This is a genomic window from Pseudomonas sp. RP-B7 (assembly GCF_059803535.1).
Genome location: NZ_JAPFHC010000005.1, coordinates 1 through 56,944, shown reverse-complemented (window position 1 = coordinate 56,944; position 56,944 = coordinate 1). Strand labels below are relative to the sequence as shown.

49 protein-coding genes, 3 tRNA genes, 3 pseudogenes and 1 riboswitch (1 of these 56 cut by a window edge) are annotated in these 56,944 nt (G+C 61.1%); of the genes and pseudogenes, 30 read left to right on the top strand and 25 right to left on the bottom strand.

The features are described 5' to 3' along the window. On the bottom strand, positions 1-542 hold the beginning of the coding sequence (gene alaC / locus OPU96_RS07070; protein WP_192301044.1) for an alanine transaminase. The gene continues 670 nt to the left of window position 1, outside the view; only the first 542 of its 1,212 coding nucleotides appear in the window; its start codon is at positions 540-542; its stop codon lies beyond the left edge, outside the window. 196 nt (positions 543-738) lie between these two features. On the opposite strand from alaC, the gene OPU96_RS07065 reads away from it, so the two are divergent. Next, complete coding sequence (locus tag OPU96_RS07065) at positions 739-1,218, top strand: GyrI-like domain-containing protein (protein WP_226456203.1); 480 nt, start codon at positions 739-741, stop codon at positions 1,216-1,218. A gap of 101 nt (positions 1,219-1,319) precedes the next feature. Here the strand turns inward: OPU96_RS07065 and OPU96_RS07060 are convergent, their stop codons facing one another. After that, complete coding sequence (locus tag OPU96_RS07060) at positions 1,320-1,829, bottom strand: GNAT family N-acetyltransferase (protein ID WP_305391416.1); 510 nt, start codon at positions 1,827-1,829, stop codon at positions 1,320-1,322. Between the two features lie 157 nt (positions 1,830-1,986). On the opposite strand from OPU96_RS07060, the gene OPU96_RS07055 reads away from it, so the two are divergent. Continuing rightward, positions 1,987-2,466 (top strand): SRPBCC family protein, encoded by a 480-nt coding sequence (locus OPU96_RS07055; protein ID WP_226456201.1) that lies wholly within the window; start codon positions 1,987-1,989, stop codon positions 2,464-2,466. Positions 2,467-2,604: 138 nt separating this feature from the next. On the opposite strand, the gene OPU96_RS07050 is transcribed toward OPU96_RS07055, so the two are convergent. After that, positions 2,605-3,459 carry a LysR family transcriptional regulator gene (locus OPU96_RS07050; protein ID WP_192301048.1) on the bottom strand — a complete coding sequence of 285 codons (855 nt, stop codon included), beginning with the start codon at positions 3,457-3,459 and terminating at the stop codon, positions 2,605-2,607. 87 nt (positions 3,460-3,546) lie between these two features. Here OPU96_RS07050 and OPU96_RS07045 point away from each other — a divergent pair, with 87 nt between their 5' ends. Beyond that, entirely contained in the window at positions 3,547-4,059 is a 513-nt protein-coding gene (locus tag OPU96_RS07045) for a multidrug/biocide efflux PACE transporter (RefSeq protein ID WP_226456199.1), read from the top strand. Here the strand turns inward: OPU96_RS07045 and OPU96_RS07040 are convergent. Then, a complete protein-coding gene (locus tag OPU96_RS07040; RefSeq protein WP_192301050.1) occupies positions 3,958-4,716 on the bottom strand; it encodes an SDR family NAD(P)-dependent oxidoreductase in 759 nt (252 codons plus the stop codon). The genes OPU96_RS07045 and OPU96_RS07040 overlap by 102 nt on opposite strands. A 106-nt stretch (positions 4,717-4,822) precedes the next feature. Between OPU96_RS07040 and OPU96_RS07035 the strand changes: the two genes are divergently transcribed. Beyond that, positions 4,823-5,719: a LysR family transcriptional regulator gene (locus OPU96_RS07035; RefSeq protein WP_192301051.1), complete on the top strand. Its 897-nt coding sequence runs from the start codon at positions 4,823-4,825 to the stop codon at positions 5,717-5,719. A gap of 49 nt (positions 5,720-5,768) precedes the next feature. Here the strand turns inward: OPU96_RS07035 and OPU96_RS07030 are convergent, their stop codons facing one another. The 5 genes from OPU96_RS07030 to OPU96_RS07010 all read right to left on the bottom strand — a co-directional run bounded on the left by OPU96_RS07030 (position 5,769) and on the right by OPU96_RS07010 (position 10,794). Next, positions 5,769-7,385: an inorganic phosphate transporter gene (locus tag OPU96_RS07030; protein ID WP_192301052.1), complete on the bottom strand. Its 1,617-nt coding sequence runs from the start codon at positions 7,383-7,385 to the stop codon at positions 5,769-5,771. 161 nt (positions 7,386-7,546) lie between these two features. Further along, positions 7,547-8,569: a transporter gene (locus tag OPU96_RS07025; protein WP_498558909.1), complete on the bottom strand. Its 1,023-nt coding sequence runs from the start codon at positions 8,567-8,569 to the stop codon at positions 7,547-7,549. Between the two features lie 299 nt (positions 8,570-8,868). Further along, positions 8,869-9,174: a PepSY domain-containing protein gene (locus OPU96_RS07020; RefSeq protein WP_498558908.1), complete on the bottom strand. Its 306-nt coding sequence runs from the start codon at positions 9,172-9,174 to the stop codon at positions 8,869-8,871. Positions 9,175-9,363: 189 nt separating this feature from the next. Continuing rightward, positions 9,364-9,666, bottom strand: coding sequence for a hypothetical protein (locus OPU96_RS07015; RefSeq protein WP_226456198.1), 303 nt, complete (start codon positions 9,664-9,666; stop codon positions 9,364-9,366). Further along, a complete protein-coding gene (locus tag OPU96_RS07010; protein WP_192301056.1) occupies positions 9,667-10,794 on the bottom strand; it encodes a glycerophosphodiester phosphodiesterase family protein in 1,128 nt (375 codons plus the stop codon). A 232-nt stretch (positions 10,795-11,026) separates the two neighbouring features. Between OPU96_RS07010 and OPU96_RS07005 the strand changes: the two genes are divergently transcribed. Further along, positions 11,027-11,350, top strand: a complete 324-nt coding sequence (locus tag OPU96_RS07005; RefSeq protein WP_192301057.1) for a DUF2025 family protein — start codon at positions 11,027-11,029, stop codon at positions 11,348-11,350. A 72-nt stretch (positions 11,351-11,422) separates the two neighbouring features. Here the strand turns inward: OPU96_RS07005 and OPU96_RS07000 are convergent, their stop codons facing one another. Together OPU96_RS07000 and OPU96_RS06995 are read right to left on the bottom strand one after the other, a co-directional pair. Then, positions 11,423-11,743 carry an antibiotic biosynthesis monooxygenase family protein gene (locus OPU96_RS07000; protein WP_226456197.1) on the bottom strand — a complete coding sequence of 107 codons (321 nt, stop codon included), beginning with the start codon at positions 11,741-11,743 and terminating at the stop codon, positions 11,423-11,425. Continuing rightward, the gene (locus tag OPU96_RS06995) at positions 11,740-12,438 is read right to left on the bottom strand and encodes a CTP synthase C-terminal region-related (seleno)protein (protein ID WP_498558907.1); all 699 of its coding nucleotides are present in this window, start codon (positions 12,436-12,438) and stop codon (positions 11,740-11,742) included. Before OPU96_RS06995 ends, OPU96_RS07000 begins: the two co-directional genes overlap by 4 nt. A gap of 80 nt (positions 12,439-12,518) precedes the next feature. Between OPU96_RS06995 and OPU96_RS06990 the strand changes: the two genes are divergently transcribed. After that, the gene (locus tag OPU96_RS06990; RefSeq protein WP_498558906.1) at positions 12,519-13,400 is read left to right on the top strand and encodes a LysR family transcriptional regulator; all 882 of its coding nucleotides are present in this window, start codon (positions 12,519-12,521) and stop codon (positions 13,398-13,400) included. Between the two features lie 46 nt (positions 13,401-13,446). Here OPU96_RS06990 and OPU96_RS06985 read toward each other — a convergent pair whose 3' ends face one another. The 5 genes and pseudogenes from OPU96_RS06985 to OPU96_RS06965 form a co-directional block, all read right to left on the bottom strand. Beyond that, positions 13,447-13,977: a DUF1003 domain-containing protein gene (locus OPU96_RS06985; RefSeq protein ID WP_192301061.1), complete on the bottom strand. Its 531-nt coding sequence runs from the start codon at positions 13,975-13,977 to the stop codon at positions 13,447-13,449. Positions 13,978-14,053: 76 nt separating this feature from the next. After that, positions 14,054-14,488: pseudogene (locus OPU96_RS06980) on the bottom strand (methyl-accepting chemotaxis protein); the annotation flags it as partial. Between the two features lie 117 nt (positions 14,489-14,605). Beyond that, positions 14,606-15,373 (bottom strand): annotated as a pseudogene (locus OPU96_RS06975) (PAS domain-containing protein); the annotation flags it as partial. A 262-nt stretch (positions 15,374-15,635) separates the two neighbouring features. Continuing rightward, on the bottom strand, positions 15,636-16,694 hold the full coding sequence (locus OPU96_RS06970) for a diguanylate cyclase (RefSeq protein ID WP_498558905.1): 1,059 nt from the start codon (positions 16,692-16,694) through the stop codon (positions 15,636-15,638). Positions 16,695-16,878: 184 nt separating this feature from the next. Then, entirely contained in the window at positions 16,879-17,496 is a 618-nt protein-coding gene (locus OPU96_RS06965) for a TetR/AcrR family transcriptional regulator (RefSeq protein ID WP_226456193.1), read from the bottom strand. A 123-nt stretch (positions 17,497-17,619) separates the two neighbouring features. Here OPU96_RS06965 and OPU96_RS06960 point away from each other — a divergent pair, with 123 nt between their 5' ends. From OPU96_RS06960 to OPU96_RS06950, 3 genes are all read left to right on the top strand, one after another. Further along, positions 17,620-18,678 (top strand): MBL fold metallo-hydrolase, encoded by a 1,059-nt coding sequence (locus tag OPU96_RS06960; RefSeq protein ID WP_226456192.1) that lies wholly within the window; start codon positions 17,620-17,622, stop codon positions 18,676-18,678. A gap of 107 nt (positions 18,679-18,785) precedes the next feature. Then, positions 18,786-19,508 (top strand): hypothetical protein, encoded by a 723-nt coding sequence (locus tag OPU96_RS06955; protein WP_226456191.1) that lies wholly within the window; start codon positions 18,786-18,788, stop codon positions 19,506-19,508. A 140-nt stretch (positions 19,509-19,648) separates the two neighbouring features. Then, positions 19,649-21,154: an amidase family protein gene (locus OPU96_RS06950; protein ID WP_498558904.1), complete on the top strand. Its 1,506-nt coding sequence runs from the start codon at positions 19,649-19,651 to the stop codon at positions 21,152-21,154. A gap of 59 nt (positions 21,155-21,213) precedes the next feature. On the opposite strand, the gene OPU96_RS06945 is transcribed toward OPU96_RS06950, so the two are convergent. The 6 genes and pseudogenes from OPU96_RS06945 to OPU96_RS06920 form a co-directional block, all read right to left on the bottom strand. After that, positions 21,214-21,594 carry a helix-turn-helix domain-containing protein gene (locus OPU96_RS06945; RefSeq protein WP_226456189.1) on the bottom strand — a complete coding sequence of 127 codons (381 nt, stop codon included), beginning with the start codon at positions 21,592-21,594 and terminating at the stop codon, positions 21,214-21,216. 107 nt (positions 21,595-21,701) lie between these two features. Beyond that, positions 21,702-22,649: a hypothetical protein gene (locus OPU96_RS06940; protein WP_498558903.1), complete on the bottom strand. Its 948-nt coding sequence runs from the start codon at positions 22,647-22,649 to the stop codon at positions 21,702-21,704. A gap of 323 nt (positions 22,650-22,972) precedes the next feature. Beyond that, a complete protein-coding gene (locus OPU96_RS06935) occupies positions 22,973-23,620 on the bottom strand; it encodes an HAD-IB family hydrolase (RefSeq protein ID WP_226456312.1) in 648 nt (215 codons plus the stop codon). Positions 23,621-23,694: 74 nt separating this feature from the next. Further along, a pseudogene (locus OPU96_RS06930) lies at positions 23,695-23,865 on the bottom strand (HNH endonuclease); the annotation flags it as partial. A gap of 62 nt (positions 23,866-23,927) precedes the next feature. Further along, complete coding sequence (locus OPU96_RS06925) at positions 23,928-25,178, bottom strand: ribonucleotide-diphosphate reductase subunit beta (RefSeq protein WP_305391406.1); 1,251 nt, start codon at positions 25,176-25,178, stop codon at positions 23,928-23,930. A 485-nt stretch (positions 25,179-25,663) separates the two neighbouring features. Then, positions 25,664-25,933: a DUF2790 domain-containing protein gene (locus OPU96_RS06920; RefSeq protein WP_192300705.1), complete on the bottom strand. Its 270-nt coding sequence runs from the start codon at positions 25,931-25,933 to the stop codon at positions 25,664-25,666. A gap of 397 nt (positions 25,934-26,330) precedes the next feature. Between OPU96_RS06920 and acs the strand changes: the two genes are divergently transcribed. The 7 genes from acs to argR all read left to right on the top strand — a co-directional run bounded on the left by acs (position 26,331) and on the right by argR (position 34,296). Next, entirely contained in the window at positions 26,331-28,286 is a 1,956-nt protein-coding gene (acs, locus tag OPU96_RS06915; protein ID WP_192300637.1) for an acetate--CoA ligase, read from the top strand. A 615-nt stretch (positions 28,287-28,901) separates the two neighbouring features. Next, on the top strand, positions 28,902-29,687 hold the full coding sequence (locus OPU96_RS06910; protein ID WP_226457534.1) for an ABC transporter substrate-binding protein: 786 nt from the start codon (positions 28,902-28,904) through the stop codon (positions 29,685-29,687). A gap of 91 nt (positions 29,688-29,778) precedes the next feature. Then, positions 29,779-30,468, top strand: coding sequence for an ABC transporter permease (locus OPU96_RS06905; protein WP_010208305.1), 690 nt, complete (start codon positions 29,779-29,781; stop codon positions 30,466-30,468). Next, positions 30,465-31,163 (top strand): ABC transporter permease, encoded by a 699-nt coding sequence (locus tag OPU96_RS06900; protein WP_061449306.1) that lies wholly within the window; start codon positions 30,465-30,467, stop codon positions 31,161-31,163. Before OPU96_RS06905 ends, OPU96_RS06900 begins: the two co-directional genes overlap by 4 nt. A gap of 1 nt (position 31,164) precedes the next feature. Next, a complete protein-coding gene (locus OPU96_RS06895) occupies positions 31,165-32,277 on the top strand; it encodes a M14 family metallopeptidase (RefSeq protein ID WP_498558902.1) in 1,113 nt (370 codons plus the stop codon). A gap of 27 nt (positions 32,278-32,304) precedes the next feature. Next, on the top strand, positions 32,305-33,069 hold the full coding sequence (locus tag OPU96_RS06890; RefSeq protein ID WP_090400457.1) for an ABC transporter ATP-binding protein: 765 nt from the start codon (positions 32,305-32,307) through the stop codon (positions 33,067-33,069). Between the two features lie 246 nt (positions 33,070-33,315). Then, complete coding sequence (gene argR, locus OPU96_RS06885) at positions 33,316-34,296, top strand: transcriptional regulator ArgR (RefSeq protein ID WP_192300640.1); 981 nt, start codon at positions 33,316-33,318, stop codon at positions 34,294-34,296. A 4-nt stretch (positions 34,297-34,300) separates the two neighbouring features. Here the strand turns inward: argR and OPU96_RS06880 are convergent, their stop codons facing one another. Beyond that, complete coding sequence (locus OPU96_RS06880; RefSeq protein WP_498558901.1) at positions 34,301-40,216, bottom strand: dermonecrotic toxin domain-containing protein; 5,916 nt, start codon at positions 40,214-40,216, stop codon at positions 34,301-34,303. A gap of 288 nt (positions 40,217-40,504) precedes the next feature. Between OPU96_RS06880 and OPU96_RS06875 the strand changes: the two genes are divergently transcribed. From OPU96_RS06875 to astE, 7 genes are all read left to right on the top strand, one after another. Next, positions 40,505-41,725 (top strand): aspartate aminotransferase family protein, encoded by a 1,221-nt coding sequence (locus OPU96_RS06875; RefSeq protein ID WP_192300642.1) that lies wholly within the window; start codon positions 40,505-40,507, stop codon positions 41,723-41,725. Between the two features lie 245 nt (positions 41,726-41,970). Then, the gene (aruF, locus tag OPU96_RS06870; protein WP_226457538.1) at positions 41,971-42,990 is read left to right on the top strand and encodes an arginine/ornithine succinyltransferase subunit alpha; all 1,020 of its coding nucleotides are present in this window, start codon (positions 41,971-41,973) and stop codon (positions 42,988-42,990) included. Between the two features lie 52 nt (positions 42,991-43,042). After that, positions 43,043-44,068, top strand: coding sequence for an arginine N-succinyltransferase (gene astA / locus OPU96_RS06865; protein ID WP_192300643.1), 1,026 nt, complete (start codon positions 43,043-43,045; stop codon positions 44,066-44,068). After that, positions 44,065-45,534, top strand: a complete 1,470-nt coding sequence (gene astD / locus OPU96_RS06860) for a succinylglutamate-semialdehyde dehydrogenase (RefSeq protein ID WP_305392797.1) — start codon at positions 44,065-44,067, stop codon at positions 45,532-45,534. Before astA ends, astD begins: the two co-directional genes overlap by 4 nt. A gap of 182 nt (positions 45,535-45,716) precedes the next feature. Continuing rightward, the gene (gene astB / locus OPU96_RS06855; protein WP_498558900.1) at positions 45,717-47,063 is read left to right on the top strand and encodes an N-succinylarginine dihydrolase; all 1,347 of its coding nucleotides are present in this window, start codon (positions 45,717-45,719) and stop codon (positions 47,061-47,063) included. A gap of 38 nt (positions 47,064-47,101) precedes the next feature. Next, positions 47,102-47,392: a hypothetical protein gene (locus tag OPU96_RS06850; RefSeq protein WP_003214319.1), complete on the top strand. Its 291-nt coding sequence runs from the start codon at positions 47,102-47,104 to the stop codon at positions 47,390-47,392. An 11-nt stretch (positions 47,393-47,403) separates the two neighbouring features. Beyond that, positions 47,404-48,408, top strand: a complete 1,005-nt coding sequence (gene astE, locus OPU96_RS06845; protein WP_226457540.1) for a succinylglutamate desuccinylase — start codon at positions 47,404-47,406, stop codon at positions 48,406-48,408. Here the strand turns inward: astE and OPU96_RS06840 are convergent. Beyond that, a complete protein-coding gene (locus tag OPU96_RS06840) occupies positions 48,405-49,883 on the bottom strand; it encodes a M91 family zinc metallopeptidase (protein WP_498558899.1) in 1,479 nt (492 codons plus the stop codon). The two genes, astE and OPU96_RS06840, sit on opposite strands and share 4 nt — an antisense overlap. A 146-nt stretch (positions 49,884-50,029) precedes the next feature. Further along, positions 50,030-50,536, bottom strand: a complete 507-nt coding sequence (locus OPU96_RS06835) for a 6,7-dimethyl-8-ribityllumazine synthase (RefSeq protein ID WP_056861672.1) — start codon at positions 50,534-50,536, stop codon at positions 50,030-50,032. A gap of 88 nt (positions 50,537-50,624) precedes the next feature. Then, a riboswitch (FMN riboswitch) is annotated at positions 50,625-50,794 on the bottom strand. 189 nt (positions 50,795-50,983) lie between these two features. Here OPU96_RS06835 and ltaE point away from each other — a divergent pair. The 7 genes from ltaE to OPU96_RS06800 all read left to right on the top strand — a co-directional run bounded on the left by ltaE (position 50,984) and on the right by OPU96_RS06800 (position 56,942). After that, on the top strand, positions 50,984-51,988 hold the full coding sequence (gene ltaE, locus OPU96_RS06830) for a low-specificity L-threonine aldolase (protein ID WP_305391401.1): 1,005 nt from the start codon (positions 50,984-50,986) through the stop codon (positions 51,986-51,988). Positions 51,989-52,134: 146 nt separating this feature from the next. Beyond that, positions 52,135-54,753 (top strand): alanine--tRNA ligase, encoded by a 2,619-nt coding sequence (gene alaS / locus OPU96_RS06825; RefSeq protein WP_226457543.1) that lies wholly within the window; start codon positions 52,135-52,137, stop codon positions 54,751-54,753. 97 nt (positions 54,754-54,850) lie between these two features. After that, a complete protein-coding gene (locus OPU96_RS06820) occupies positions 54,851-56,092 on the top strand; it encodes an aspartate kinase (protein WP_192300649.1) in 1,242 nt (413 codons plus the stop codon). A gap of 178 nt (positions 56,093-56,270) precedes the next feature. Further along, positions 56,271-56,459 (top strand): carbon storage regulator CsrA, encoded by a 189-nt coding sequence (csrA, locus tag OPU96_RS06815; protein ID WP_003175645.1) that lies wholly within the window; start codon positions 56,271-56,273, stop codon positions 56,457-56,459. A gap of 62 nt (positions 56,460-56,521) precedes the next feature. Next, a tRNA-Ser gene (locus tag OPU96_RS06810) sits at positions 56,522-56,612 on the top strand. Between the two features lie 107 nt (positions 56,613-56,719). Next, positions 56,720-56,796: transfer RNA gene (locus OPU96_RS06805), tRNA-Arg, on the top strand. A gap of 72 nt (positions 56,797-56,868) precedes the next feature. Further along, positions 56,869-56,942, top strand: a tRNA-Arg gene (locus OPU96_RS06800). Positions 56,943-56,944 lie beyond the last annotated feature (2 nt).

Genomic DNA, 56,944 nt, shown 5'->3' with positions numbered 1-56,944 from the left:
GACGGAAAGCCCAGGATCATCATCTTTGGCTTGGGGATCGAGCCGCGAATCGCCCGTTCCAGTTCGGCGAAGAAGTCCACGCCAGGCACCAGCGGTACCGATCGCACCTGGGCGCCGGCAATCACGGCACCGTAGATGTGGATCGGGTAGCTGGGGTTGGGCACCAACACGGTGTCGCCCTGGTCCAGGGTGGCCAGCATCAAGTGCGCCAGGCCTTCCTTGGAACCGATGGTCACGATGGCTTCCGACTCGGGGTCGATGTCCACTTCATAACGGTCCTTGTACCAGCGCGAAATCGCCCGGCGCAGACGCGGAATGCCTTTGGAGGTGGAGTAGCCGTGGGTGTCTTCACGCTGGGCCACTTGTACGAGTTTCTCGACAATGTGCGGCGGCGTGGGGCCGTCGGGGTTGCCCATGCTCAAGTCGATGATGTCTTCGCCGCGCCGACGCGCAGCCATCTTCAGCTCGGCAGTGATATTGAAAACGTAAGGGGGGAGTCGATCTATGCGCGCAAAGCGGCGCGGCGAACCTTGGTCGGCCATTGTTGCCTCGAGAGTACGTAAGCGCCCGGAACCGTCCGAGCGACGTTGGCCACTGCGGTGGCCTGCGGGGCAGACAATACGGTCGATGATGGCCAGTTGTCCAGATGCGTAGGAAAATTTTCTGCTTGGAGTGCAGCGTCGATATAGCCCTATACTCGATGCGGGTTTGTTCCCCCATAAGAAGGAGACTGTTCCAATGGATCAGCACACAACACAACCGTTAGAGCCACGCATGGAAGAGGGTAAAGCCCTGGTGATCGCCGGTGTACAAGGGCGTTATTCGAAGGCCACCGTGGGTGATATTCCCAAATTGTGGGAGTTGTTCGACACCTGCATCAAAGACATCAAGCAACGCGTCGGCGGCGTGACTTACGGGGTGTGCCATAACCCCAACCACGGCGAGTTCGACTACATGGCCGGGGTGGAAGTGCCGCGTAAAAGCGATGTGCCCGGTAACTTCGAAACCGTTGAAATCCCAGCCCATCACTACGCCGTGTTCCCGCATTACGGGCCGGTACAGGCGCTGGAGCAGACCTATGAACGCATCATGTTCGAGTGGTTGCCGCACTCGGGCTTCAAGGTGGCGGGGCCGGATTTCGAGCGTTACAGCGCGGATTTTGATGTGACGAAGGGCACGGGGACGGTGGAGGTCTGGCTGCCGGTGGAGCCCAAGTAAACCCATCGATCTCTGTGGCGAGGGCGCCTGCTGGCGCTGGACTGCGCAGCAGGCCCCTCGCTGGGGGACGCTTCGTGCCCCAACGGGAGCAAGCTCCCTCGCTACAGGTCTAGCGTCGTTGACTCGGCAATGGCGCATTTCAACCTGCGCTCATACCCCACCCGCGCCTTGTACGCCTCCCCGCAATCCACCCATCCAGCTCCAAGATACAAGCCCATTGCTGCCACATTTTCGGTGTCCACCGACAACTCGATCCCCTTGATCTGCGGCCACGCCAGCAACGCCGCAGCGGGCAGCGCCTGCAAGCACGCCTTGCCGAACCCGCGCCCTTGTTGGCCACGATCGACTTGCAGCGCATGCAGCGTGGCGCTGTGCTCGTCGGCCCAATGGGGCAGGCACGGCGGGCGTTTGAGCAGCAGGAAAGCCACGGGCTGGTCGTCTGCGAGGAGGGCGAAGCCTTTGATGCCAGGGTTGGGATTGACCCGCAGGCTGTTCAGCGCGCAGTAGATGTCGCCGCAAAACGGCAGCTGTTCGGGGTGCACTTGCAGGCTGTCGAGCTGCTGTTTTTGCAACATGCTCAACGTCTCATAGGGGACGAGGCGGGTTTCCATCGGGGCTGCATCCCAAATACTACAAAGAGGCGCGGATTCTAGCGGGTTTGGCGCCGGTCTGTTCGAGTGCCACCTCCCGGCGCTGCGAACTATAGTGAATGCCGTGCACCGTTGACTCTCTGAACACAACAAACATAAGACTCAGGAGGTTTATTCCATGTCTACCCAACCTGCCGAATTTGAGTTGTCCATCAGCCGTGTGATCGACGCGCCCCGCAGCCGAGTGTTCCGCGCCTGGACCGAGCCGGCTCTGCTGCAACAATGGTGGGGCCCCCACGGCATGACCACCCCCGAATGCGAAATGAACCTGTGGGTCGGTGGGCTGTTTCGCACCCTGATGCGCGCGCCGGACGGCAGCGAATACCCGACCGAGGGCGTGTTCCTGGAAATCGTCGCGCCCCAGCGGCTGGTGTTTACCGATGCGTTCAGGCCGGGGTGGATCCCCTCGGGCAAGGCGTTCATGACCGCAGAAGTGACGTTGCAGGAGGTCGAAGGCAACAAGACGCTCTATACCGCGCGGGCGATGCATTGGAGTGCTGAGGATAAACAGGCGCATGAAGCGATGGGCTTTCATGACGGCTGGGGCCAGAGCCTGGATCGCTTGGTGACGCTGGTCACAACCGGCATGCGCGATTGACCAGGCTGTAGGCAATCAACACTGTGGGAGATTCTATGGTTGAGGGGCAGCATATCCGCCAACAGTACCGCCGCCTTCGCAGCCTCGCCAAAGCTCGACACATTTGCTCTGCATTGTTGCGCCCAGCATATTCGGGCATCACTCCAACATCTTGCCCAGTAACCAGCTCCCCGCCGGCCCCGGCGGGTGGTGGCGGGACCACAGGGCATCCACCGCCACCGACCGCGGCCAGCTGCGGGCCTTGAGCTCCACCAGGCGGCCGCCATCAAAACGCTCCACCAGCCAGCGCGGCAGCGGTGCCCAGCCAAAGCCGAGCTGGGCCATCTCCATCAACATCAAGTAACTGGGCGCCGACCACACCCGCCCGCTGGCACGGGTTTCAGTCGGGTTGATGATGCTCGCCAGGCGCAGTTCGCGGTGTTGGCGCAGGGTGTCGACGGGGATGCTTTTCAGCCTGGCCAGCGGATGTTCGGGCGCGGCAAACAGGGCGATTTCCGTGCGCTCTTGCACTGGCGCGCCGGTGAGGTCGGGCGGGTAAGTCTCCTGTTGTTCGATAAACGCGATCTGCGCCCGGCCACTCTGTACCAGGGCGATCAAGTCTTCGCACTCGGCGATCAAGCATTCCAGTTCAAGGTCCGGATAACGCTGTTCAAACGCACTGAGGGCGACTTCAAAGCGGTCGGACTGGTAGGTGTCGGACATCGCAATCGTCAGCTTCGGCTCCAGGCCCTGGGACAACTGGCTCGCCGCCAATTCCAGGCGGCTGCTGGCTTCCAGCACCTGTTCGGCGCGTTGCAGCAACACATGCCCGGCCGGGGTCAGCGTTGGCTTGCGGCTGCTGCGATCAAACAGCACCACGTCCAGGTCGATCTCCAGGCTCGCCACCGCCGCGCTGACCGTCGATTGGCTCTTGCCCAGCTTGCGCGCCGCCGCCGAAAACGAGCCCTGGGTCGCCGCCTGGACAAACGCCTGGAGCACTTCATGTGAGGCCATGACTATCGCCTTGATCGATGGTTATTGGTTATGAAGTATCGGCACAAGGGGTAATGATGGCAACCTCTTCACTCACGGAGCCGGGCCATGACCCCTACCAAATCGATGACTGAACGTGTGTGCCAAGCCCTGGGTTTTGAAGGCCTGGCCTTGTTGATCTGCACCCCGTTGCTGGTGTGGATCACCGGCCGGCCGGCGTTGGAGATGGGCGCTGTCACGCTGGGGATCAGCCTGTTGGCGCTGACCTGGAACATCATTTTCAACAGCCTGTTCGACCGCCTCAAGGCGCGTCTGCAACTGGCCAACAACAGCGGCACGCGGGTGCTGCATGCGCTGATGTTCGAAGGCGGGCTGATCCTGGTGTGTGTGCCGTTGATCGCGGCGTGGCTGAACATCAGCTTGATGGACGCGTTTATCCTCGACATCGGTGTACTGCTGTTCTTCCTGCCGTACACCTATGTCTATCACTGGGTCTATGACGTGCTGCGTGACAAGTTCCTACAGAAACATGCCGCCCGAGGCCTCGATGCGCTGCCCGGTGATCCAGTGGCTGCCGTCGGCCAGCAAGAGGGAAATGGCCCCGCCAATATCGTCCGGTAAACCGGCGCGACCCAGGGCGGTATTGTTGGCGACCATCGTGTTCAATGCGGCGTTGTCACGCACGGCGCCGCCGCCGAAATCGGTCTCGATGGCACCCGGTGCAAGGATGTTCACGCTGATGCCGCGACCGCCCAACTCCTTGGCCTGATAGCGCGTGAGCACTTCCATTGCGCCTTTCATCGCGGCATACGCGGCATAACCCGGCAGGCTGAAGCGCGCCAGGCCGCTGGAAATATTGAGAATGCGACCACCGTCGCGGATCAGCGGCAGCAGCTTCTGGGTCAGGAAGAATGGACCTTTGAATTGGATCGCCAGCAGTTGGTCGAACTGCGCCTCGGTGGTCTCGGCAAAGCTGGCATGGGCGCCGATGCCGGCGTTATTGATCAGAAAATCGAAGCGCTCCTGTGCGAAAACATCCTTGAGCAAAGTGCCGACGTCGCCAACAAAATCATTGAAGGTCGCGCTTTGGCCCACATCCAGTTGCAGCATCGCGGCACGGCCGCCCAGCGCCTGGATCTGCTCGGCCACCGCCTGGGCTTCGGCGGCAGCACTGTGGTAGGTGCCAATGATGTCGACGCCTTGTGCTGCCAGGTGCAGCGCGGTGCTTTTGCCCAGGCCACGGCTGGCGCCGGTGATCAATGCGATTTTACGGGTCATGGTGCAATCCTCTCGGGTGGTCAGTGGGATTGAGTGTATTTGTCCGGTCATTACGTGATAAACAGCGCTATACCGGAATCACTGGCCGGATAAAGCGAACAATCCCATGAACAAACTTGAGCTGTTGCGCACCTTTGTGCGCGTTACCGAACTGTCGAGTTTCACCGGCGCGGGCGAGAGCCTGGGGCTGCCGCGCTCCACCGTGTCCGAGCATGTACAGGCGCTGGAAGAACTGCTCGGCACGCGCCTGCTGCAGCGCACCACGCGCAAGGTCCAGGCGACCCAGGACGGTCGCGTGTTGTATGAGCGCAGCAAGGACTTGCTGGCGCACATGGACGAGCTGGAAGGGCTGTTCCGCCAGGATGAAGCGCAACTGAGCGGGCGCATTCGCGTGGACATGCCCAACGTGATGGCACGGGAATTGATCCTGCCGCGCCTGCCCGAATTCATGGATGCGCACCCGTTGATCGAACTGGAAATCAGCAGCACCGACCGCCAGGTCGACCTGCTCGCCGAAGGCTTCGATTGCGTACTGCGCGTCGGCGCGCAGCCGGACCAGACCGTCGTCGCGCGGCTGCTGTGCCGCCTGCCGATGATCAACTGCGCCAGCGCGGCGTACTTGCAACGGTATGGCGTGCCCCAGACGCTGGCCGACCTCGCGCATCATCACCTGGTGCATTATGTGCGCCCGTTGGGCTCACGTTCGGCGGGATTCGAGTACCAACAGGGCAACAAGGTGCAGCGCATTCCCATGGCCGGGCGGGTCACGGTCAACAGCACTGACGCGTACCGTGTGGCGTGCCTGGGCGGGTTTGGGATTACTCAGGTGCCGGCCCTGGGGATTCGCGAGTTGCTGGCCAGTGGGGAACTGGTGGCGGTGTTGCCCGATTACCCGGCTCCGCCGTTGGATGTGTCGTTGCTGTACGCCGGTCAGCGGCACTTGCCGCAGCGAGTGCGGGTATTCATGGATTGGTTGGCCACTCTTTTACAGTCGCAGTTGTAGCCAATGTGGGAGGTGGCTTGCCCCTCCCACATTTTTACCCTCTGTCGGGTCAGAAGAGTTTGGTGAATAGCCAGTAGAGGCTGCCCGACAACACAATCGCCGCCGGCAACGTCAACACCCACGCCATCAACAGATTGCGGATGGTCTTCATCTGCAACCCGCCGCCATTGGCCACCATGGTTCCCGCCACACCGGAGGACAGCACATGGGTGGTCGACACCGGCAAGCCAAACATATCCGCCGCGCCGATGGTCAGCATCGCCACGGTTTCCGCCGAAGCCCCTTGGGCATAGGTCATGTGGGTCTTGCCGATCTTCTCGCCCACCGTCACCACGATGCGTTTCCAGCCGACCATGGTGCCCAGGCCGAGGGCGATGGCCACGGCGATCTTCACCCACAGCGGGATAAAGCGCGTGGAGTTGTCGATCTGTTGCTTGAACAGTTGCAGCTTGCTTTGGGTATCGGCGTCGAAATTGCCGACCTTGCCTTTGTCCATCAAGCGAATGGTTTCGCTGGTCAGGTACATGTCGTTACGCACGTTGCCCACCGCTTCGGCGGGGACCTTGGCCAGGGAACCGTAGCCTTTGACCTGCTCGCCGATCTGCCCGGCGAGGGCGGCGAGGGCCGGGATCAGTTGCGGAGTGACTTCCTTGGTACTGACGTACGCCGACAGAATCGGCCGCGGGTTGCCCGGCAATGCCTGCGGCGCGCTTTTCGCCAGCGCCACTTGAGTCACTTCGGCCACGGCGGCGAATTGTAAGGATTGCTCGGCGGGCATGGTGCGGTTCAGCGCGTAGGCCATCGGCAACGTGCCCACCAGGATCAGCATGATCAGGCCCATGCCTTTTTGCCCATCGTTGGAGCCGTGGGCGAACGACACACCGGTGCAGGTGGCGATCAGCATGCCGCGAATCCACCACGGCGGCGGGGTATCGCCTTTCGGCGCCTTGTACAGCGAACGGTTCTTCACAAACGCGCGCAGGGCCAGCAACAGCAGGGCGGCAAAGCCAAAGCCGATCAGCGGCGACAGCAGCAGCGCGTAACCGATCTTGGTGGCCTGGGCCCAATCCACTCCGCTGGTGCCGTCACGCCCGTGCATCAAGGCATTCGCCACGCCGACGCCGATGATTGAGCCGATCAGTGTGTGGGACGACGAGGCCGGCAAACCCAGCCACCAGGTGCCCAGGTTCCACAGGATCGCGGCGATCAGCAGGGCGAAGATCATCGCGAAACCGGCCGACGAGCCGACCTGCAAAATCAGCTCCACCGGCAGCAGGGCAATGATGCCGAACGCCACGGCACCGCTGGAGAGCAGCACGCCGAGGAAGTTGAAAAAGCCCGACCACACCACCGCAAAATGCGGCGGCAGCGAGTTGGTGTAGATCACCGTCGCCACCGCGTTGGCGGTGTCGTGGAAGCCGTTGACGAACTCGAAGCCCAGGGCAATCAACAGCGCCACGCCGAGCAGCAGGAAGGGGGTCCAGGTGGTGACCACCGTGCCCAGTTCGTGCATGTCGTGCATCAGGCTGTAGGCGGTGAACAGCAGGCCCATGGCGAGCACGGCGAAGAAAATGATCACCGTGAGCAGGTTGGGCTTCTTGTCCAGCCGGGGTTTGGGGTCTGCGGGGGAGGCGTGCGTGGAGGCAGTCAGGGAAGGGGTGGCCATGCCGGAGCATCCAGTGTGAGAGGGATGCTGCCCATGATCATTGCAGAATGTTACAGAGATGCTGCCATATGTCAGTGTTTTAATGATTGAAGATGCCGCTGGTCGAGATCACACCGCAGGGCCAAATGTGGGAGCGACCACATTTTCAATGGCGTTCCAGTTCAGTAATCCTTGCGTTTGCGGAACGCCCAGCGCCCGGCAATCAGGGTAAAGGTCGCGACCAAGGCCACTAATATCCAGAAGCCTTCCGGGTCCTGGGAAAGCGGCACGCCCCCCACGTTCATGCCGAAAAAACCGGCAATGATGTTGATCGGCAATGCCAGCACCGTCACCACCGTCAGGGTGAACAGCGTGCGGTTGCTTTGCTCGTTGAGGTTGGCGGCGATCTCTTCCTGCAACAGCTTGATACGTTCTCCGAGCGCCGTGAGGTCGTTGATGATCAGCGCAAACTCTTCGGTGGATTTGCGCAACTCCTTCACGTCTTCCTTTTGCAGCCACTGCGGTGGGCGGTTGAGCAGGCGCAGCAGCGAGCCCGGTTCCAGCGCCAGCAGGCGTTGCAGGCGCACCAGCACCCGCCGCGCGGCACCGAGTTCGGCGCGGTTGGTGGACAGGCGCGAAGACAGCAACTGGTCTTCGATATGGTCGACGCTGATGCTGGTCTTGCGCACGATCTGCGTCAGCACCTCGCCCTGATCGCGCAGCAGATGCACGAGCAACTCCAGCGGCGAACGGAAGCGTTCCCCGGCCTTTACCGACGAGCGCAGTTTGTCCACCGAGTGCAACGGTTGCAGGCGTGCACTGATCAGCAGGCGGCTGCGGGCGCACACCCACAGCGTGGAAATATCCGACGAGACCATGCTGCTGAAGTTGAACACCACGTCGTTGACCACCGCCAGCAAGGCCGAGTCGACGTGTTCGATACGGGTGGAGCGTGAGCCTTCGTGCAGGGCTTCGAAGAACTCATCCGGCAATTCCAGGTGCTTCTGCATCCAGCGTTCGCACGCGGCATGGGCCAGGTTCAGGTGCAGCCACAGGAATTCTTCCGGGTCTTGTGGGGCCTGTAGCGCAGCCAGTGCGGTGGCCGAGTCGATCTGTTCACCCTTTTCGCCTGGGCGAAAACGAAAACCGTAGAGCAAGCCGAACAGGTCGCAGTCCTGGTGGCTGTGGTCAATGCTGTGATTCATGGAGGCTCGCAGGGAAAGGGCCTGTAGGACGTTTCACAGGTCGCGTAGCCGAATCATTGCAAGGGGAATTGACAGTTTTGTGACGGCTTTGTGTTTATTTCCGCTGCGTGAGGTTTATTTGATTATTTCTCAGGGAACGTTCAAACAGCGTCTAGCCCGGCAGATACGGCGCGCTTGGGCGCCTGATGAACCTGTGGGAGCTGGCTTGCTCGCGAAGGCGGTCTATCAGAAACACATTCAGTGACTGATCCACCGCCTTCGCGAGCAAGCCCGCACACACATTGGGTTCTGCGTTTTGATCAAGTATCCAGTTTGTTTTCCAGCACTTCGCCGGTCTTGGCGTCGAGCTTCACGTCCCACTTCTTGCCGGTGGTGTCGGTCAGTTCAACTTCGTAGACCAGGCGACCGGCCTTGTCCTCAAGCTCGGTGTCGTTGATCACGGCGCCAGGGTGTTTGGCCAGGGCGTCTTTGTTGAGTTGTTCAAAAGGCTTCACCGCGCCGGATTGCAACAGGCTTGGAATCTGGTCAGGGCGAACGTCGGCTTGAGCCAGGCCGGCGGTCAGGGTCAAGGCGGTGGCGGCGAACAAAGCGGTCAGGGTTTTCATCGTGTGGGTCCTTTTGGGGTGAGCTGTTTAAGTGGCCTCAGGTTAGTCAGCGCAACTTAACTCACCCTTAATTATTTCAAGCAGTTGCGCAGTTTGTTCAATTCGTCGGGCGCGGCGGGTTTCATGCCGGGGGCTGTGGCAACCGCACCTGCTGCTGGTGTTCGCGGGCACTGCGTTTTATCGCGATGCCTACCGCACGGCCTCCAAGGACAGGTCTGCGTGCAACAACGGGGCGAGATCGAACACGGCAGGCTCGGCATATAGCACCGATACCTCACCCTGGCTCGCAAGAATGGCGTGGGGCTGACGCGAAGGGATAAACAGACGATGGGCCCTGGTGACCTGGCCGTCGGGGTTGACCGTGATCGGCGAGCCGTTGGAGCACATCACCTGATGCGCATAGTACGCATGGGGCGCGGTACGCCCCAGCTCGCCGATGATCAGGCCGTAGTCACGCCCCAACCACAGGCGGCCTGACCAATGGGCCTTCACTCAATACTTATAGTCGTTCAGCAAGTCCTGCACGCTGGACGACGGCCAGCGCTTGTAGAACTTCAGCAGTTCGGCCGCGCGGTTGGTGAAGATGCCGTCCACGCCAGCCTTCATCACCTTGTCGAAGTCCACCGGCTCGTCGACGGTGTAGACGTGCACCAGCAGGCCTTTGTCGTGGGTCAGCTTGTTCATTTCAGGCTTGACCAGGTTCGAATAACTTTGATCGCCATGGGCGGTCAGCTCAGCCGACGGGCCAGTACCGATGGCGCCGAGGCTCTTGGCTTCGTCGACCCACTTTTCGAACTCGGCGGCGTCTTTCGGCTCTTGCTTGGCATAGTAGGCGGCCTTGGTGGTTTCGCCGGACTCGGCGAACGTCTGCTTGGATTTTGGCTCGATGCTGCCTTCACCGACCCACAACAGCAGGATTTTCGGGGTGTTCGGCATCTCTTTTTGCAGCTCGACCAGGCTCGACTTCTCGAAGGTTTGCAGCACCACGCGGCCCTTGCCCTGGCCGACACCGGTGTTGCTCTTGCCCAGCTTGGAGCCGGCGGAACTCAACCAGCCTTTATCCAGCAGCTTGTTTTTCAGGTCGGCCTCGATGCCCGGGAATTGCTTGGGCTCCTTGGTCTCGATGTACAGGCCGGGTTTGTGCTGTGGGTTGCCTTCGGCGATCTTGATGATGTCGTCCAGGCTCTGGATTTTCAGGCCGACGAAACCCGGGCGGGCGCGGTCCGGGTAAGCGGCGTTGAACCAGCTGCCGGCGTCGAGGCTTTGCAGTTCTTTCCAGGTGAATTCGTTGGCCGGTGCGTCTTTGCGCTCGGGGAACTTGGTGGCCACGTCGGTGGTGCGCTGCAGGTTGTTGTCGTGCAGGGCGAACAGCACGCCGTCCTTGCTGCGTTGCAGGTCCATTTCCAGGTAGTCGGCACCCAGGTCGCGTGCAACTTTGTAGGCGGCGGCGGTGGATTCGGGAGCGTCGTACGAGGCGCCACGGTGAGCGATGACGGCGGGATACGGAATGCCTTCGTTTGTCGCCAATTCAGCCGGGCTGATCGGATCGGCAGCCTGGGCCTGGCCGAGGCCAAGCGTCAGGGCGAGCAGCAGGGCGCTCTTGGTGAACGTGACAGGCATATGCGAAGTCCTTTCGTGGAGGTAGCTTTGAGAAGGCCTCCTTTTTAACAATTGATTGCGAACGGCGCCATCACCAAACCGACATTAACGTGCGCATGCGCCAATTTTCTGGGTTTTTTTGCGGTGCATTGCAGTACTCTTGCCCGAAGCTTCCCCGCCAGAGGGCGGCAATTTCTGCCACGCGTGTAAACCATCTTTCCAGTCCATGTGGGACTTTTCAGTGAGGTTTACCATGCGCATCACTTCCGAGCTTATCTGCCAGGCTGCCGACAGACTCCACGGTTTTGTCGGACTGAACCGCAAGACCGGGCAGTACATCGTGCGTTTCAGCGAAGACTCCTTCGGCATGGATGTGGCCGATGACGGCATCATCCCCACCGCCGAATTTGTCTGGCTGCCCGCCGAGGATGACACCATGACGTTGTCCCGCGAGCGCATCCAATTGCTGCTGGACCAGAACATCGACGACCGCATCAACATCAGTGAGCCGCTGCGGGTGTACATGCGCCGGGTCGAGATCCCGCAGATTGCTGCGTTGCGCAGTCTGGTCAGCTAGCTACCTGTTTGCGAGGTTATAGAGAGCCAAATGTGGCAGCGGGCAAGCCCGCTCCCACAGGGGGTCAGCATTTCAGTTCTGGAACGCATAGTCCCGTTCGACTTTGCACACCCGTGTCTGAAACGCCGAGTACCAAAGGGCCCGTCCTTGCTCACGCACGGCACTGTGCTCGGCTTGCCGCTTCCACGCCAGGATCGCCGCCTCGCTTTGCCAGTACGACACGGTGATCCCCAGGCCATCCTCCCGCGCCGATTCCACCCCGAGAAACCCCGGTTGCCCACGCGCCAGTTCCAGCATGCGCGTGGCGGCCGCGCCGTAGCCGTGATCGCCCTCGGTGCGCAGCGAGCTGAAAATCACCGCGTAGTAGGGCGGGGTGGGTGTGGCGGCGATCATGCGGACACCTCCCGGCAGGCGTTGAGCAAGGCCATCGCCAGCGGCGGCGTGATGCCGTTGAGGGCGGCGCGTTCGGGTTGGAACAAGGTGGCGACGAAAAACGGGTGATCGAGCAACTCCACCGCGCGCAGATCGCCCGCCGAGTCGTGGCCGCAGGCAATCAAGTCGCCTTCGAGCAGGGCATCGAGAAACTCGCGATTGACCCCGTAGCGGCAGCGATAGCCCTCTTCAAGGTCCAGCGTGCCGTAGGCCTCGGCGATGCGGGTGTAGGGCGCCAGACGCACGCGGTCGGTGGCTTCCACCAGGGCGCAGCTCAGCGGCGCGATCACCGCGCGTTTGGCCTCGGGGTTCAGTTCGCCATGTTGCGCATCCGCCCAGCCCAATACGTTGCGGGCATATTCCAGCACTGCGTGCTGAAAACCGCCGCAGGTGCCGAGGAACGGTCGCCGCTGCTCGCGGGCAAAACGGATGGCTTGCAGGGCGCCGTCGGTGTCGCGATAGGGGCTGGCGGGCACGCACCAAAAACCGTCAAAGCCGTGCAGCGATGGCAAGTTGTCGGTGTCGAGCCATTGCAGGTGAACGGTCAGGCCAAGCCTGTCGGCTGCCTGTTGCAGGGCCACGGGAATGGCTTGGTGCGCGGTGACAGCGGGGTGGTGCTCGCCGATCAGGGCGAGGTGCAGCGTAGAGGCGTTCATCCTGTGCATCCCATGGCTTGTGGTGTCCTGGGGCGCACTATAAATTGGCGTTCACGCAATCAATATTGGCGTTTACCCATATGTTCAATGCGTCAACGCACTATCAGATTGACTACCCCGACCTGTCGCTGATCCTCGCCCTGGTGCGCGGTGGCTCCCTCGCGAGGGCGGCGGCGTTGTTGCGGGTGGACGTGTCCACGGTGTTTCGCGCAGTGCGGCGCCTGGAGGCGGCATTGGGCCAGACGCTGTTTGAAAAAAGCCGCGCCGGCTACTTGCCCACGGGCTTGGCGCGGGACCTGGCGCAACAGGCCGAACGTGCCGAACAAGCGCTGGAGGCGGCGCGCATTGGCGTGGAGCAGGGCGGTGAAGTGATCAGCGGCACGGTGCGCCTGACCTGTACCGACTCGGTGTTGCAAGGGTTGCTGCTGCCCGCCTTGGCGCAATTCATGCCGGATTACCCGGCGCTGACCCTGGAGCTGAGTACGTCCAACGACTTCGCCAACCTCAGCCGCCGCGATGCGGACATCGCCCTACGCTTGACCAAGACGCCGCCGGAGTACCTTGTAGGACGCTGCCTCGGCAACGTCGCCTACCAGGTGTGTGCGAGCCCGGGTTTTGCGCGTGAGCATGCCGGGCGCGAGTTGGCCGAACTGGCCTGGATCGCCCCGGATGATTTCATGCCGGACCATCCGACGGTGGCCTGGCGTCGCGAGCACCTGCCGGGTGTACGCCTTGGTTATCGCTGCAACAGCATGCTGTCGGTCACCGAACTGGTGCGTGCCGGGCTGGGTGTGGCGGCGTTGCCGGACTTTCTCCTGGATGAAGGCTTGCAACCGATGGGGCCGACGTTGACAGGGTATGGCACGGCGCTGTGGTTGCTCACCCGTCCTGACTGCCGGGCGTTGCGCTCGGTGGTGGCGTTGTTTGATGAATTGGGGCGGCACATCCGGATGAAACCCTAGACCCAAATCAAAAATGCGGGGGGACAATCCCCCCTCCCATATGGGATTACGGGTGTTCTTGGGGTTTTCTTACAAAGTGCTCGTGCAGTTCACACGTCAGGCTTTCGACATGTTCCGTTAGTTGCTTGGTCATTTCCGTCAGCCGGGTGTTCTGTTCGAGTAATTCCAGCAACTGTTTGGTGGTCTGCGCGGCCTGGGCCTGGCGTTCGGTATTGGCAACGGCGAGGGCTTCACGGTGCTGCGCATCGGCGTCGGACTGGGCTTTGTCCCGCGCTGCCTGGCGTGTCTGCGCCAGCAGGATCAGCGGCGCGGCGTAGGCCGCTTGCAGGCTGAAGGCGAGGTTGAGCAGGATGAACGGGTAGGCGTCGAAGTGCGTCACGCCGGTCATGTTCAATACCATCCACACCACCACGATCACCGTCTGCGCACCGAGGAAGGTCGGCGTGCCGAAGAATCGGGCGAAGGCTTCGGCCTTGAGGGCAAAGGTGTCATTGCCAAACGTCGGTGCCAGGTGGGCGTGGGGGCGGTGGAAACGCAGGTGATCGACGGGGGCGGCTTCAGGTTTGCTTGGGGTCATGATGGGCTCGGATCTTCAACTGAGAGACAGTGAAGCACTATAGACCGAGCCCCCGACGCTACGTATGAAGATCGGGTCAGTTGCCGCCACGCTCGTTGGCGAATGCACTGACTGCCTGCACGGCCTCGCTGGTGCCTTCACGAATCTGCAGGATCACCGTGCCGGCGCGGTTGGCCAGGTCGACACCCTGGGCCGCGCGGTCGCGGGTGCCGTCCATGCTGTGGATGGCCTGGCGGGTTTCGTCCTGGATCATCGCGATCATGCTGGAGATCTCCGCGGTGGAGCCGCTGGTACGCGCTGCCAGTTGCCGCACTTCATCGGCCACCACGGCAAAACCACGGCCTTGTTCACCCGCGCGCGCCGCTTCGATGGCCGCGTTGAGGGCCAGCAGGTTGGTCTGGTCGGCGATGCCACGAATGGTGTTGACGATGGCGGTGATCTGCTGCGAACGCTCGCCAAGCTTGGCGATCAGTTGTGAGGAGCCGTCAATGTCGGCGGCAATGTCGCGCATGCCGCTGGCCGTTTGCTGGATCACTTCGGCACCTTTTTCGGCGATGTCCCGGGTGCTCAGGGAGATGTGGTACGCCTGGGCTGCGCTGGCCGCATCGGCGCTGTGCTGCTGCACCATGGCGGTGACGTCGGAGGCGAACTTGACCACTTTGCACAGGCGTCCGCCGGCGTCATACACCGGGTTGTAGTTGGCTTCCAGCCACACGGTGCGGCCGTTTTTATCCACGCGCTCGAACTGGCCGCTGAACATTTCGCCCTGGTTCAGACGGCGCCAGAACTCGCTGTAGGCCGCGCTGTTGGCCAACTCCGGGGTGCAGAACAGGCGGTGATGCTGGCCCTGGACCTGTGTGAGGCTGTAGCCCATGCGTTGTAGGAAATTCGTATTGGCGGTGAGGATGATCCCGTCGAGGTTGAACTCGATCACCGCCATCGCCCGGCCGATGGCGTCCAACTTGGCGTTGGCTTCGCTCTCGGCTTGCAGGCGTGGGGTCACGTCCATGGCGTACTTCACCACCTTGACCACGCGGCCGGCGTCGTCGCGTACCGGGTTGTAGCTGGCTTCCAGCCACACTGAATGGCCGTCGCCTGCCACCCGTTCGAAGGTGCCGGACTGGAATTGGCCGTTGCGCAGGTTCGTCCACAACTGGTTGTACTCGGCGCTACGCGCAAATGCGGGGGTACAGAACAGCTTGTGGGGCTGGCCGACGATCTGTTCGGCGCGGTAGTTCATGGTCTTGAGGAAGTTGTCGTTGGCCCGCAGCACGTTGCCTTGCAGGTCGAATTCGATCACCGCCATGGAGCGCTCGAGGGCGTCCAGCAGGCTGGCCTGTTGGGCCACGGTATGTTGCAGGGCGCTGATGGTTTTTTTGTGGGCGTTAAATAGCATGTTCGGATGCTCGGGCAAGCAAGCGTAGGGGGTATCCATGTGAGGTCGCCTGCCCCGTAAGGCGCTGGGCTCTACGGTTGACGTGCTCATTGTCAGCTTCCTGGTGCTGACAGCGGGGGTGGAACAACGGGGTCAGAGTCGCGCAGCGGGAAGAAAGTTCGGCGATGTGCCACTACTTTTTACCGGCGGCGCCCAATGAAGGCATTATGCTATCGCTGCAAGTGCTGGGCAGGAAATTCAGACGAGGTGTCGTACGACAACTTCAGGCGGAATGAGCCACGCAATAGTTGCTGACGTTGACCCGGTTGCGCCCGGTGGCCTTGGCGGCGTACAGCGCCCGATCCGCGGCGTTGAGCCACATCGCGGCATCGCTGAAACCGGGTTGGAAGTCGGCCAGGCCGATACTCAGGCTGACGCGTAGCTCCGGGATCTGCGGGTTACGGTAGTTGCTGAAGGTCTCGCGCATGCGTTCCATCAACTGCGCGGCTTCTTCCAGGGGCATTTTCGGAAGAATCACACAGAATTCATCGCCACCATAGCGTCCGGCCAGGTCGTTTTCCCGCAGGTTGCGCCGCAACTCCAGGCTCAGTTGGCGCAGCACCGCGTCACCGACGATATGGCCGTGGGTGTCGTTGATCTGTTTGAAGTGGTCAATGTCGATCAGCGTGATGGTGGCGTGGCTTTGTTGTTGCCGGCACTTATGGAATTTGATGTGCAGCAGGTCTTTCCACGAACCGTGATTAAGCAAGCCCGTGAGGCTGTCGATACGGCTGAGGGCGCTGAGGGCGCGCTTGTGCTCGGACAGTTTTATCGCCAATTGGTAACACACCATGCCGATGGCCATGGGGTAGAGGGTCAGCATCGGCAGGCAGGCGTAGACCTCAAGCACGCTGACATCCGCGTCGAAGCGCATGCCGAACAGCAACCACCCGGCTCCGATACCCGCTGCCTGGGCCAACAGGCCGCGCAGGAACATCTGTTTGCCGCCCGCTGCGACGTTATTCATGGCCATCATGGACAGGATGGTCACGACCGTCAGCGGCGAGAACTCAATGGCTGCCGCCCAGAACCCGCCGAAAAACGAGTCGTAGATCAGGTTGCGTTTTTCGGCCTGATAGGGGAATTGGGCGCGCGTCGAGAGTTGATACGCCACATGCGGCCAGCCAAGGCCATTGAACAGCAGGAACGCCCAGACCCAACCGGGCATCGAGAGCGGGTAGAGGGCGGCGGCCACACTGATGCCGCCGATGCCCAGGCCGATGATCCTTGGCTTGTAGATACGCCTGGCAAATGAGAGCCCTTTGCCTTGTCGGTTTTCCATAAATTCTGAGTCAGCTCTTTTTGCAGGTACGGCAGCGTGTTCGTGGGGTAACCGTTTATCGGATAAGGCTGTGAATATTGTCAGTTATTTGCGCACGAATAATCAGTGGCCTTACAGGCCATTTGTGCAAAACAGAGGGCGAATGCGTCAAAAACGACCTGCAATGTCGTTCAAGCAACAGCGTCTACCGAGGGTGGACTTCGTAGCCGGCCAGGAACAGGTCGATGGCAGACTCGATCACGCTGGCCTGGTTGGCGGCATCCAGGGTCGGTTGGCCAAGGGTGATTTGCGGCCAGAACGCGAACGCCTTGAGCAGGCTTTGGATCTGGTGGGCGGCGAATGCCGGATCGCTGCAACTGAGGCGGCCGTCTTCCTGGGCGGCGCGGACCCACTGGGTAAAACCTTCTTCGCGCTGGCTCAGGCGGGTCACCATGTCTTGGGCACGTTCCGGCGAGTGAATGGTGGCGGCGATAGCAACCCGGGCCAGGTCGAGGAAGTTGGCATCCGCCATCATCTTCATCTTGGCCTCCAGCAAACCGCGCAGTTGCTCGCGCAGCGGTCGGTCGCTGGTGTAGCTCACATCCAGTTGCGCGACGCTGCTGGCCCACAATTGGTGAAGGATTTCGGCGAACAATTCCTCCTTGCTCGGGAAGTGGTTGTACACGGTGCGCTTGGAAACACCGGCGGTGGCGGCGATCTTGTCCATGCTGGTGACCTCGAAACCGTTGGCGCGAAACTCGGCGATGGCCGCAGCCACGATGGCTTCGCGTTTACGGTCGGTGAGGCGTTGAGGGGCAGTCATGGGGGGCATTCGGCTCGGCAGGGGAAATTACACTCGGTAGTTTACTTGCTCCGGATTTTGTTGCAATCTTGAAACTACACTGTGCAGTGTAATTCTTCAGCGCTCTGTAGGAGTCACCTGGTAATGGCCATCCTCTCATCCCGTGTCGACCCTTTGCCTGAGGGGCTCAAACCTGCCGAGCAGGAACAGGGCCCCTTCAGTAACGACGCTCCCGTACAACACGGCGGCTTTGGCAAAACCTTGCGGATTTTCTGGAACATGCTGTTCAACAAGCCACGCAGCACGCGGCCGGTGGGGACGATCCCAGTGCAACCGCTGACCCGTGACCAGTTGCTGGCAGCGCCCGATCACAGTGTGTTTCGCCTTGGGCATTCCACGGTCTTGCTGAAAATGCGCGGTAAGTTCTGGGTGACCGACCCGGTCTTCGCTGAGCGCGCTTCGCCGTTCAGTTGGGCTGGCCCCAAGCGTTTCCACCAGCCCCCCATCAGCCTCGATGAACTGCCTGCGCTAGAGGCGGTGATTCTTTCCCACAACCATTACGACCATCTTGACTACAAGGCGGTCGTGGAATTGGCCGACAAGACTCGCTATTTTCTCGCACCGCTGGGCGTGGGCGACATTCTCGTCAAGTGGGGCGTTGAACCCGGCAAAGTACGGCAACTGGATTGGTGGCAGGGCACCGAGGTGGATGGCATCCGGTTTGTCGCCACACCTGCGCAGCATTTTTCCGGGCGCGGCTTGTTCGACAGCAACCAGACCCTGTGGTGTTCCTGGGTGATGATCGACGGCGCGCGGCGGATCTTCTTCAGCGGTGACACCGGCTATTTCGATGGCTTCAAACGCATTGGCGAGCAGTACGGTCCGTTTGATCTGACGCTGATGGAAACCGGTGCCTACAACGTCGACTGGCCCCACGTGCACATGCAGCCAGAGCAAACCGTGCAAGCACACATCGACCTCAAGGGGCGTTGGCTGCTGCCGATTCACAACGGCACCTTCGACCTGGCGTTCCATGCCTGGCACGAACCGTTCGACCGCATCATGGCCTTGGCGTGGGAGCGCAATGTGTCGATCACCACGCCGGCGATGGGCCAGGCGTTCAGCCTGAACCAACCTGAGCGCGGGCAGGCGTGGTGGCTGGAGGTGGAAACCCAGGGCGCCGAAGAAAGCCTGGCAAGCTGAAGCTGGCGGCGTCGGAAAAAGGAGTTTTCAAGGTGTTTCCGGGCTGCGACAGAGGCCGGATGAGGGTGCGATGATTCCCGGAAAATTAATTTCTGGGGGACGTTTTGATGGATGAAAAGTGTAGGAAAATTTGTGCAGTACGCGTGCCGTGCCTGCCGGTGCAAGTGCTGCCCACGTTTGTCGAGCCTGCACCTGCTGGCCACGTTCCTGAGGCAGCGGGCCGGCGCGGTATTGCGTTTAGCGTCGAACCCCTGGCCGGCATGCCGCATGAGGTGAGTATCCCGATCCCTGGATATGACGCACCGGCGATTCCCTTTAAAACCGTGCGTGATCCCTCGCTGTCATTGATCGCCCTGAGTGGTATCGACCCCTCTGGACCAGTCATGGTGGAGGTGCCTCTGGTGCAGAACAACACCACATTCACTGCGACCCCGGCTCTGGCAGGCCGACGCGTGGGGGTTGCCGAGCGATTTGATGATCAGACACCGATCGAGCACCACGCCTCTTTTCTCCGCGCGCTGGAGATACTGCGGCGGGCTGGCGCGCACTTGGTGCTGGTGCCTGCCCGCGCGGCCAAGGGCGATCTGCACTTCACCTTGCAGAGCCTTAATGAAGTCGATGAGCTTGTCAGCGAATATCGCTTGGATGCGGTGGTGTCCGACAGCCGCACTGGAGCGTTTCACAGCGCTTGCTGGAACGGTTACCCAGCGCTCAACGAGCCGCTTGAGGACGGGGCGACACTGTGGTTCTACGGTGCGCGCTGGTCGAAGGCGATGTTGGCGGCGCTGGTGCAGGGCTATCGCAGCGTGCGTGCGTTGACTCCGGTTTAGGCCAGGCTACCCAATGCGTTGAACAATCCCACGGTATGAACGACTGGCCTCGCGCAGCCTGGATGGAGGGGCGTTTTTAGAATGGTGTGCGGATCAACATAGGTCCTTCGTCAATTCTTACCCCTTCCTGGAGGTGTTGCATGTTTGGTATTGGTCTTGGTGTGGGCGCGGTAATTAGCCAGGCGTCAAGAATGATGGGGGTGAAACCCGCGGGCGATCTACGCAAACCGGTACCGCCTGGCACTGAGTATGTCGGTGTTCGCGAACTCGGCGAGCAAATGGCACGGCCGGGTGGGTTCACCTCGGAAGATCTGGTCACCTATTTGCAAGCGCGCATTCGTAAGCTCGACCCCGCGTTAAGCACCATCATCGAACTCAATCCACAGGCGTTGGAGATTGCACGCGAGCTGGACCGCGAGCGCGTGTCAGGCAAGATCAGGGGGCCGCTGCATGGTATTCCGGTGCTGCTCAAGGACACGATCGAGACAGGCGATACCCAGCAAACCAGCGCCGGCGCGTTTGGATTGACGGGGACGGCGGCGCGCAAAGATGGATTTATTGTCGAGCGCCTGCGTGAGCAGGGCGCGGTGATCCTGGGCAAGACCAACCTGACGGAGCTCGCGGGTTTTCGCGGCGGCCCCGACGGTTGGAGCAGTCGGGGCGGGCAAACGCGCAACCCTTACCATGCGGATGCACCGGTCGGTGGTTCAAGTTCGGGATCGGCCGCCGCTGTTGCCGCCGGGTTGGCGCCGCTGGCCGTGGGCACCGAAACCAGCGGTTCGATCATTGTGCCGGCGGCGCTCAACGGCGTGGTCGGTTTCAAGCCCAGCGTGGGCGTGTTGAGCCGCAGCGGCATCATTCCAGCCAGCCACCGGCAGGACACACCGGGGCCGATGGCGCGCTCGGTGTTTGATGCTGCGCTCATGCTTAATGCAATGTCTGGCAGCGACCCTGACGACAGCGCGAACATTGATGCGCCCAAGGGCATCGACTACACCGCCTTGCTCAAACCCGGAGCGTTGCACGGCAAGCGTATTGGTTACCCAGCGACCTTTTGCGCGAAGGGCGAAAGCCTGTCGGTGGACAATAGCCCTCAGTTTGCCCAGGCGCTTGAGGTGCTTCGGGCGCATGGGGCAACTGTGGTGCCGGTGAATATGCGACTGGCCGACGCCTCGCGTTATGGCGAATTGTTGTTTGCCGATGTGAAGGACGAGTTGAATGACTACCTGGCCAAGCGACAGGGACTGCCGGTCAAGTCGGTGCCGCAACTGATTGCGTTCAACGATGCGCGTGATGGAACCGCCACCGAGCACCAGCCGGTACTCAAGCAAATCGAGGCATCCACCCTCACGCCTGAGGAACGCGAACCCCTATGGGATGCCCTGATCCAGGAGTTTCGTGGCACCTTGGATGAGCTGATTGACGAGCAAAACCTTGATGCGGTGGTCTCGGACTTCGAGACCAACAGCTACTTTGCGGTCGCCGCAGCTGGTTACCCTGGTGTCTCGGTGCCTTCCGGGAAAAATGACGACGGTGAACCGACCAGCGCGTATTTCTTTGGTGCCCGCTGGAGCGAACCGACATTGCTGGCGGTGGCCCATGGGTATGAGCAGGCTGCGAAAGTGGGGATCAAGCCGGTTCTTTAACGTCAACGCATTAGACTTCATCCTGCGCCGCCTACGCTGTCCAGTGATCCGGCTGGACACTACGCACCATTCGGTTGAGGGGCTGGTGAGTCAAGAGAGGCCGCTGTTGAACCCATCAGCCGCGAGATGATACCTGGCTCGGCGGGTTCGGCCGGAGCAGGGGTAGACCTGCGTGCACTCATTCCCCACCCCGGCGCGAATCCTGGGAAAAACACCAGCCCCTCCGCCTCCAGCCGAAACGCCAGGGTCAACCGGGTTTCATCTTCCACGTCGGCGTGGCTTTCAAAGCGTTGCACCGCTTCCACTGCGACACCCGCCTGGCTGGCCAGGTCTTCGCGGCTCCAGCCCAGCATCGCGCGGGCCTGGACGCTGTGCTTGGCGGTGAATTGGTGCAGGACGATCTGTTGTTCTACGAAAGAGCTCATTGCCAGAGAGGACATGGGGTTTCTCCAGGATTCGACGGGGGAGGGCAAACTATACTGTGTTTTTGTACAGTTGTTTTGACCGCTCATCAACTGGATTTTTTTCGAGGGCTCGCGACCAGCCCTTACTCCACCCCCGGCGCCTCCCGAATAATCAAGTGATCCAGGTTCTCGATATTCGCGCTGAACACCCCGAACGTCTGCTCGGGGTGTTTCTTGCTTGGTACTTGTTTCAGCTCGGGCGTCACCCCGTAAAAGAAACAGTACAGCGCCTGCTTACTGTCCACCGCCGCCTTGATCTGCTCCAGGAACGCCTTGCGCTTGCGGTAGTTCTCGATCAGCTTTTTGCTCAGGTAGACGTTGACAGAGTAAGGCTTCTTGTCGAGCCACACCTTCTTTTCGAAGTCGATGCGAAAGCTGCTGGTGTAGTCCTTGATCGCCTTGATCCTGCCCCAGTAGATCAGGCCCTTGTTGTCTTGCAGGTACTCGATCTTCTTGAAAAACGCCCAGTACGTCGCAGTATGCTCGCCGATCTTCAGTGGCATGCTTTTGAGCTTGTGCTTGTCGTCGATGTTCGACACATAGCACTCCACCGGGTGGGCGAACACACTGGTTTTGTCTGGGGGGGTGTCAGTGGCGACGTGGGAGGTGCTGCTGCGGATTGAAGGTGTTTTCGTTGGGTCTTGTGGGGCGTTTGCTTCGGTGTCGACCACAGTGGCTTTGCGTTGGTATTGGCGGCGGGTGAGCACAAACTCCGATGGGAAATTGTCCTCGCGCTCGTCGTCACTTTCACCGGATGCGGCCTTGTGCGTGCTGGCATAACGGCAGCCGTCGATATGCCGGGTGCCGGCCTTGTTCTTGAAGTGCGGCGTGCGTTGGTAGTTGACGTTTTTTGCGTTGAAGGTGCTCAGCGTGTTGCCCGCATCGAATGCTGCACGGCATTCATCGTTGGGGCAGAAGAAACGATCCTTGTCGGAATCGAAGTCGCTGGTTTCGTCGAAATTCAGGTCTCGTACGTCGTAGATCGACAGCTTTTCATCGAGACTCAGGCTGTAGGCCGTGTCGAATTTCATGGGGCTCGGGTCCGTGAGATAGTTCGCTATTAATAGCGGGATTTGCCTCAAATATCAGCAACAAAAGCAATCCATATACCTTTGGCGAGGCTACGATGGGGCCGCCATGATTCACTCGTAACGCCGGCCAAGGCGCTTGCGAATATCTACGTTCGACCGCGTGCCTGGCTTGCGGGTAGAGGATTGGGTTTAAGCTGCGCAGCAGAGCAGCGTCAGCGTTCACGGTTTTCAGACTCGCACCGATCAAATGTGGGACCTGTCTCACCCCTGTGAGGCTGCGAAGGGATCGGCTCAGTTTTTTTTGCCGACCCCACTCACTGGTATCACCGCTGCAACCGGGCCCGCTTGTTCTTCTTCCCATGAAAATGCCGAAAATGCGCATCCTGCGCCGCCGCCAGCAACTCCCGATCCCCGCGCGTGTCACCCCAGGCCCGCAGACGATAATCCCCCAGGTCCCCATACACCGCTTCAAGCCGCAGCACCTTGTTCTCACAGCGGCAATTGTTGCCGGTCAGCTTGCCGGTCAGCACCCCGTCGACCACTTCAAGCTCGGTGCCGATCAACTTGATCCCCAGGCGATCGGCAAACGGCTGCAACACCAGCGCCGGCGACGCCGAGCACAGGGTCACCACCGCTCCGGACTTCAACTCATCGGCCACCGACTGCAGGCCGCTCGGGCGCATCAACCTGGTCCAATACGCCTGGCAATACGCTTGCGCCTGCTGCTGCACCCAAGCTTTCTCCACCCCGGTCATGAAGGTGCGGATCAACTGCGCCTTCAACTCATCCCGGCTGGTCAGCCGCAACAAAAACCGCAGCCCAGGCACCGCGAGCTTCACCATCCGCCGGCAGAACTCAGCCTTGCCAAAGGCAAACTTGAGGAACGGCACAAAACTGTCGTGGTGGGTCAGGGTGCCGTCGAAGTCAAACACGGAAAGTACTTTGGCATCGGCGGGGCCGGCTTCGAGCATGTCTGGGGTCACGGGGTGGCCTCGGTCGTATCTACTGAATATTGGAATGCACCAGCTGTGACAACCGCAGTTTGCTCGCGTATCAATCTATCGATTTTCGCGTAAATCGCTGCGGTAAAAGCCTCCCGGTCGCTGGACCGGTGACAACGCTGATGGCAATTGGGGCACAAGGCTACAGCATTGGTGATGTGATCCGAACCCTTCCGGGCGAGGTGCTGGGTGCGATGTGCTTCAAGAAATGGCAAATCACCAGGCATAAAAAAGCCCCGAGCGAGTCAGGGCTTCTTGATATTGCTTGGCGCGGGAATCAATCCCAGCTCAATGCACCACCAGTCTGATACTCGATCACACGGGTCTCAAAGAAGTTCTTCTCTTTCTTCAAGTCCATGATCTCGCTCATCCACGGGAACGGGTTGGTGGTGCCTGGGTATTCTTCCTTCAAGCCGATCTGCGACAGACGACGGTTGGCGATGAACTTGAGGTAGTCCTCCATCATCGCGGCGTTCATGCCCAACACACCGCGGGGCATGGTGTCGCGGGCGTATTCGATCTCCAGTTGGGTCCCTTGCAGGATCATCTGGGTCGCTTCTTCCTTCATCTCGGCATCCCACAGGTGTGGGTTTTCGATTTTGATCTGGTTGATCACGTCGATGCCGAAGTTCAGGTGCATCGACTCGTCACGCAGGATGTACTGGAACTGCTCGGCCACGCCGGTCATTTTGTTGCGGCGGCCCATGGACAGGATCTGGGTGAAGCCGCAGTAGAAGAAGATGCCTTCCAGCACGCAGTAGTACGCGACCAGGTTGCGCAGCAGTTCCTTGTCGGTGTCGACGGTGCCGGTTTCGAACTTCGGATCGGAGATCGAACGGGTGTACTTCAGGCCCCAGGCGGCTTTCTTCGCGACCGATGGAATCTCGTGGTACATGTTGAAGATCTCGCCTTCATCCATGGCCAGCGATTCGATGCAGTACTGGTAGGCGTGGGTGTGGATCGCCTCTTCGAAGGCCTGGCGCAGGATGTACTGGCGGCACTCCGGGTTGGTGATCAGGCGGTACACGGCCAGCACCAGGTTGTTGGCGACCAGGGAGTCGGCGGTGGAGAAGAAGCCCAGGTTGCGCATGACGATGCGACGCTCGTCGTCGGTCAGGCCTTCGGGGTTTTTCCACAGCGCGATGTCGGCGGTCATGTTGACCTCTTGCGGCATCCAATGGTTGGCGCAGCCGTCGAGGTATTTCTGCCAGGCCCAGTCGTACTTGAAGGGCACGAGTTGGTTGAGGTCGGCGCGGCAGTTGATCATGCGCTTTTCGTCAACGGCGACGCGGGCGGAGGCGCCTTCGAGTTCGGCGAGGCCTTCGGCGATGTCGAGTTTGTCCAGCGCAGCTTTGGCGCGCACGATGGCAGCGGAGTCGTTGGCGGTGACGGCGCGGGCTTCCACGGCAGCGGCAGCGCCGGCACCGTCGAGGCGGTCCATGTTGGCTTCGGTGGCGTGGCCGGCGTTGGCACCTTTGGTGGCTACTTCGCCTTCTTCTTCTTTGTCGAATTCGTCCCAGCTCAGCATGACGTGTCGTCTCCTGCGTGAGGGCTCAAAGGTGCCCGTGTGAAACCGGATGGTTGGGTGTTCACACGGCCCAGAGGCCGCGGTGGATCTTAAGGAATCGTTTGTTGCAACAGCTCGCGCAGGCATTAAACGGAATCAGGGTTACGGGTGGTCTGCTCGAGGCTTGAGGGGCGGAGCGCAGGTGTTTGCTCCAGCGGGGCCTCAGGTCTGGCTCTTCATCCCAGTGTAAAGGGATATTGCAGGCCCGATTTACCCGCGCATTATAGGGAAAAAATCGGCTTTGTGTTGTGGCGGATGGTCACGGATCGCAGACAAAAAGCCTGCTTTTCAAGCCAAGGCACGGGTTTGCTGGGGTTGGCTGGAGGGACGAGCGGCAGGTTTTTTTTCGAGGGGGCGCAGCGCGGGGAGGAGGGGGAGGTTTTTTGGCCGCAAGAACGATTTCTTGCGGCGAGTACGATCAGGTTCAACTTGCACTAACGAAGTTGTTATCCGTTAGAGCAGCCATTGCCCATTACATGGTAATTAAGAATATGGCGCTGACCTTGTGAATCTTCATATTCCATCTTCACCGGTACAACTTCGCAGACTTCTGGAATCGCGCTCATGGACAGTACTTTGGCAACGTCCAGATGGGTGCTGTAAGTGTAGTCCTCGACAATCGGGGCATTGCGGTCAGCTACGTCAGTCGGGGCTTCGTCGGCCAGGGCGGCGGTGGCGCACAAGCTGCTGAGGGCCATAACTACTAGAGCTTTCATTTCTGTGTTTACCTTATTGAGGTCGAAGTGGGTCACGGGGCCTTTGTGAGGCCACGTGTGTAACTTAGGGTTGTTTGGTTCGGATTAACGTTGCCTTCGTGGGGGCTGTTGCGTTGTTAATCACAGTGCCTCTGTTGGCGGAAGTGATTCTAGGCTCGCGGGTTATATTCATATACCCGTGCTTTTGATAAACACTATTGGCGGTTTTTGTAACAATCCACGGGTAAAGCTTTTTTCATCAAGGCGCAAAACGCCACGGGCCGCGGGCCAGAGCCGCCAAAGCACATAGCAGGGTAAAATGTAGGGGCTTGTTACTACCATCGTCGAATGGTTCTATGGGGCAGCCCCGGCTAAAACAGGGCATACAAAAACAACTATTGTCACCGAGGTAAGAAAGATGAGTGCGGCTTCCCTGTACCCCGTTCGCCCCGAAGTAGCAGCCAACACGCTGACCGACGAGGCGACCTACAAGGCCATGTACCAGCAGTCGGTGGTCAACCCCGATGGTTTCTGGCGTGAGCAAGCCAAGCGCCTTGACTGGGTCAAGCCTTTCACCGCGGTGAAGCAGACCTCGTTCGACGATCACCATGTCGACATCAAGTGGTTTGCCGATGGCACCCTGAACGTTTCCTACAACTGCCTGGACCGTCACCTCGCCGAGCGTGGCGACCAGGCTGCGATCATCTGGGAGGGCGACGATCCTTCCGAAAGCCGCACCATCACCTATCGCGAGCTGCATGAAGAGGTCTGCAAGTTCGCCAACGCCCTGCGCGGCCAGGATGTGCATCGCGGCGACGTGGTGACTATCTATATGCCGATGATCCCCGAAGCCGTGGTCGCCATGCTGGCGTGTGCCCGTATCGGTGCGATCCACTCCGTGGTGTTTGGCGGTTTCTCGCCGGAAGCCCTGGCCGGTCGCATCATCGACTGTAAGTCGAAGGTGGTGATCACCGCCGACGAAGGTATCCGCGCCGGTAAGAAGATTCCGCTGAAGGCCAACGTCGACGACGCCCTGACCAACCCGGAAACCAGCAGCATCCAGAAAGTCATCGTGTGCAAGCGCACCAGTGGCAACATCAAGTGGAACCAGCATCGCGACATCTGGTACGAAGACCTGATGAAAGTGGCCGGCACCGTCTGCGCACCCAAAGAGATGGGCGCCGAAGAGGCCCTCTTCATCCTTTATACCTCCGGCTCCACCGGCAAGCCCAAGGGCGTGCAGCACACCACCGGCGGCTATCTGCTCTACGCGGCCCTGACCCACGAGCGCGTGTTCGACTACCGCCCGGGTGAAATCTACTGGTGCACCGCCGACGTCGGTTGGGTTACCGGCCACACCTATATCGTCTACGGCCCGCTGGCCAATGGCGCGACCACGCTGCTGTTCGAAGGCGTGCCCAACTACCCGGACATCACCCGCGTCGGCAAGATCGTCGACAAGCACAAGGTCAATATCCTCTACACCGCGCCGACCGCTATCCGCGCGATGATGGCGTCCGGCACTGCCGCTTGCGAGGGCGTGGATGGCAGCAGCCTGCGTCTGCTGGGGTCGGTGGGTGAGCCGATTAACCCTGAAGCGTGGGACTGGTACTACAAGAACGTCGGACAATCCCGTTGCCCGATCGTCGACACCTGGTGGCAAACCGAAACCGGCGCGACGTTGATGAGCCCGCTGCCGGGCGCCCATGCGCTCAAGCCGGGTTCAGCGGCGCGGCCGTTCTTTGGCGTGGTGCCGGCGTTGGTGGACAACCTGGGCAACATCATCGAAGGCGCTGCCGAAGGCAACCTGGTGATCCTCGATTCGTGGCCAGGCCAGGCGCGGACGCTGTACGGCGACCATGACCGGTTCGTCGACACCTACTTCAAGACCTTCCGTGGCATGTACTTCACCGGCGACGGCGCGCGTCGTGATGAAGACGGCTACTGGTGGATCACCGGGCGCGTGGATGACGTGTTGAACGTGTCTGGCCACCGCATGGGCACCGCCGAGATCGAAAGTGCCATGGTGGCCCACCCGAAAGTCGCCGAAGCGGCGGTGGTCGGTGTGCCGCATGACATCAAGGGCCAGGGCATCTATGTGTATGTCACCCTCAAGAATGGCGAAGAGCCGAACGAAGCGCTGCGCCTGGAATTGAAGAACTGGGTGCGTAAAGAGATCGGGCCGATTGCTTCGCCGGACGTGATCCAGTGGGCGCCGGGCTTGCCGAAGACGCGTTCGGGGAAAATCATGCGCCGCATTCTGCGCAAGATTGCCACGGCCGAGTACGACGGGCTGGGGGATATTTCCACCCTGGCGGACCCAGGCGTGGTGGCGCATTTGATTGAAACGCACAAGACCATGAACGTCGCGTAAGGCGGGTTGGTGGTACAGAGCCCTATTCGGTGTAAGCCGGATGGGGCTTTTTTGTGGGACCTTGCAAACTGTGGAGATCCCCGCTCCCACATTTGGATTGCATTTCATAGCGAGGGCGGTGGTGGTATGACGAGCCTGCATAACCATCAAGCCAATAAATATCGGTTTCTCTCGTAGGACGTTTCTGAATGTTACCGGCGGCCCTAAATGTGTAACCCCGCGCCCAAACATGAGGCAAAGCGCTACGCCTGCGCACCGAAAAGCCCCATTGCAGACACCCATCTCAATAAGATTAAACGCCAGACTTGCCGTGCCAGAAGGGTTTGCGAATAATAGGCCCGCAATTTGCAGTATCAATAGGTTTAATGTCTTTTGTCTCTGCATAAAATCCAGAGGCTGTCAATGTGCTGGAACCGCTTTCTCGGTGCTTCTGTAAATTGTTGTCGCATTGAGGAAATATCGGCTTCCGGCCTGTCGTTAGAATGCCGATCACTCGCTCGTCGTCTCCGGTGTGTAACTGGTGTAGGACGCAGCACCGCAATTCGGTTTCCCTTATGTCGCATCGTGGGCCATGGCTCATACTGCTGTTTTGCCCTATACCGATGGAGTCCCAAGATGAAGAAACTCGTGCTGTTGGGCGCCCTGGCGCTGTCCGTGCTGTCCATGCAGGCTTTCGCTGATGAGAAGCCTCTGAAAATTGGTATCGAAGCGGCCTACCCTCCGTTTGCCTCGAAGGCGCCGGATGGCAGCATCGTGGGTTTTGACTACGACATCGGCAACGCCCTGTGCGAAGAGATGAAGGTCAAGTGCACCTGGGTCGAGCAAGAGTTCGACGGCCTGATCCCGGCGCTCAAAGTACGCAAGATCGACGCGATCCTGTCGTCCATGTCCATCACCGAAGATCGCAAGAAGTCCGTGGACTTCACCAAACGCTACTACCTGAGCCCGGCGCGCCTGGTGATGAAGGACGGCGTAGCGGTCAGCGACAGCCTGGCTGAGCTCAAAGACAAGAAGATCGGCGTGCAGCGCGGTTCGATCCACGACCGTTTCGCCAAGGAAGTGCTGGCTCCCAAAGGCGCCACCATCGTTCCCTACAGCACCCAGAACGAAATCTACCTGGACGTGGCTGCCGGTCGTCTTGACGGTACCGTGGCCGACGCCACCCTGCTGGAAGACGGTTTCCTGAAGACCGACGCTGGCAAAGGCTACGCGTTCACCGGCCCATCCTTCACCGACGCCAAATACTTCGGCGACGGTATCGGCATCGCGGTCCGCAAAGGCGACAAGGAAAACCTGGACCGCATCAACGCTGCCATCACCGCGATCCGTGCCAACGGCAAATACAAAGAAATCGAGAAAAAGTACTTCAACTTCGATATTTACGGCCCAGAAGCCCAGTAAATACTCGCAGCTGTCAGTCCGAAATGGCGCAAGCAACAGAATTCCTGAGGTTTGCGCCATTTTTTCATCCCCCTTTTCGAGGACCTGAATCATGTTGAAAGGCTACGGGGCCGTCATCCTCGATGGCGCATGGTTGACGCTTCAGCTCGCCTTGTCGTCCATGGCCTTGGCCATTGTTCTGGGTCTGATCGGGGTCGCGTTACGCCTGTCGCCGGTGCGCTGGTTGGCCTGGCTGGGTGACTTGTACTCCACGGTGATCCGCGGGATCCCTGACCTGGTGCTGATCCTGCTGATTTTCTACGGCGGCCAGGACCTGCTCAACCGCGTCGCGCCGATGCTCGGCTACGACGACTATATCGACTTGAACCCCTTGGCCGCCGGCATCGGCACCCTGGGTTTCATCTTTGGCGCCTACCTGTCGGAAACCTTCCGCGGCGCCTTCATGGCTATTCCCAAGGGCCAGGCCGAGGCCGGCTTGGCGTATGGCATGAGCAGTTTCCAGGTGTTTTTCCGGGTGATGGTGCCGCAGATGATCCGGCTGGCGATCCCTGGCTTCACCAACAACTGGCTGGTCCTCACCAAGGCCACCGCGCTGATCTCGGTGGTGGGTTTGCAAGACATGATGTTCAAGGCCAAGCAGGCGGCAGACGCCACCCGCGAGCCTTTTACCTTCTTCCTCGCAGTGGCGGCGATGTACCTGGTGATCACCAGCGTGTCGTTGCTGGCCCTGCGTCATCTTGAGAAGCGCTACTCGGTAGGCGTAAGGGCGGCTGATCTATGATCTTCGACTACAACGTCATCTGGGAGGCCATGCCGCTGTACCTTGGCGGCCTGCTGACCACCCTGAAACTGCTCGCCATCTCGTTGTTCTTCGGCCTGCTCGCCGCCTTGCCCCTGGGCTTGATGCGTGTGTCCAAGCAGCCAGTGGTCAACGGTGCGGCCTGGCTCTACACCTATGTGATCCGCGGTACGCCGATGCTGGTGCAGCTGTTCCTGATCTACTACGGCCTGGCCCAGTTCGAAGTGGTGCGCGAGAGCTTCCTGTGGCCGCTGCTGTCCAGCGCCACGTTCTGTGCGTGCCTGGCGTTTGCGATCAACACCAGCGCCTACACCGCCGAGATCATTGCCGGTAGCCTCAAGGCCACGCCCAATGGCGAGATCGAAGCGGCCAAGGCCATGGGCATGTCGCGCTACAAGCTGTATCGCCGCATCCTGCTGCCGTCGGCCCTGCGCCGCGCACTGCCGCAGTACAGCAACGAAGTAATCATGATGTTGCAGACCACCAGCCTGGCCTCGATCGTCACCCTGATCGACATCACCGGTGCCGCGCGCACGGTGAATGCGCAGTTCTACCTGCCGTTCGAAGCCTACATCACCGCCGGCGTGTTCTACCTGTGCCTGACCTTCATCCTGGTGCGCCTGTTCAAGTTGGCCGAGCGCCGTTGGCTGAGCTACCTGGCTCCAAGGAAGCACTGATATGGAACGTATCGATCACCTGTTGCCCTGGGGGCATTTGGGCTGCGAGCGCCAACTGAGCGTGTTCCGCTTCGGCAGCGGCGAGCGCAAGGCCTATATCCAGGCCAGCCTGCACGCCGATGAATTGCCCGGCATGCGCACCGCCTGGGAACTGAAAAAGCGTCTCACCGAGCTGGAAGAGCAGGGCGCCCTCAACGGCGTCATCGAGCTGGTCCCGGTGGCCAACCCGATGGGCCTCGGCCAGCTGCTGCAAGGCGCACACCAGGGGCGTTTCGAGGTCGGCAGCGGCAAGAACTTCAACCGCGATTTCGTCGCGTTGGACGAGCCGGTTGCCGCGCTGCTGGAAGGCAAGCTGGGGGACGATCCTCACGCCAACGTGCGCCTGATCCGACAGGCCATGATTGACACTCTCGACGCCTTGCCTGAGCCGGCGAGCCAGCTGCAAGGCATGCAGCGGGTGCTATTGCGCCACGCCTGCAACGCTGACGTGGTGCTCGACCTGCATTGCGACTGCGAAGCCGCATTGCACCTGTATGCGTTGCCCCAGCATTGGCCGCAGTGGCGTTCGCTGGCCGCGCACCTGAATGTGAAGGTCGGCCTGTTGGCGGAAGACTCCGGTGGCAGTTCGTTCGATGAAGCCTGCTCGACGCCCTGGCTGCGTTTGTCCAAGGCGTTTCCAGACGCGCAGATCCCGTTGGCGTGCCTGGCGACTACGCTGGAGTTGGGTGGCCAATCCGACACCGGGCGCGACGAGGCGATTTTCCACGCCGAAGGCATTCTGGCGTTCCTCGCCGAGCAAGGCCTGATCAAGGGCCAATGGCCGGCGGCACAATTCGATGCCTGTGAAGGCATGCCGTTCGAAGGCACCGAGATGCTGTTCGCGCCCCATCCCGGCGTGATCAGCTTCCTGCGCAAGCCGGGTGAATGGGTCGAGGCCGGTGATGAGATTTTTGAAGTGATTGATCCCTTGTCCGACCAGGTCAGCATTGTTTGCGCCGGCACGTCCGGGGTGCTGTTTGCCGTTGAGCGGCTGCGTTATGCCCAAGCAGGTTTTTGGCTGGCCAAGGTCGCGGGGCGCGAAGCCCTGCGCCATGGCAATTTGCTGAATGACTGACCCACTGTTTTTGTGAGAACCGACCGCATGTACAAACTTGAAGTCCAAGACCTGCATAAACGCTATGGCAGTCATGAAGTGCTCAAAGGCGTGTCCCTGGCCGCCGCGGCCGGTGACGTGATCAGCATCATCGGTTCCAGCGGTTCGGGCAAAAGTACCTTTTTGCGCTGCATCAACCTGCTGGAGCAACCCCACGCCGGCAAGATCCTGCTCAATAACGAAGAGCTGAAACTGGTGGCCAACAAGGACGGCGCCCTCAAGGCCGCCGATCCGAAACAGCTGCAGCGCATGCGTTCGCGCCTGTCGATGGTGTTCCAGCATTTCAACCTGTGGTCGCACATGACCGCGTTGGAAAACGTCATGGAAGCGCCGGTGCACGTGCTCGGCATGTCGAAGAAAGACGCCCGTGAAAAGGCCGAGCATTACCTGGCCAAGGTCGGCGTGGGCCATCGCAAGGATGCGTTCCCCGGCCACATGTCCGGCGGCGAGCAGCAACGTGTGGCGATTGCCCGTGCCCTGGCGATGGAACCGGAGGTGATGTTGTTCGACGAACCCACTTCGGCCCTCGACCCGGAACTGGTCGGTGAAGTGCTCAAGGTGATGCAGGACCTGGCCCAGGAAGGCCGCACCATGGTGGTGGTGACGCACGAAATGGGCTTTGCCCGTGAAGTGTCGAACCAGTTGGTGTTTTTGCACAAAGGTATCGTCGAAGAACGTGGCAACCCGCGTGAAGTACTGGTGAACCCGCAGTCCGAGCGTTTGCAGCAGTTCTTGTCCGGTAGCTTGAAATAATCAAGGCTGCTTTTGTGCACTGAAGTAGTGCATGATCGGAAATCTTGAGGCTAGCTCAAATCCCCTGTGGGAGCGGGCTTGCTCGCGAAAGCGGTACATCAGATATACCTGTATCAACTGAAACACCGCTTTCGCGAGCAAGCCCGCTCCCACATTGGTTCTTCACCGTTTTTAAGATTTGTGTTGGTTTACCGGCTAGCATTAGCCCCTGTCTTCATTACTGTTACTCGCTTCGGATAGCCCTACATGACCGCCCATCGCATTGGTTTCCTGATTTGGCCCAGCACAAAAGCACTCACGCTTGCGCTGGCTGAGGAGGCCTTGCGCGTTGCTCAGCGGGTGCATCCGGACGTGGTCTACGAACTGTCGTTCCTGCTCGCCGAGCCGGCCTCCGATGGCGCCTGGCAACTGCCGGGCGAGCCGTGGGGCGGCAAGCTGGAAGGTTTCCAGAAACTGTTCCTGCTGGCGGACGAGCCGCCCACCGCCATCGCCTCGCAACTGAGCAGCGCGCTCAAGCAACTGGTGCGCGCCGGATGCGTGATCGGTGGCTTGTCGGCCGGTGTCTACCCGCTGGCCCAGCTCGGCCTGCTCGACGGCTACCGTGCCGCCGTGCACTGGCGCTGGCAGGACGATTTCGCCGAGCGTTTCCCCAAGGTCATCGCCACCAGCCACCTGTTCGACTGGGACCGCGACCGTCTCACCGCCTGCGGTGGCATGTCGGTACTCGACCTGCTGCTGGCGGTGCTGGCCCGCGATCACGGGGCCGAACTGGCCGGTGCGGTCTCCGAAGAACTGGTGGTGGAGCGCATCCGCGAAGGCGGTGAACGCCAGCGCATTCCGTTGCAGAACCGCCTGGGTTCCAGCCACCCGAAGCTGACCCAGGCCGTGCTGTTGATGGAAGCGAATATCGAAGAGCCGCTGACCACCGACGAAATCGCCCAGCACGTGTGCGTGTCGCGACGACAACTCGAGCGCATCTTCAAGCAATACCTCAACCGCGTTCCCAGCCAGTATTACCTGGAACTGCGCCTGAACAAGGCGCGCCAGATGCTCATGCAAACCAGCAAGTCGATCATCCAGATCGGCCTGTCGTGCGGCTTCTCCTCGGGGCCGCACTTCTCCAGCGCCTACCGCAATTTCTTCGGCGCCACCCCGCGTGAAGACCGCAACCAGCGGCGCAGCAGCAGCCCGTTCGAGCTGTCGTCGGTGCCCGCCGAACGCGGCTAGATGCTTATTCCTCCTCTGTCTGGGGCGTCGGTGGCGACAACGGGTTGCCCTGCTCATCCACGCTCGCCTCGGGCACCCGGAAATCTATGCCGGTGCGCTGGTAGTAGCTGCGCAGCCTGCCAATACTTTGCGCCGACCAAGGGTTGTCACTCAGGTCGCAGTCCTCCAGAAACGTGGGGATCATCTCCAGCAGGTCGGGGGGGATGTGGCTGATCTGGTTCTGGCTCACGTCCAGTGTGTCCAGCGCGCTGAGTTGAAACACGCCGCGAGGCAACTCGCGGATCCGGGTGTTGCGCAGGTGCAGTGAAGTCAACTGGCTCAACCGGCTGACATCGGGTGCCAGTGTCAGCGGGTTCTCGCTCAAGTCCAGAAACTCGATGTCCGCCAAGTCGCCGATGGCCGCGCTGTCGGAAGCGCTGAGCCTGAGTTGGCAGTGGGACAGTCCCAGGCTTGTCAGTTTGCGCAGGCTGAACAGCGATTGCGGCAACGCTGGCAGATGACACTGGGTCACGACCAGCGATTGCAGGTTCGGGAAACAGCCCAAGGTGCCGTCGAGCCCGGTGGTCGTGCCGTCGCCGGTGTATTGGAACCAGGACACATGGTCGAAGCGTGCGCTCAGTTGCGGCAGGTCACCGAGGATGGGAGTGTCCAACACCAGCGCATGGGTGAGTTCATCATTCAGGCTCTCTTCGTCTTCGGCTCCTTCGCGGCGCCACGCCTGTTGCAGCAGGGTCTTGAAATCATTGCGCAGCAGTTGCTCACGCGCCCGTTCCGCTTCGTCCAGCGGCGTATCCAGTATGGGGTGGCGTTGCGGTACATCCAGCATCCACTGTTGCAGGTCTGTCGTCAGTTGGGCGTATTCGGCTTCCAGGCGGCCGAGGGTGGGGGACACGGCGTCCATGGTGCCGGGGAGCCTGAAAATGAAGCGGTCGGCTTCGGCCTCGGTAAAGGTCGGGTACAGGCGCAACAGGCGCTCCCGATCGGCCTCGGGGGCCTGGGCATTGAAGTTTTCTCGCCAGGCCTGGCTGTAGCGTTTGACCTGTTCGAGCGCCGCGGGCGATAGCGGGTTGCCGGACAGGTCATAGGCGCGGCTGACCTGCGCCGACAAGTTGAACAGTTCTTCGGGCAGCGTCTCGATGGCGTTATTGCTCAAGTTCACCGTGCTGCGCGGCACGCCGTTGACCAGGCTGGCGGGCACTGCGCGCAGGCCGGTGTTGGCCAGCAATACGTTGGACAGCCTCGGTAGTTGATGAAAGTCTGGCGTACGGCCCAGGGGGTTGTGGCTCAGGTCCAGGTATTCCAGGTGTTGCATGCCTTGCAGGGCGGTTGCGGCGGGCGCTGACAGTGTGATGTTGCACCGGGGCAGGCCGAGAAACGTCAGGTTGGGCCGTGAAAGGATCGCGGCGGGGATCTGCCCGAGTGGGGCGTTTTCGATGTCCAGGATGTCCAGCGCAGGGAAACTGTCGAGAAACGCCGCGGGCTCCAGTGCGCGGCCATTACCGTGAATCACCAGAGAACGCACATGGTCGAAGCGCGCGCTGAGCGTCGGCAGCTCGCCGACCAGGGGTTGATCGATGACCAGGGACTGGAGCATGCGTGTCTCCTGAGTCGTGATCCGCCTCCAGCTGTCTTCCAGGCGCTGGCTCAAGGCACTGCGCCGGGCCTGTTCCAGGGCCGGTTGCCCGGGTGCCTGGCGCCAGGTGCTGAGCTGTTGTTGCAGCCTGTCCAGTTCACCGGCCAAGCGTGCCAGTTCGATCCGCCCCTGTTCGATATTGCCCGGCAGGGTAAAAATCAAGCGGTTGATTGCCGGGCGGTCCAGTGTCGGGTACAGCCGCTGCGCGTCGCGGATGTCGGTGGGGTGGGCGTCGGCCTCCCAGCAGGTGCGGTGGACCTGGAAGTAAGCCTTGACCCGTTGCAGGGTCGAGCCGGAAAGGGGGTTGTTCGACAGGTCCAATCGGTAGCTGGAGGTGGCAGGCTGGTTGTAGATCGCTTCAGGCAGCTCGCTGATGCGGTTGTCGCTCAGGATGGCCGCCTCCAGCTCAGGCCGGTTGAGTAGGCCCGCGGGCACGCGATCGATGCCGGTGCGGGTCAGGTCCAGGGCTATCAGGTTGTGCAGGGCTTGCACATCCGGCACCAGGCCCAGCGGGTTGTGATCCAGCGCGAGGGTTTGCAGGCGGCTCATCGAGGCGAGCTCAACCTGGTTGGCAGCTGTGAGCACTATGTTGCAGTCGCTCAGGCTGAGGGTGTTGAGGTTCGGCCAGGTGTGTACTTGCGCCGGTAATCTGCCCAGGGGCGTGTGGCGCACTTCCAGGTGACGCACGCGCTGGAAGCGACTCAAAAACGCCTGGGCGCCACGGGTCGTGCGCGTGCCGATCAGGGACAGCAGCGACACGTGGTCGAAATGGGCGCTCAGGTTGGGCAGCTCGCCCATGATCGGTATGTCCAGACGCAGGGTATGGCCGTTGCGTGCGGGGTCGTCGAAGTACTGGTCGACATCGGTTTCACGCAGCCAGGCCTGTTCGAGTTGCCGGGCCATCAGTTGCCGGTTGCGCCGTTCATAACGGCGTTGGCGGGGGGTGAGCGGCTCGCCGGTTTCAGGGTGGTGGGTAGGGGGCGCGGTTTGCCAGGCCGCCAGCTCTTGCTGCAGTTGGCGATGTTCCTCAGCCAGGGCCGCCAACTGGTTGGCCGCACCGCCGGGTTGGCGTTCCCACTGCTCGAGCAGCGCGGGGATGCGGTCGCGGTCGAGCCGTGGGTACAGCAGCTCGGCCCGTTGTTGCAGCGTCAGGGGTTGGTCGGAGGCGGGCGGTTGAGCGGGATAGCCGCCGTTGTTACCCAGCAGGCGCAGGGTTTCGAGTGACGGCGCTTTGGGCGCGCCATTGCTGAGTACTACGCGCAACTCATCCCGGGGCAGCGGCCGTTGGCGCAAGCGGCGTTTGAGTTCCGTGCCGTCGGTGACCTGGATGCCCAGCGCGTCGCGTTGCGCATCGGGCAAGGCTTTAAGGATGGCGCTGTACAGGTCGGTTTCGCCAAACAGCGCACCCCGGTCGTCATAGGGTACATAGCGGCCATTGTCGGTACGTACCAGGGTGCGCACGATGGTGGCATCGGCGGGGCCGACGCTGTTCCAGACCGGCCCGTGCGGCGATTGATAGCGGGCCACCAGGCGCACCCGAGGCGACCAGCGCGGCATCAGTTTCAGCGAGTTGAGCGCCAGGCGATCGCTGTCGATACCCGCTGTTGCATCCAGGTGCTGGCCTTCATAGGCGCGATTGAGGCGAACCTCCCGCATGGCGGTCATGGCCAGTTGCGCCAGGCGCGGCGGCGTGCGTTGCTGGTCCAGCGTGTGCAGCTCGCTGCCGGTGGCGTGCTCCAGCAGGTGCTCGGCGACATTCACCGGCAACCCAGGTGCGGTGTCGATCAGGCGCTGGGCAGCGGCAGACGGGGCGGGTTGCGGGAGCGCGTAGCGCGAGTCGAACAGTTGCGCGCGTTGCCGTTCGGCAATGTCGGCCAGCACGCGGCGCAGGTTTTTCGCGCGGGTATCCAGGCTCAATTGCGGATCGCTGGCCCGTTCGCCGAACGATGCGCGGATCTCTTGCGGGCTCAGGGCCTCCAGCACGATCTTGAGCAAGTTGCCGTTCTTCAACTGCGCTTCGTGGATCTGCACCACGGGCCGGTCGCTTTCACCGAAGCGCCACGCCACGTTACCTTCGGCATCCAGAAAATGCAGGGCTTTGGAGGTTGGCCAATAGCCGTAGCTGGTCAGCAGTTGCAACTGATCCTGTGGATCGATCGCGTGGTACACCGCCGGGTCGTCACTGCGCAGTTGCTCGATCAGTTGCTCAATGGCGCGGTTGATGCGCATCCGGCTCAAGGTGTCGCTGAGCAATGGGGGAAGCGGGTCGCCCCTGACGTGCATCCTGCGCAGGGCGGCTTCATCCACGCCGCTCAGTTGCAGGGCCAGCGCACGGTCGGCGTCGCTGAGGTCATGCGCGCGGTGACCCAGGCGCTGCAGCAAGGTCGAGGAGTCCCATTGCATCGGCTGCTCCAGCTCGCTGTGCCAGGCGCCGGCGCCGTTATGGGTGAGGGTCGGGCGGTAGGCGTCGGGGCGGCTGGGGTGTTTGATCACATAGCGCCCGGTACCGGGCGTCTGCTCCACGGCATAGTGCTGGCCTGCCAGGGGCAGGATTGCCTCGTCACGCACCTTCAGCAGCCCCAGCCCGTCATGCCCCAGGCGCGGCGGCACGTTTATGGCCTGTCGGTAGGGCTTGAGGTCGGGTTTCCAGTAGCGGGTCTTGCCATTGGCGAGGGTGACGGGCTTGAAACGGTCGATGAACGTCAACACGTTCTGTGGCAGCAGCTTGCGCAGTTCGGTCACGCCCAAGGTGCTGCCGGCGACAAAAATACCCGCCTGCACCAAGGATTCGAGGATATTCATCAGGTGGCCGAACGCCTGCTTGTCCAGGCCTTGCGCCCAATCGACGATGCCTTCAAACACCTCATCCAGCAGTTGATAGGCCATGTAGCCCAGCATCAGTTCACCCAGGCCCGGGATGAAGGGCGCCACCACCAGCAGCACGGCGTTGAGCACCGATGAGGCGACGCTGACAAACGAGTCCCACAACGCCCAGCGTGCATTTCGATCGGCATCGGCGGTGGGCACGGCCAAGGTGCGGGCGTCATTGAGCAGCTTGTTTAGCGTCTGCTGATACAGGTGTTGCCAGACGTCGCCCGAAATCGCTGTGGCAGCCACTTGCAGCGTGGGCGCAGCGATGGGCTCCTCGCGCCACGGCGCCTGGCCATCGCCCGGCTTGGGAGGGTGCCAGGTGATCCGTGCCAACCGCTGTTTGAGATCGGCAAAAAACACCCCGCGTTGTGCGTGGGCCACGAAACGGCTGAAAAAACCCTGGTACTGCTCGTCACGCAGCTGCTCGGCCAGGGTCTGCTGGAAGGCGCGCGACGATGCATATTCCTTGATGGGGTGCTGCGGGTCGTCCGGCACATAGGCCACCACGCGCTGTACCGTGCGGGCGTGCTCCGGGTCGGGGGCGAACAGCAGGATGCCGGTGAGTGGGGCGTCCATCATGCTCAGGGCATGGCACACCATGGGACGGCCGCCGATCGTCACGCCAGTGCGCCCGGCGATCAGGTCTTCAATCGCCCTGGCGTAATCGGCCTGGATGTCGCCCTGTACCCGCGCCACTTGCAGGGCTGCGCGCAGGGCGGCCTTTTGGTGGATGTTGACTTTGTGCTGCAGCACGGCGCGGGCGACGGGCTCTGTCATGCCCAGCGCCTCGCGCAGGTAGGTGGCATAGCGGGCGCCGATATCCAGTTCGCGGCACAGCCTGGTGAAGGCGGCAATCGACAGGGCCTGTTTGATCGCGGGCAAGGTGTCGAACTGTCCGTCGTCGGAGGGCCGGGTGATAAAGGTCGAGCCCGCCTCGTATGCCTGCGGGCGCATTTCCTGGGCGTCGAAGTTATGCAGGGCCGCGTCCAGCAGTGACACGGTCCAGGCCCGCGCCCCGCCTGAGGTCAACGAGGGAAACCAGGGCACGTGCTGGGGAATGTACAGGCGCACGAAGATCGCTTCGGCATCCAGGTTCAGGCTGAAGCGAGTGAGCAGGGCGTCTTCGAGGATCGGCTTGGCGAAGGCCCTGGCGCCCTGTACGTGTGCGAGGGCCTGGTCAAGGTTGTTGCGGGCGGTCCAGAGCTCGGCAGTGTGTTGGCTGAGCGCGGTTTTTAATGGCGTGGGCGCGTTCGCCAGCGCCACGGCGTGTTGCGGTTGGGCGTTTTTCAGGTCGCTGCGGGTGCGGGTGCTGGCTTGCCCGAGCCACTGTGGGAACGCACCGAGCAGCGGTGCGTAATGGCTGTCCGGGTGGCGGGTACTCTGGGCCAGGGTGGCAGGAGGGGAAGCGGTCGTCATGAGCTTGATCTCTTGGGTCATGAAAACGGCTAGTAGATCAGCGGCACTGCGGCCCAGGAGCTTAGATAGTTAGGGGGCGGGGCGTGTATTGGTCCTGCCGTAAAACCGCCGGGCAGTTTAAACTGCGCCTTTGCGACGCTATTTGTCGCATTGGCGTAAACCCGCTGAAAACGCGGGTTGGCGCTATAAGAAGTTGTCGCTTGGCGACAAGGCTGCACTGAAAACTGTCCTTACAATCCCTGCATCGCCCGCCAGTTCCAGGCAGGCGTTCCTCTTCAGGAGACTCCGATGTCCGTTGAGCAAGCCCCGGTGCAACGTGCCGATTTCGACCAGGTCATGGTGCCCAATTACGCACCTGCCGCATTCATCCCCGTGCGTGGCGAAGGTTCCCGTGTATGGGACCAGGCGGGTCGCGAGCTGATCGACTTTGCCGGCGGTATCGCGGTCAACGTATTGGGCCATGCCCATCCGGCGCTGGTCGGTGCACTGACCGAGCAGGCCAACAAGCTGTGGCACGTCTCCAACGTCTTCACCAACGAGCCGGCGCTGCGCCTGGCCCACAAGCTGATCGACGCCACCTTTGCCGAGCGTGTGTTCTTCTGCAACTCCGGCGCCGAAGCCAACGAGGCCGCGTTCAAGCTGGCCCGTCGCGTCGCGTTCGACCGTTTCGGCACTGAGAAGTACGAGATCATCGCCGCGCTGAACAGCTTCCACGGCCGCACCCTGTTCACTGTCAACGTCGGTGGCCAGTCCAAGTACTCCGATGGTTTCGGTCCAAAAATCACCGGCATCACCCACGTTCCCTACAACGACCTGGCCGCGCTGAAAGCCGCCGTTTCGGACAAGACCTGCGCCGTGGTGCTGGAGCCGATCCAGGGCGAAGGCGGCGTGCTGCCGGCCGAACTGGCCTACCTGCAAGGTGCCCGTGAGCTGTGCGACGCGCACGACGCTCTGTTGGTGTTCGACGAAGTGCAAACCGGCATGGGCCGCACCGGCAAGCTGTTCGCCTACCAGCACTACGGCGTGACCCCGGACATCCTGACCAGCGCCAAGAGCCTGGGCGGTGGTTTCCCGATCGCGGCGATGCTCACCACCGAAGCGCTGGCCAAACACTTGGTCGTGGGCACCCACGGCACCACCTACGGCGGCAACCCGCTGGCATGTGCGGTGGGCGAGGCGGTGATCGACGTGATCAACACCCCGCAAGTGCTGGCTGGCGTGAACGCCAAGCACGACCTGTTCAAGGCGCGCCTGGAGCAGATCGGCAAGCAATACGGCATCTTCACCGAAGTGCGCGGCATGGGCCTGCTGCTCGGCTGCGTGTTGAGCGACGCGTTCAAGGGCAAGGCCAAGGACGTGTTCAACGCGGCCGAGAAAGAAAACCTGATGATCCTGCAAGCCGGCCCGGACGTGGTGCGTTTTGCCCCAAGCCTGGTGGTGGAAGAGGCGGACATCAAGGAAGGTCTGGACCGTTTTGAGCGTGCTGTGAAGACGTTGACGCAAGGCTGATACACGGTTCGGTGACCGGCGATGCGGGCACCGAACACAAATTTTGTATGCCGGACTCCTTGGTTGGAGCTGTGAAGGTCAAATGTGGGAGCGGGCTTGCTCGCGAATGCAGTGGTTCAGTCACCTCAAATGTTGAATGACACACCGCTTTCGCGAGCAAGCCCGCTCCCACACTTGACCTCACTGGTCTCAAGACTGTGTCCGGCATTTTTTCCTGCAAGTTTTTCGAGTTAAGGAGTGACACCATGCTGGTGATGCGCCCCGCGCAAATGGCTGATCTGGGCGAGGTACAGCGTCTGGCTGCGGACAGCCCGATTGGTGTCACCTCCCTGCCGGATGACGTCGAGCGCCTCAGCGACAAGATCGCCGCCAGTGAAGCGTCCTTCGCGGCCGAGGTCAGTTTCAACGGTGAAGAAAGCTATTTCTTCGTGCTCGAAGACACCGAGACCGGCAGGCTCGCCGGTTGCTCGGCCATCGTCGCCTCGGCCGGTTACTCGGAACCTTTCTACAGTTTTCGTAACGAGACCTTTGTGCACGCCTCCCGCGAGCTGAAGATCCACAACAAGATCCACGTGCTTTCCCAATGCCACGACCTCACCGGCAACAGCCTGCTCACCAGTTTCTACGTGGTGCCCGAGCTGGTCGGTTCGCCGTGGTCGGAACTCAATTCCCGTGGCCGCCTGCTGTTCGTCGCCAGCCACCCCGAGCGCTTTGCCGACTCGGTGGTGACCGAGATCGTCGGCTACAGCGACGAGAACGGTGACTCGCCGTTCTGGGACGCCATCGGTCGCAACTTCTTCGACCTCAACTACGCCGCCGCCGAGCGCTTGTGCGGGCTGAAAAGCCGCACCTTTCTCGCCGAGCTGATGCCCCATTACCCGATCTATGTGCCGCTGTTGCCGGACGAAGCCCAGGAAGCCATGGGCCAGGTGCACCCGCGTGCGCAGATCACCTTCGACATCCTGATGCGCGAAGGCTTCGAGACCGACCATTACATCGACATCTTCGACGGTGGCCCGACGTTGCACGCGCGGGTTTCGGGCATTCGTTCGATTGCCCAGAGCCGCGTGGTGCCGGTGAAGATCGGCGAGATGGTCAAGGGGGTCGGTCGCCAGTACCTGGTGAGCAATGCGCAGTTGCAGGATTACCGCGCGGTGATGCTGGAACTGGACTACGCACCGGGCAAGCCAGTCACCCTGGACCTGGCAGCGGCCGAAGCGTTGGGCGTCGGCGAAGGCGCGAGCGTGCGCCTGGTCGCGGTTTAAAAGCAGAGTTTCGCGGGTGGCTCGAACAGAGCGGCCCGTCTGAGGAGATAGCATGATCGTTCGTCCCGTACGCAGCAGCGACTTACCGGCCCTGATTGATCTGGCGCGCAGCACCGGCACCGGCCTCACCACCTTGCCGGCCAACGAAGAGCGCCTGACCCACCGCGTGGGCTGGGCCGAAAAAACCTTTCGCGGCGACGCCGGGCGCGGCGATGCCGACTACCTGTTCGTGCTGGAAAACGACGAAGGCCGCGTGGTGGGTATTTCCGCCATTGCTGGCGCCGTCGGCCTGCGTGAGCCCTGGTACAACTTCCGGGTCGGCCTGACGGTCAGCGCCTCCCAGGAGCTGAATATCTACCGTGAGATCCCGACGCTGTTCCTGGCCAACGACCTCACCGGCAATTCCGAGCTGTGCTCGTTGTTCCTGCACGCCGATTACCGCACCGGCCTCAACGGTCGCATGCTGGCCAAGGCGCGCATGCTGTTTATCGCCGAGTTCCCGCAACTGTTCGGCAACAAGATCATCGCCGAGATGCGCGGGGTGTCCAATGACGCCGGGCGTTCGCCGTTCTGGGAAAGCCTGGGGCGACACTTCTTCAAGATGGAATTCAGCCAGGCCGATTACCTCACCGGGGTCGGCAACAAAGCCTTTATCGCCGAACTGATGCCGAAATTTCCGCTGTACAGCTGCTTCCTTTCCGAGGATGCGCGCAACGTGATCGGCAAGGTCCACCCGGACACCGAACCGGCGCTGAGCATGCTCAAGAGTGAAGGTTTCAGCTACCAGGGCTACGTCGACATCTTCGACGCAGGCCCGGCGGTGGAGTGCGAGACCAGCAAGATCCGTGCGGTGCGCGACAGCCAGGCCCTGGTGCTGGCGATTGGCACGCCGGGAGAGGATGCCACGCCGTTCCTGATCCATAACCGCAAGCGCGAGGAGTGCCGCATCACCGCCGCTCCGGCCCGTCTGGCGGCCGGTACGCTGGTGGTCGATCCGCAGACCGCCAAGCGCCTGCAGCTGGTAGTGGGTGATCAAGTGCGTGCCGTACCGTTGTCTGCTGCTCGGGAGTCGAAATAATGAATTCGCTGTATATCGCAGGTAGCTGGCTGGCTGGCCAGGGTGAACTGTTTGAATCGCGCAACCCCGTGACCCAGCAGGTGCTGTGGGCCGGCAACGGCGCCACTGCCGAGCAGGTCGAGTCTGCCGTGCAGGCTGCGCGCCAGGCGTTCCCGGCCTGGGCCCGGCGCCCGCTGGAAGAGCGCATCGGTGTACTGGAAGCCTTCGCGGCTACCCTGAAGAAACGCGCTGATGAAATCGCCCGTTGCATCGGTGAGGAAACTGGCAAGCCGCTGTGGGAGTCGGCCACCGAAGTCACCAGCATGGCCAACAAGATCGCGATCTCGGTGCAAAGCTACCGCGAGCGCACCGGCGAGAAGAGCGGCCCCCTGGGCGACGCCACTGCGGTGTTGCGCCACAAACCCCACGGTGTGGTGGCGGTGTTTGGCCCGTATAACTTCCCCGGCCACTTGCCTAACGGGCATATCGTCCCGGCGTTGCTGGCGGGCAATACCGTACTGTTCAAACCCAGCGAGCTGACCCCCAAGGTCGCCGAGCTGACCGTGCAGTGCTGGATCGAAGCCGGGTTGCCGGCGGGTGTGTTGAACCTGCTGCAAGGCGCGCGGGAAACCGGGATCGCGCTGGCGGCCAACCCGGGGATCGACGGCTTGTTCTTCACCGGCTCCAGCCGCACCGGCAATCATCTGCACCAGCAATTCTCCGGGCGCCCGGACAAGATCCTGGCGCTGGAAATGGGCGGCAACAACCCGCTGGTGGTCGACGAAGTGGCCGACGTGGATGCGGCGGTCTACACCATTATCCAGTCGGCGTTTATCTCGGCCGGCCAGCGCTGCACCTGTGCCCGGCGCCTGCTGGTGCCGCAAGGCGCGTGGGGCGATGCGCTGCTGGCGCGGCTGGTCGCTGTGAGTTCGACGATTGAAGTGGGGGCATTCGACCAGCAACCCGCGCCGTTCATGGGCTCGGTGATTTCCCTGGCAGCGGCCAAGGCGTTGATGGAGGCCCAGGAACTGATGCTGGCCAACGGCGCCGTGGCGTTGCTGGAAATGACCCAGCCGCAGGCTCAGGCCGCGCTGTTGACGCCCGGCATCATCGACGTGACCGGTGTGACCGAGCGCGAAGACGAAGAACTGTTCGGCCCGCTGTTGCAGGTGATTCGCTACGCTGATTTCGCCGCGGCGATTGCCGAGGCCAACAACACCCAGTACGGCCTGGCCGCGGGTTTGTTGTCGGACTCCGAAGCGCGTTACCAGCAGTTCTGGCTGGAAAGCCGCGCCGGGATCGTCAACTGGAACAAACAACTGACCGGCGCGGCGAGTACCGCGCCGTTCGGTGGGGTAGGGGCGTCGGGCAACCATCGCGCCAGTGCGTATTACGCGGCGGATTATTGTGCATATCCGGTGGCGTCGCTGGAAACTCCATCATTGGTTGTCCCAGCAACCCTGACTCCTGGGATAACACTGATCTAAATGAGGGAGCGGGACCCTGTGGGAGCGGGCTTGCTCGCGAAGGCGTTGGTTCAGCTGCCAGATGTATTGGCTGACACACCGTCTTCGCGAGCAAGCCCGCTCCCACACAAGCCCGCTCCCACATTGGGTTTGTGTTGTGTTGAAGATTGCCTATAAAAACAGATGTTCGTGGAGCCTCGCCGATGAAATCCTATGAAGTCAATTTTGACGGTCTAGTGGGGCCGACCCATAACTACGGCGGTTTGTCCTTCGGCAACGTCGCGTCCCAGAGCAACAGCCAACAGCATTCCAACCCCAAGGAAGCGGCGTTGCAGGGCTTGCAGAAAATGAAGGCCCTGATGGACATGGGCTTTGTGCAAGGCGTGCTGGCGCCCCAGGAGCGTCCTGATGTGGCAGCTTTGCGCAACTTAGGCTTCAGCGGCAGCGACGCACAGGTCATCCAGCAAGCCGCCAAGGATGCGATGCCTCTGTTGGTGGCAAGCTGCTCGGCATCGAGCATGTGGGTGGCCAACGCCGCCACGGTCAGCCCGAGCGCCGACACGGCTGATGGCCGCGTGCATTTCACCGCCGCCAACCTCAACTGCAAATACCACCGCAGCATCGAGCACCCGACCACCAGCCGCGTGCTGGGGGCGATGTTTGCCGATCAGAAGCACTTCGCCCACCACGCCGCGTTGCCGGCGGTAGCGCAGTTCGGCGACGAAGGCGCCGCCAACCACACGCGTTTCTGCCGTGAATATGGCGAGGCCGGCGTCGAGTTCTTTGTGTTCGGTCGCAGTGCGTTTGACAGCCGTTTTCCGGCGCCGCAGAAGTATCCGGCGCGCCAGACACTGGAAGCGTCCCAGGCCGTTGCGCGCCTGCACGGTCTGAAGGATGCAGGCGTGGTCTACGCCCAGCAGAACCCGGCGGTGATCGATGCCGGTGTGTTCCACAACGACGTGATCGCGGTGGGCAACGGCGAAGTGCTGTTCTATCACGAGGACGCGTTCCTCAATACCGAACAGATGCTCGCTGAATTGCACGGCAAGTTGGGCAAGCTGGGCGGCAACTTCCAGTCAGTGTGCGTGCCGCGCGCCCTGGTCAGTGTCGAGGACGCGGTGCGCTCCTACCTGTTCAACAGCCAGCTGCTGACTCGCCCTGACGGCTCGATGCTGCTGATCGTGCCGGAAGAATGCCGCGTCAACGAACGTGTGTGGAATTACCTGCAAGGCCTGACCGCCTCCGCCGGGCTGATCCGCGAAGTGAAGGTGTTCGACCTCAAGCAAAGCATGCAGAACGGCGGTGGCCCGGCGTGCCTGCGTTTGCGCGTGGCGTTGAACGAAACCGAGCTGGCAGCGGTGAACCCAGGGGTTATCATGACCGCGCCGTTGTACGACACCCTGACCCAATGGGTCGGCAAGCACTACCGCGACAGCCTGCGCGAAACCGACCTGGCTGACCCGCAATTGCTGCTTGAATGCCGGACGGCACTGGATGAACTGACGCAAATCCTTAAACTGGGCAGCGTTTATCCTTTCCAGATCAATTAACGCCACCTTCTATTACGACCTTTGGCTGAGAACTATTTATGACCACCGACACCCTCAAACTGATTCTTGAAGACACCGACGGCACCCAGCTGGAAACTTCCTGCACCCGCGTCGCCGTGGTGTGGCAGGGCAAGGAAATCTGGATCCAGCACGACGGCCGCGGCCAACTGCTGATCGGCGTGGACGTGGAAGAAGGCGACGCCGAATACGCCAACCTGCTGATGCGCCCATTGGCCACCAACCTGATGAGCCTGCAACTGGAAATGGAACCGGCCGACGTCGAAGGTGATGACGACGATCACGTCCACGGCCCAGGCTGCAACCACTAAGGAAGCGCTCTATGCTCGCCCTCGGCAAACTGCTTGAACTGACCCTCGCCGGTCGCGAACCGGCGCAAAAAATTCAACTGACTGTCGGCGGCGTGCAGATGCGCTGGCTCAGCGAGGGCGCGCTTGAAGTGCGCCCACCGCAGGCCCAGGACAACGGCAGCGACCTGCTGCTGTCGTCCGGGATCCATGGCAACGAAACTGCGCCGATCGAACTGCTCGACCGCCTGTTGCATGGCATCGCCCGTGGGGAGATCAAACCCCGCAACCGTATTCTGTTCCTGTTCGGCAACCCCGAGGCCATGCGCCGCGGTGAGCGTTACCTGGAATTGGACGTCAACCGGCTGTTCAACGGCCGGCACGAACAAAACATCGGCCCGGAGGCCATGCGCGCCGCCGAGCTGGAGCAATTGGCCCGCAGCTTCTTCAGCCAGCCGGGCCGTGCGCGCCTGCATTACGACCTGCATACCGCGATTCGTGGCTCGAAGATCGAGCAGTTTGCGCTGTACCCGTGGAAGGCCGGGCGCCAGCATTCGCGCCGAGAGCTGGCGCGTCTGCGCGCCGCCGGCATGGAAGCTGTGCTGTTGCAGAACAAGACTTCGATCACCTTCACCGCCTTTACCTACGAGCAGCTCGACGCCGAAGCCTTCACCCTGGAGTTGGGCAAGGCGCGGCCGTTCGGGCAGAACCAGGGGGTGGACGTGTCGCGCCTGGAGGCGCGCCTCAAGCAGATCATCGAAGGCACCGAGCCTGCCGACGACAGCCTGGATGGCCTGCAACTGTTTGCCGTGTCGCGCGAAGTCATCAAGCACAGCGATGCATTCCTGCTGCACTTGCCGGCGGACGTGGAAAACTTCTCGCCGTTGGACAAGGGCTACCTGCTCGCCGAAGACGTCGCCAAGACCCGCTGGGTGATCGAGGAGGAGGGCGCGCGCATCATCTTTCCCAACCCGAAAGTGAAAAACGGCTTGCGCGCTGGGATCCTGATCGTGCCGACTACCGCGCAAGACCTGGTTTAGTCATTCAGGTATTGCCTGCGCGGCGGGAGCCCAAGTTCCATGCGTAGCCCGTTCTCGGTAAACGCTGGGGGGTTGGTCGTGGTGGGTGGGGTGCTTGGGTCTCGATCAAAGTCGAACGGCTGTGCGGCTGTTGGCAGACCAACGGCTTGCAACTCAGGGTTGTTCACGGGAAATCGAGGCTTGGTGCCGTCAATACCGTCCAGGCTGGTGCCATGCAACAGGGTGCCCGTGACGTGGTTGTAGGCGTGGCATAGCTCGTGGAACAGATTGATGATACTGGGCGTGCCGGGCTGCACGTCGGTGGTGTTGTACCAGATCCTTCCACCGTAGGACGGCCGCCCGGGCTGGTCATTCTCGATGAATGGCAACGCAGCGCTTGCGGGGTCTGGAATGAACTGGCCATTAGGCTTGGGGTAAAACTCATGGATCGTGACGGGACGCCCGCTCGCCAGTGCCGCGCCTTCGAGCTCGGCCATCAGCCGTTGGCCGGTGGGTGAGCCGAGCAGCATCCGCAGGTCGTCGTTGACCCGCTCGACGAATTGCGCGCTGCCTTGTATGGCTACGCCGCAATGAGCCAGCTCCTTGGGTTCGATATGGACAGTATGGGCAGCCAGCTCGCCGGGTGGGAACTGGTCGAGGTGCTCGGGGTGGAGCAACAGGGAGTGATCTATCGTCAGGCTGCTTTTCCAGCTGTAGTAAGTGATGTCATTGGCTTTGAGCCGGGTGACATCATCCTGGCCTTCGCCGGTGTAGATGACGTTGCTGCCAGGCCCGGCCTCGATCCGGTCGTTGCCTCTGGCGCCATTGAGGATGTTGTGCCCCTGGCCGCCCACGATGTGGTCATCGCCGTCGCCGCCATCAATGTAGGTTGAACCGGTGCCGCCGCTGATGGTGTCGTTGCCGGGCCCGCCGTATACCGTCATATGGATGTCCTGGTAACCGTGCACGTCGTCATCACCTGGGCCGGCCTCGATATGGCAGCGCCCGTTGAGGGCCCAGATGAAGTCATCACCGGGGCCGGTATACAGGCTGGCGGTTCTTGCCGCACTGAGGATGCGGTCGTTGCCTTCGCCGCTGAAGACAAACACCGGCACTGACACGTTATCGTCAATGTGGATCCGGTCGTCGCCGCCCTGAGTGTCGAGGACCAGGGTTTGGCTGCGCGAGTCGAGGGTGATCTCGTAGCGTGGCTGGTTGACCTGTGCGGTCAGCGTCAGTAAGCCGTCGACAGCGGGTGCGGCGGCGAAGAGGTTGATCGTGTCATTCCTGTCGAAGGTGGTGATACACAGCTGGTCGACGCCTTCATCCCTGAACAGTTTGCGCTCGATGCGCACGTTTTCATCTGCGATCAGTTCATGTACCTCGACGAACCCGGGGCCGCCTGGGCGTTCGTTGGTGGGTTCTTGGCGAGGGTTTTGGGTCAGTGTGTTTGCGTCGATGACATAGGCGCCATCGGTATTTCGGTCTGGAAGCATGCTGCGTTTTCTCCGGTGTTGAGTAAGGGGTGGACCTTACTTAACCGCGAGTGCGCAGTATCGAGGAGGTAGATATACAGGGCCGAATACAAGACGCCCCGGCAAGTGCACTTGCCGGGGCGTCTTGTATTCGGCTGGGAAACGTTTCAGACCGCCAGTTTCTGCTCGCTGCGACGGATCGCGCGCACTTTGTGCAGAGTATCGGCGCAGGTACGCGCAGCTTCCTGACCCTTGTGCACGAAGTGCTCGTAGAAGAACGTGTGGTGCTCGCTGCCGGCGTGGAAGTGATGCGGCGTCAGCGACACCGAGAACACCGGCACTTCGGTTTCCAGCTGCACCTGCATCAGGCCGCTGACCACCGACTGGGCCACGAACTCGTGGCGGTAGATGCCACCGTCCACCACCAGCGCGGCGGCGACGATACCGGCGTAGCGGCCGGTCTTGGCCAGCAGTTTGGCGTGTAGGGGCATCTCAAAGGCGCCGCCGACTTCGAAGAAATCGATGTCCGATTCCTGGTAGCCCTGGGCGATCATTTCGGCGAGGAAGCCTTTGCGCGATTGGTCGACAATATCCTTGTGCCAGCAGGCCTGGATAAACGCGACGCGCTCGCCGTGATGGTTTTTGCTTTTGCTGTCGATTGCGGTGGGTTGCATGTTCTGACTCCTGTTTAAGAAAAAAACAGGGCGTTATGAATCGAATGGGATTTAAGGGTACGCAAGACGAGCGGCCCTTAGGTGCCAATCCCGTTCTCTCTTCATCCGGACTATGACCGTCGGCCCCGGGATCACACCGGGTCTGCTGACCTTGGCGCCGTCCCGCGTGAGCAGTTCGAGGCGCCAAGCGCTCGCGGGCTATACACATTGCGTGTAATTACCGCCGGTGGGGAATTGCACCCCGCCCTGAGAACGTTGCCGCCAGAACCCTGGCGGCGGAGAGTTTTTATCATGGTTTTTCAAAAACTGCACGGCTGTCGTATCGATAGGCTATATCGGTTTGTTTGGTTGGTATTCGATTGAATAGGCCTGGGGCTTGATATTCTGTGGCGTTGCCCGCAGTAATGACCTTCAAAAGGACTTACCCAACCCTTAGAGGCCCGTTTCATGTCTGTGATCGACCTGCGCAGCGACACCGTGACCCAACCCACCCCCGGCATGCGAGACGCGATGGCCACTGCCGCCAGCGGCGATGACGTGTACGGCGAAGACCCCAGCGTCAACCATCTGGAAGCCGAAATGGCCAAGCGCCTGGGCTTTGAAGCGGCGTTGTTCGTGCCCACCGGCACCATGAGCAACCTGCTGGCGTTGATGGCCCATTGTGAGCGCGGCGAGGAGTACATCGTCGGCCAGCAAGCCCACACCTACAAATACGAAGGCGGTGGCGCGGCGGTGCTCGGTTCGATCCAGCCGCAACCGCTGGAAGTGCAGGCGGACGGTTCGCTGGATTTGCACGAGGTGCTGGCGGCGATCAAGCCGGACGACTTCCACTTCGCCCGCACTCGCCTGCTGGCGCTGGAAAACACCATGCAGGGCAAGGTTTTGCCGCTGGCGTACCTGGCCAAGGCGCGGGCGTTCACCCGTGAACATGGCCTGGCGCTGCACCTGGACGGTGCGCGGATCTATAACGCAGCGGTCAAGCTGGGGGTGGATGCGCGGGAAATCGCCCAGCATTTCGATTCGGTTTCGGTGTGCCTGTCCAAAGGCCTCGGCGCGCCGATTGGCTCGGTGCTCTGCGGTTCGAAGGCGTTGATCGCCAAGGCGCGACGCCTGCGCAAGATGGTTGGCGGCGGCATGCGCCAGGCCGGCTCACTGGCGGCGGCGGGGCTGTATGCATTGGATCATCAGGTACAGCGCCTGGCCGACGACCACGCCAACGCCCAATGGCTGGGGGACGAGTTGCGCAAGGCTGGCTATGAAGTGGAGCCGGTGCAGACCAACATGGTCTACGTGCAGGTCGGCGACCAGGCCCAGGCACTGAAGGCGTTCGCGGCCGAGCGCGGGATCAAGTTGAGCGCCGCACCGCGCCTGCGCATGGTCACCCATTTGGATGTGAGCCGCGCGCAGATCGAGCAGGTGCTGGCGACATTCGTCGAATTTTCGCGCAAATGAGCCTGCAGACCGTCCAATTGAACCTTTCAATCGTATAAACACGCTGTACCACCGGCAAAGGGCCGATATAATGCGGCCCTTTGCCGTCGCTCCGTCTGATGATGTTGCGCACTGGCCTTTGGCCGCAGCCTCCGTGGAAGAACCTAATGAAAAGCGCAGAAATCCGTGAAGCCTTCCTTCGCTTCTTCGAAGAGCAAGGCCACACCCGTGTAGCCTCCAGCTCCTTGATCCCAGGCAATGACCCAACCCTGCTGTTCACCAACGCGGGGATGAACCAGTTCAAGGACTGCTTCCTGGGCCAGGAAAAGCGCGCCTACACCCGCGCCACCAGCAGCCAGAAGTGCGTACGCGCCGGCGGCAAGAACAGTGACCTGGAAAACGTCGGTTACACCGCGCGTCACCACACGTTCTTCGAAATGCTGGGCAACTTCAGCTTTGGCGACTATTTCAAGAAAGATGCGATCACCTTCGCCTGGACCTTCCTGACCGGCGTGCTGAAGCTGCCGAAGGAAAAACTCTGGGTCACCGTCTACGCGACGGACGACGAAGCGTATGACATCTGGACCCAGCAAATCGGCGTGCCTGAAGAGCGCATGATCCGTATCGGCGACAACAAAGGCGCGCCGTACGCTTCCGATAACTTCTGGACCATGGGCGATACCGGCCCGTGCGGCCCTTGCACCGAGATCTTCTACGACCACGGCGCCGACATCTGGGGTGGCCCGCCGGGCTCGCCGGAAGAAGACGGCGACCGTTACATCGAGATCTGGAACAACGTGTTCATGCAGTTCAACCGCACCGCCGATGGCGTGTTGCATCCGTTGCCAGCGCCGTCGGTCGACACCGGCATGGGCCTGGAGCGGATCAGTGCGGTGATGCAGCACGTGCATTCCAACTACGAAATCGACCTGTTCACCAACCTGCTGAGCGCCTCGGCGGCGGCCATTGGCTGTGCCAATGACAACCAGTCTTCGCTCAAGGTGGTGTCCGATCACATCCGTTCCTGCGGCTTCCTGATCGCCGATGGCGTGCTGCCGTCGAACGAAGGCCGTGGATATGTGCTGCGCCGCATCATCCGCCGCGCCTGCCGCCACGGTAACAAGCTGGGCGCCACTGGCAGCTTCTTCTACAAGATCGTCGCCGCACTGGTTGCCGAGATGGGCGATGCCTTCCCGGAGCTCAAGCAGCAGCAAGGCAACATCGAGCGCGTGCTCAAGGCTGAAGAAGAGCAGTTCTCCAAGACTCTCGAGCACGGCCTGAAAATCCTCGAGCAGGATCTGGCCGGGCTCAAAGGCACCGTGGTGCCGGGCGACGTGGTGTTCAAGCTGTATGACACCTACGGCTTCCCGATGGACCTGACTGCCGACATCGCCCGTGAGCGTGAACTGACCATCGACGAAGCCGGTTTTGAGCGCGAGATGGAAGCCCAGCGTGTGCGTGCACGCTCCGCCAGTTCCTTTGGCCTGGACTACAACACCTTGGTCAAGGTTGATGTGCCGACCGAGTTCACCGGCTATAGCGCTACCGTGGGCTCGGCCAAGATCGTCGCTATTTATAAAGACGGCAAGTCGGTCGACGTGTTGAACGAAGGCGAGGAGGCGGTAGTCGTCCTGGACCAGACGCCGTTCTACGCCGAGTCCGGTGGCCAGGTTGGTGACTGTGGTTTCCTCAGTTCGACGTCCGGTCGGTTTGAAGTGCGCGACACCACCAAGACTGGCGGTGCGTTCCTGCATCACGGCAAGTTGGTGTTGGGCAACCTGACCGTTGGTGCGCCGGTTGACACTCAGGTCGACGCCAACGTGCGCCACGCCACGGCGCTGAACCACTCGGCCACTCACTTGTTGCACGCTGCACTGCGTCAGGTGCTGGGCGATCACGTTCAGCAGAAGGGTTCGTTGGTCGATAGCCAGCGCCTGCGTTTCGACTTCAGCCACTTCGAAGCGATCAAGCCGGAGCAGATCAAGGCCCTGGAAGACATCGTCAACGCCGAGATCCGCAAGAACACCCCGGTGCAAACCGAAGAAACCGATATCGAGACCGCCAAGGCCAAGGGCGCCATGGCGCTGTTCGGCGAGAAGTACGGCGACAGCGTGCGCGTACTGAGCATGGGCGGTGATTTCTCGGTGGAACTGTGTGGCGGTATCCACGCCAACCGCACCGGCGACATCGCCCTGCTGAAAATCATCAGCGAAGGTGGCGTGGCGTCCGGTGTACGGCGTATCGAGGCAGTGACGGGTGCTGCGGCTCTGGCCTACCTCAATGCGGCCGAAGAACAACTCAAGGAAGCGGCCAGCCTGGTCAAGGGCAGCCGCGACAACCTGATCGACAAGCTGTCCGCCGTGCTGGAGCGCAACCGCGCCCTGGAGAAACAGCTGGAGCAGTTGCAGGCCAAGGCAGCCAGTGCGGCGGGCGACGATCTGTCGGCTTCTGCGGTGGACGTCAAGGACGTGAAAGTCCTGGCCGCGCGCCTGGACGGTCAGGACGGCAAGGCGCTGTTGGCCTTGGTCGATCAGTTGAAGAACAAGCTCGGCCGCGCAGTGATCCTGCTCGGCGGTGTCCATGAGGATAAGGTCGTTCTGGTTGCCGGTGTAACCAAGGACCTGACTGGCCAACTCAAGGCCGGTGATTTGATGAAACAAGCCGCTGCGGCAGTGGGCGGGAAGGGGGGTGGTCGTCCGGACATGGCGCAAGGCGGTGGTGTAGACGCCGGTGCCCTGGACGCGGCCCTGGCCCTGACCGTGCCGTTTGTCGAGGCGGGTATTTAAGGCGCCATGATTGAGCCCATGGTCTAGTCATGGGCTCGCTCCGGTGCTGGAAGATTTGTTTATTGGGCGCCCCTTTACGGGCTGAGGCGGCTTAGAAATGGCTTTGATCGTACAGAAATTTGGAGGCACCTCGGTCGGCTCCGTCGAACGAATCGAGCAGGTGGCCGACAAGGTTAAGAAATTCCGCGATGCCGGCGACGACCTGGTGGTGGTGCTGTCGGCCATGAGCGGCGAGACCAATCGCCTGATCGACCTGGCCAAGGCTATCAGCGGTGATCAAGCGCCGCTGCCGCGTGAGCTGGATGTGATCGTGTCTACCGGCGAGCAGGTGACCATCGCGTTGCTGGCCATGGCGCTGAACAAGCGCGGTGTGCCGGCGGTGTCCTACACTGGCAGCCAGGTGCGCATCCTCACCGATAGCGCACACACCAAGGCGCGCATCCTGCAGATTGACGATCAGAAAATTCGTGCTGATCTGAAAGCAGGGCGTGTGGTAGTTGTAGCTGGCTTCCAGGGTGTGGACGAGCACGGCAACATCACCACCCTCGGGCGTGGCGGTTCGGACACCACCGGCGTGGCGCTGGCAGCGGCTCTCAAGGCTGACGAGTGCCAGATCTACACCGATGTGGATGGCGTCTATACCACTGACCCGCGTGTGGTGTCCGTGGCCCAGCGCCTGGACAAGATCACCTTTGAAGAGATGCTGGAAATGGCCAGCCTCGGTTCCAAGGTGTTGCAGATCCGTGCGGTGGAATTCGCCGGCAAGTACAACGTTCCGCTGCGCGTATTGCACAGCTTCAAAGAGGGTCCGGGCACCCTCATTACTATTGATGAAGAGGAATCCATGGAACAGCCGATCATTTCCGGTATCGCTTTCAACCGTGATGAAGCCAAGCTGACCATCCGTGGCGTGCCAGACACCCCGGGTGTGGCCTTCAAGATTCTCGGCCCGATCAGCAATGCGAATGTAGAAGTCGACATGATCGTGCAGAACGTTTCGCACGATAACACCACCGATTTCACCTTCACCGTGCACCGCAACGAGTACGATGCGGCGTTCAAGATCCTGGAAAACACTGCCAGCGAGATTGGCGCGCGTGAAGTGGTGGGTGACACCAAGATTGCCAAGGTGTCGATCGTGGGCGTGGGTATGCGTTCCCATGCCGGCGTTGCCAGCCGCATGTTTGGCGCCCTGGCCAAGGAAAGCATCAACATCCAGATGATCTCCACGTCGGAGATCAAGGTCTCGGTGGTGATCGAAGAGAAGTACCTGGAACTGGCTGTCCGCGCGCTGCATACCGCGTTCGAGCTCGACGCTCCGGCCCGACAGGGCGAGTGATGCGGTAATGCCAGGAAGGCGCGGTTTACCGCGCCTTTGCTTTTTTTGTAGGGCGCATGTTCTTTTGCGTGGGCTCGACAATACTTAGGCGGGTAGGGCCATGACCTTTGGGTTGTAGGTCGAACGCCTTTTTTTTGCAGACTGTTGTTCCTGAACTGAAATGCGTGAGGAGAAAGGTATGCTGATTCTGACTCGTCGTTGCGCAGAAAGCCTGATTATTGGTGATGGCGAAATCACCGTGACTGTGCTCGGCGTCAAAGGCAATCAAGTGCGTATTGGGGTTAACGCTCCGAAAGAGGTAGCGGTCCACCGTGAGGAAATCTACCTGCGGATCAAGAAAGAGAAGGACGAAGAACCAAGCCTTTAATTTTTATCGTTTTTTATGTTTGCAAACGGGGATGAACGTGGTTAATATACGCCCCGTGTTGCGGAGAGCTGGCCGAGTGGCCGAAGGCGCTCCCCTGCTAAGGGAGTACACCTCAAAAGGGTGTCGGGGGTTCGAATCCCCCGTTCTCCGCCATTATTTGCTTAGTACGTTGCAATCTGGTTTTTTCGTAAGTTGTTGAAATTAAACGAAAAAATAGCTTTACATAGAGATTGAACGGCCTATAATGCGCGGCAACAAATGCACTCGTAGCTCAGCTGGATAGAGTACTCGGCTACGAACCGAGCGGTCACAGGTTCGAATCCTGTCGAGTGCACCATTTAAGAGTCAGTTGCAGTAATGCAGGTGGCTTGGCTCCAACCAGTTGTGATCTGGTCTAAAAACACAATCTGCACTCGTAGCTCAGCTGGATAGAGTACTCGGCTACGAACCGAGCGGTCACAGGTTCGAATCCTGTCGAGTGCACC

Bases quoted from the DNA above. Each gene is read 5' to 3' on its own strand.
- OPU96_RS07065 (WP_226456203.1), top strand. From the start codon at position 739: ATGGATCAGCACACAACACAACCGTTAGAGCCACGCATGGAAGAGGGT.
- OPU96_RS07060 (WP_305391416.1), bottom strand. From the start codon at position 1,829: ATGGAAACCCGCCTCGTCCCCTATGAGACGTTGAGCATGTTGCAAAAA.
- OPU96_RS07055 (WP_226456201.1), top strand. From the start codon at position 1,987: ATGTCTACCCAACCTGCCGAATTTGAGTTGTCCATCAGCCGTGTGATC.
- OPU96_RS07050 (WP_192301048.1), bottom strand. From the start codon at position 3,459: ATGGCCTCACATGAAGTGCTCCAGGCGTTTGTCCAGGCGGCGACCCAG.
- OPU96_RS07045 (WP_226456199.1), top strand. From the start codon at position 3,547: ATGACCCCTACCAAATCGATGACTGAACGTGTGTGCCAAGCCCTGGGT.
- OPU96_RS07040 (WP_192301050.1), bottom strand. From the start codon at position 4,716: ATGACCCGTAAAATCGCATTGATCACCGGCGCCAGCCGTGGCCTGGGC.
- OPU96_RS07035 (WP_192301051.1), top strand. From the start codon at position 4,823: ATGAACAAACTTGAGCTGTTGCGCACCTTTGTGCGCGTTACCGAACTG.
- OPU96_RS07030 (WP_192301052.1), bottom strand. From the start codon at position 7,385: ATGGCCACCCCTTCCCTGACTGCCTCCACGCACGCCTCCCCCGCAGAC.
- OPU96_RS07025 (WP_498558909.1), bottom strand. From the start codon at position 8,569: ATGAATCACAGCATTGACCACAGCCACCAGGACTGCGACCTGTTCGGC.
- OPU96_RS07020 (WP_498558908.1), bottom strand. From the start codon at position 9,174: ATGAAAACCCTGACCGCTTTGTTCGCCGCCACCGCCTTGACCCTGACC.
- OPU96_RS07010 (WP_192301056.1), bottom strand. From the start codon at position 10,794: ATGCCTGTCACGTTCACCAAGAGCGCCCTGCTGCTCGCCCTGACGCTT.
- OPU96_RS07005 (WP_192301057.1), top strand. From the start codon at position 11,027: ATGCGCATCACTTCCGAGCTTATCTGCCAGGCTGCCGACAGACTCCAC.
- OPU96_RS07000 (WP_226456197.1), bottom strand. From the start codon at position 11,743: ATGATCGCCGCCACACCCACCCCGCCCTACTACGCGGTGATTTTCAGC.
- OPU96_RS06995 (WP_498558907.1), bottom strand. From the start codon at position 12,438: ATGAACGCCTCTACGCTGCACCTCGCCCTGATCGGCGAGCACCACCCC.
- OPU96_RS06990 (WP_498558906.1), top strand. From the start codon at position 12,519: ATGTTCAATGCGTCAACGCACTATCAGATTGACTACCCCGACCTGTCG.
- OPU96_RS06985 (WP_192301061.1), bottom strand. From the start codon at position 13,977: ATGACCCCAAGCAAACCTGAAGCCGCCCCCGTCGATCACCTGCGTTTC.
- OPU96_RS06970 (WP_498558905.1), bottom strand. From the start codon at position 16,694: ATGGAAAACCGACAAGGCAAAGGGCTCTCATTTGCCAGGCGTATCTAC.
- OPU96_RS06965 (WP_226456193.1), bottom strand. From the start codon at position 17,496: ATGACTGCCCCTCAACGCCTCACCGACCGTAAACGCGAAGCCATCGTG.
- OPU96_RS06960 (WP_226456192.1), top strand. From the start codon at position 17,620: ATGGCCATCCTCTCATCCCGTGTCGACCCTTTGCCTGAGGGGCTCAAA.
- OPU96_RS06955 (WP_226456191.1), top strand. From the start codon at position 18,786: ATGGATGAAAAGTGTAGGAAAATTTGTGCAGTACGCGTGCCGTGCCTG.
- OPU96_RS06950 (WP_498558904.1), top strand. From the start codon at position 19,649: ATGTTTGGTATTGGTCTTGGTGTGGGCGCGGTAATTAGCCAGGCGTCA.
- OPU96_RS06945 (WP_226456189.1), bottom strand. From the start codon at position 21,594: ATGTCCTCTCTGGCAATGAGCTCTTTCGTAGAACAACAGATCGTCCTG.
- OPU96_RS06940 (WP_498558903.1), bottom strand. From the start codon at position 22,649: ATGAAATTCGACACGGCCTACAGCCTGAGTCTCGATGAAAAGCTGTCG.
- OPU96_RS06935 (WP_226456312.1), bottom strand. From the start codon at position 23,620: ATGCTCGAAGCCGGCCCCGCCGATGCCAAAGTACTTTCCGTGTTTGAC.
- OPU96_RS06925 (WP_305391406.1), bottom strand. From the start codon at position 25,178: ATGCTGAGCTGGGACGAATTCGACAAAGAAGAAGAAGGCGAAGTAGCC.
- OPU96_RS06920 (WP_192300705.1), bottom strand. From the start codon at position 25,933: ATGAAAGCTCTAGTAGTTATGGCCCTCAGCAGCTTGTGCGCCACCGCC.
- acs (WP_192300637.1), top strand. From the start codon at position 26,331: ATGAGTGCGGCTTCCCTGTACCCCGTTCGCCCCGAAGTAGCAGCCAAC.
- OPU96_RS06910 (WP_226457534.1), top strand. From the start codon at position 28,902: ATGAAGAAACTCGTGCTGTTGGGCGCCCTGGCGCTGTCCGTGCTGTCC.
- OPU96_RS06905 (WP_010208305.1), top strand. From the start codon at position 29,779: ATGTTGAAAGGCTACGGGGCCGTCATCCTCGATGGCGCATGGTTGACG.
- OPU96_RS06900 (WP_061449306.1), top strand. From the start codon at position 30,465: ATGATCTTCGACTACAACGTCATCTGGGAGGCCATGCCGCTGTACCTT.
- OPU96_RS06895 (WP_498558902.1), top strand. From the start codon at position 31,165: ATGGAACGTATCGATCACCTGTTGCCCTGGGGGCATTTGGGCTGCGAG.
- OPU96_RS06890 (WP_090400457.1), top strand. From the start codon at position 32,305: ATGTACAAACTTGAAGTCCAAGACCTGCATAAACGCTATGGCAGTCAT.
- argR (WP_192300640.1), top strand. From the start codon at position 33,316: ATGACCGCCCATCGCATTGGTTTCCTGATTTGGCCCAGCACAAAAGCA.
- OPU96_RS06880 (WP_498558901.1), bottom strand. From the start codon at position 40,216: ATGACGACCGCTTCCCCTCCTGCCACCCTGGCCCAGAGTACCCGCCAC.
- OPU96_RS06875 (WP_192300642.1), top strand. From the start codon at position 40,505: ATGTCCGTTGAGCAAGCCCCGGTGCAACGTGCCGATTTCGACCAGGTC.
- aruF (WP_226457538.1), top strand. From the start codon at position 41,971: ATGCTGGTGATGCGCCCCGCGCAAATGGCTGATCTGGGCGAGGTACAG.
- astA (WP_192300643.1), top strand. From the start codon at position 43,043: ATGATCGTTCGTCCCGTACGCAGCAGCGACTTACCGGCCCTGATTGAT.
- astB (WP_498558900.1), top strand. From the start codon at position 45,717: ATGAAATCCTATGAAGTCAATTTTGACGGTCTAGTGGGGCCGACCCAT.
- OPU96_RS06850 (WP_003214319.1), top strand. From the start codon at position 47,102: ATGACCACCGACACCCTCAAACTGATTCTTGAAGACACCGACGGCACC.
- astE (WP_226457540.1), top strand. From the start codon at position 47,404: ATGCTCGCCCTCGGCAAACTGCTTGAACTGACCCTCGCCGGTCGCGAA.
- OPU96_RS06840 (WP_498558899.1), bottom strand. From the start codon at position 49,883: ATGCTTCCAGACCGAAATACCGATGGCGCCTATGTCATCGACGCAAAC.
- OPU96_RS06835 (WP_056861672.1), bottom strand. From the start codon at position 50,536: ATGCAACCCACCGCAATCGACAGCAAAAGCAAAAACCATCACGGCGAG.
- ltaE (WP_305391401.1), top strand. From the start codon at position 50,984: ATGTCTGTGATCGACCTGCGCAGCGACACCGTGACCCAACCCACCCCC.
- alaS (WP_226457543.1), top strand. From the start codon at position 52,135: ATGAAAAGCGCAGAAATCCGTGAAGCCTTCCTTCGCTTCTTCGAAGAG.
- OPU96_RS06820 (WP_192300649.1), top strand. From the start codon at position 54,851: ATGGCTTTGATCGTACAGAAATTTGGAGGCACCTCGGTCGGCTCCGTC.
- csrA (WP_003175645.1), top strand. From the start codon at position 56,271: ATGCTGATTCTGACTCGTCGTTGCGCAGAAAGCCTGATTATTGGTGAT.